The organism is Streptomyces sp. NPDC046712 (assembly GCF_040645695.1).
Classification (GTDB): Bacteria; Actinomycetota; Actinomycetes; order Streptomycetales; family Streptomycetaceae; genus Streptomyces.
The window spans coordinates 1-57671 of record NZ_JBEYYW010000012.1; the positions used below are offsets into that span (position 1 = coordinate 1).

The following is a 57671-nucleotide window of genomic DNA, read 5'->3' on the forward strand; positions in this document are numbered from 1 at the left end:
CGCCCGGTTACATTCCGAACCCGGAAGCTAAGCCTTTCAGCGCCGATGGTACTGCAGGGGGGACCCTGTGGGAGAGTAGGACGCCGCCGAACAATTTTTAGCCTCAACCCCTGGACCTGGTCCGGGGGTTGAGGCATTTTTGCGTTCAAAATCGGACAGTCGACCCCTGTGTACTCCGCCGTCGTGGCTGAGGGTAAGGTCAGGGGGCATCATTGGCACGTTCCCACAGGAGGCCCCCGGGTGGAGGTCCAGGAGACTCGCGTTCAGACGGACCGGGTCCTCACCATCCCCAACATCCTGAGCATGGCTCGTCTCGTGGGTGTGCCGCTCTTCCTGTGGCTGATTCTCCGACCTGTGTTCGGTGGCCCGAACAGCGATGGCTGGGCCCTGTTGGTGTTGATGCTCAGCGGCGTCAGCGACTATCTCGACGGTAAGCTCGCCCGGCGCTGGAACCAGATCAGCAACCTCGGCCGGCTCCTCGACCCCGCCGCCGACCGGCTCTACATCGTCTCCACCCTCGTGGGCCTGACGTGGCGGGAGATCCTGCCACTCTGGCTGACCCTCGCCCTTTTCGCCCGCGAGCTGATGTTGCTGGTGATGGTGGGAATCCTCCGCCGGCACGGCTATCCGCCGCCGCAGGTGAACTTCCTCGGGAAAGCTGCGACATTCAACTTGATGTACGCCTTCCCCCTGCTGCTGCTCAGTGACGGAACGGGTTGGCTTTCGTCACTCGCTGAAGTTTTCGGGTGGGCCTTCGCCGGATGGGGTACAACTCTCTATTGGTGGGCAGGGATCCTCTACGTGGTCCAGGTCCGTCGACTCGTCAAGGCGGATACCGCGGCCGATTGAGCCCGTCTGTCCTCTGCCGTGCAGCGTCGCCGGCATGTACGAGGACGCCCGAGGGCCACTGAGCGGACAGGTGAAGTCGGCAGGACCGTCGTCTCTTGAAGGAGGACGCTTCCGACATGAAGGCCGTCGTGATGGCCGGTGGCGAAGGAACCCGACTTCGTCCCATGACCTCGAGCATGCCCAAGCCTCTTCTGCCGGTGGCCAACCGGCCGATCATGGAGCATGTCCTGCGACTGCTCAAGAGGCACGGTCTCACCGAGACCGTTGTCACCGTGCAGTTTCTCGCCTCACTCGTCAGGAACTACTTCGGTGACGGCGAGGAGCTCGGTATGGAGCTCACGTACGCCAACGAAGAGAAACCGCTCGGCACCGCGGGAAGTGTGAAGAACGCCGAGGAGGCGCTGAAGGACGACGCCTTCCTCGTCATCTCGGGGGACGCACTCACCGATTTCGACCTCACCGATCTGATCGCCTTCCACAAGGCGAAAGGCGCCCTTGTCACCGTCTGTCTGACGCGTGTGCCGAATCCGCTGGAATTCGGCATCACGATCGTCGACGAGGAAGGAAAGGTCGAGCGCTTTCTCGAGAAGCCGACCTGGGGACAGGTCTTCTCGGACACGGTGAACACGGGCATCTACGTCATGGAGCCCGAGGTCTTCGACTACGTCGAGGCCGACACCTCCGTCGACTGGTCGGGTGATGTCTTCCCCCAGCTCATGAAGGAAGGCAAGCCGATCTACGGCTATGTCGCCGAGGGCTACTGGGAGGATGTCGGTACCCACGAGAGCTACGGCAAGGCGCAGGCCGACGTGCTCGAAGGAAAGGTCCAGGTCGAGCTCGACGGCTTCGAGATCTCGCCCGGTGTGTGGGTCGCCGAAGGAGCGGAAGTCTCTCCCGACGCCGTTCTCCGCGGGCCGCTGTACATCGGCGACTACGCGAAGGTCGAGGCGGGAGCCGAGATCCGCGAGCACACCGTCATCGGCTCGAACGTGGTCGTCAAGAGCGGCGCCTTCCTTCACAGGGCCGTCGTCCACGACAACGTCTACATCGGGCAGCAGAGCAATCTGCGCGGCTGCGTGATCGGCAAGAACACCGACATCATGCGGGCCGCCCGGATCGAGGACGGCGCCGTCATCGGCGACGAATGCCTGGTCGGTGAGGAATCGATCGTGCAGGGCAACGTCCGGGTCTATCCGTTCAAGACCATCGAGGCCGGCGCGTTCGTCAACACCTCCGTCATCTGGGAGTCGCGCGGACAGGCCCATCTCTTCGGGGCGCGCGGGGTCTCTGGGATCCTCAACGTGGAGATCACGCCCGAGCTGGCCGTACGGCTCGCCGGTGCGTACGCCACGACGCTGAAGAAGGGCTCGACCGTCACCACCGCGCGTGACCACTCCAGGGGCGCCCGTGCCCTGAAACGCGCGGTGATCTCGGCGCTGCAGGCCAGCGCCATCGACGTACGCGACCTGGAGAACGTACCGCTGCCCGTGGCACGGCAGCAGACCGCCCGGGGAAGCGCGGGCGGGATCATGCTGCGGACCTCGCCGGGTGTGCCGGACTCCGTGGACATCATGTTCTTCGACGAGCGGGGTGCGGACCTGTCGCAGGCCGGGCAGCGCAAGCTGGACCGGGTCTTCGCACGCCAGGAGTACCGGCGGGCGTTTCCGGGCGAGATCGGTGACCTCTCCTTCCCGGCGAGCGTCTTCGACTCGTACACCGGTTCTCTGCTCCGGAACGTCGACACCTCCGGGATCGCCGAGGCCGGCCTGAAGGTCGTCGTGGACGCCTCCAACGGCAGTGCGGGGCTCGTTCTGCCGAGCCTTCTCGGCAGGCTGCAGGTGGACTCGCTGACGATCAACCCGGGACTCGACGAGTCGAGGCCCACGGAGTCGGCGGAGACCAGGCGGGCCGGGCTCGTGCGGCTCGGGGAGATCGTGGCCTCGGCGCGGGCCGCGTTCGGGGTGCGGTTCGACCCGGTGGGCGAGCGGCTGTCGCTCGTCGACGAGCGGGGCCGGATCATCGAGGACGACCGCTCGCTCCTGGTGATGCTCGACCTGGTGGCCGCCGAGCGGCGCTCGGGGCGGGTGGCGCTGCCGGTGACGACCACGCGGATCGCCGAGCAGGTCGCCGCGTACCACGGCACGCAGGTGGAGTGGACGACGACGTCGCCCGACGATCTGACCAGGGTCGGCCGGGAGGAGTCCACGATCTTCGGCGGCGACGGTCGCGGCGGGTTCATCATTCCCGAGTTCAGCAGCGTCTTCGACGGCGCCGCCGCGTTCGTACGGCTCATCGGTCTGGTGGCGCGCACGCAGCTCACCTTGAGCCAGATCGACGCCCGGATCCCGCGGGCCCACGTCCTGCGGCGGGACGTCGCGACGCCGTGGGCCGTGAAGGGGCTCGTGATGCGCCGGGTCGTGGAGGCGGCCGGCGACCGGTCGGTGGACACCACCGACGGGGTACGGGTCGTCGAGGCGGACGGCCGCTGGGTGATGGTGCTGCCCGACCCGGCCGAAGCGGTCACCCATCTGTGGGCGGAGGGGCCCGACGACGCTTCCGCCCAGGCCCTGCTCGACGAGTGGTCGAGCGTGGTCGAGACCGCAGGTCACTGACGGTTGGGACGGGTGAGCCGGGAGGTGTCCCTGGGACACCTCCCGGCTCTTCGGTGGGGCCATTCGGCGGTAGCACCGCCGACGTGCGACGATGTGCGGCATGTCGCAGCAGCACCCCATTCGGAGCACCGGATCACCACCCCCGCGTCCGGACGCGTCCATGTCGCTGCTGAACAACGTGATCGACCACGCGCTCGACGACGGCTACGCCGAGGCGACGGCCCGGCGCGAGGCCGAGGGCGGCGGGCTGCCTCGCACGCTCCGTGCCAAGCTCGGCCTCGCGGCCGGCCTCGTGCTCGCCGCGGCCGTGGTGACCGTGGGCGCCGCGGAGGCGCGGATCTCCGCGCCGGTCGTCGCCAAGGAGCGGCAGGAGCTGATCGACCGGATCGACGCGGAGACCTCCGCGGCCGACAAGCTGGAGCAGGACGTCGAGAAGATCCGCGCCGAGGTGGGGGAGCGGCAGCGCAAGGCGCTCGAGCAGCACGGCGGTGACCAGGCCGAGCTGGTGGCGCTGCTCTCCGGAGCGACGCCGGTGCGCGGGCCGGGCGTGAAGCTCGTGGTCGACGACGCCAAGGACACCGAGCAGGGCGGCGGAGGTCCCCGGGAGAGCAGCGGGTTCTCCGACACGGGCCGGGTCCGTGACCGTGACATGCAGCGGGTCGTCAACGGTCTGTGGGCGTCGGGTGCCGAGGCCGTCTCGATCAATGGCCAGCGGCTGACGTCGCTGTCCGCGATCCGGGCAGCGGGCGACGCCATACTGGTCGACAACAAGCCGCTGGTGCCGCCGTACACGGTGCTGGCGGTGGGGGACGGGCAGCGGTTGAGTACCGCGTTCCAGGACAGCGCCGACGGCCAGTACCTGCATGCGCTGCAGGAGAACTTCGGGATCCGCACCAGCATCTCGGCCGAGACCGAGGTGCGGCTGCCGGCCGCGCCGAGCCTGATCGTACGTACAGCAGAGCCGAGGGGAGCCGGGGCGGCCAAGGCCACCGGACAGGCCACGGCCGACACAGGGAAGGGCACATCTTGATCGCCGTACTGGGCCTGATCGTGGGAGTGGTGGTCGGACTGTTGGTCCGTCCCGAGGTTCCGGCGGTGGTCGAGCCCTATCTTCCGATCGCCGTGGTCGCCGCCCTCGACGCGGTCTTCGGCGGCCTCCGTGCCATGCTCGACGGGATCTTCGTCGACAAGGTCTTCGTGGTCTCCTTCCTGTCCAACGTGGTCGTGGCGGCCCTGATCGTCTTCCTCGGCGACAAGCTGGGCGTCGGCGCGCAGCTGTCGACCGGTGTCGTCGTCGTGCTCGGCATCCGGATCTTCTCCAACGCCGCCGCCATCCGGCGGCACGTCTTCCGGGCGTGACGCCGATGAGCAACGACGCGCACCCCCAGACGCCGGAGAACCCGGACGACGACAACAAGCCGACCCCGGCAACCCCGGCGACGCCCGCGACGCCCGTGACACCTGAGACCCCCGCCGCCCCCGAGCAGCAGCTGACCGGGCGGCAGCGCCTGGCCGCGGGGCTCTGGCCGCCGCGGGTGAGCCGGGCCCAACTCATCGTCGCCCTGCTGCTGTTCGTGCTCGGTCTGGGCCTTGCCATTCAGGTCCGCTCCACCAGCGACAACAGTGCGCTGCGGGGCGCCCGTCAGGAGGACCTCGTCCGCATCCTCGACGAGCTCGACGACCGTACGCAGCGCCTGGAGGACGAGAAGACGCGCCTGGAGAGCCAGCGCTCCGAGCTGGAGTCCAGCTCGGACCAGGCCGAGGAGGCGCGCAAGCAGACCCAGGAGAAGGAGCGTCAGCTCGGCATCCTGGCCGGCACGGTCGCCGCGGAGGGTCCGGGCATCACGCTCACCGTCGCGGGCGCCTCGGCCGCGGTCGAGTCGGACATGCTGCTCGACGCCATCCAGGAGCTGCGGGCCGCGGGCGCCGAGGCGATCCAGATCAACGACGTACGGGTGGTTGCGGACAGCTACTTCACCGGTGCGGGCAGCGACATAGAGATCGATGGAACGAAGGTGACCGCTCCATACGTCTTCAAGGTCATCGGCAAGCCCGAGGATCTCGAGCCCGCGCTCAACATCCCCGGTGGAGTCGTCCAGACACTGGAGAAGGAGCAGGCCACAGCGACCGTGGCCCGGTCCGAGAAGATCGTTGTGGATGCCTTGCGACCTGCGAAGCGGCCTGACTACGCTCAGTCGTCCTCGCAGTGAGGCGGGGGTGCATGGCGGTCGCGCGACAAGGGGAAGACGTTGCGGGGGGTCGCCGCACCACAAGCGTGGTGCGTGGTGGAAACTGTCCGGAGGATACGGACGTTGTGAAGGTGTCCGGGTCGGCAGGTGTGTTCATTCAGGGTTCGTCCTGCCCCACGGGCGGGTCTGTTTCGGTCAAGGGGAATCGCCCGTGAGTTTTTTTGCGAAGTTGTTCGGCAAGAGCGCACGCGAGGACGGCGGCAACGCCAAGCACCGCGCGCCGCGCCACGCCCAGAGCGAGGAGCAGGGGGGCGAGCGTCCGCTGTTCCGCGATGAGGTCGACGGCCAGGGCGCGTCGTCTGTTGACCCTGCCGGTGCCGGGCGCATAGGTTTCGGAGAACCATCAACCTCAGGTACGGGTGGAGGGTTCACCCCCGATCCGTATGCGACCCAGACCTCCGCGGGTCAGCCGCGGCAGGAGGATGCGTCCATGCCGGTGTGTACGAGGTGCGGTCACCGCAACGCCGCGGACAGCCGTTTCTGCTCCCACTGCGGCACGCCGCTGCGGGGCGGGGCGCCCGTGGAGCGCGCGTCCGAGACGACGTCGACGATCTCGATCTCGGGCCTCGAGGCGTACGACGCCGAGGTCACCGGTCAGACCGCGATGCCGTCCCTTTCGCCGGAGGCCCTGGCGGCCGTCGAGGCACTGCCGGCCGGATCGGCGCTCCTCGTCGTGCGCCGCGGCCCGAACTCGGGCAGCCGCTTCCTGCTGGACAGCGAGCTGACCACGGCCGGCCGTCACCCGCAGAGCGACATCTTCCTCGACGACTTCACCGTGTCGCGGCGCCATGTCGAGTTCCGGCGGGCGCAGGACGGCAGCTTCACTGTCGCCGATGTCGGCAGCCTCAACGGCACGTACGTCAACCGTGAGCCGATCGACTCGGTCGTTCTGTCCAACGGCGACGAGGTGCAGATCGGCAAGTACCGGCTGGTCTTCTATTCGAGCCAGCGGGGCGTGTGACGCCTCGGGAAAGCCTTCAGGGAAGGTCCATGCTGCGAACACCGACGGGCGGTGCCGGACACGGCGCCGCCACCGCGGGCGACCGGCTGGTCAGCATCGGGACGGTGCTGAACCAACTGCGTGACGAGTTTCCCGAAGTGACCATTTCCAAGATCCGGTTCCTGGAGGCCGAGGGGCTCGTCGAGCCTCGGCGGACGGCCTCCGGATACCGGAAGTTCAGCCCGCAGGACGTGGAGCGGCTCGCTCAGATCCTGCGGATGCAGCGGGACCACTATCTTCCGCTGAAGGTCATCCGGGAGCATCTCGACGCCCTCGCCCGGGGCGAGCAGATCAAGCTCCCGTCCCCCAGCCCGCAGCGGGATCTGCTCGACGGCGCCTGGGAAGCGGAGAGCGACCGTCCGACCGCCGCGCGGGTGGGGCGGGCCGAGCTGCTCGCCGCCGCGGAGGTGACCGAGGAAGAACTCGCCGAGTGGGAGTCCTACGGGCTCATCGCCGCGGGAGCCGAGGGCGGCTACGACGCCGAGGCGGTCACGGTCGCCAAGCTTGTCGCGGATCTGGGGAGATTCGGTCTGGAACCGCGACACCTCCGGGCGGTCAAAGCGGCCGCCGACCGGGAGGCGGGTCTGGTCGAACAGGTGGTCGCGCCGCTGCGCCGGCACCGTAATCCGCAGACCAGAGCCCATGCGGAGGCCACCGTCAAGGAGCTCGCAGGGCTCTCCGTGCGGCTTCACGCAGCACTGGTCCAGACCGCCCTGGGGCTCCGGCTGCAGTGATCTTGTGGGGGCCCGACTACCCAAACCGGTCGACCACGTCCTAGGGTTGCTGTGTGAACGAGCTCGACGTTGTGGGTGTCCGGGTGGAAATGCCCTCCAACCAGCCGATCGTGCTCCTGCGTGAAGTGGGAGGCGATCGGTACCTCCCCATCTGGATCGGACCGGGTGAGGCGACCGCGATCGCCTTCGCCCAGCAGGGCATGGCCCCTGCCAGGCCGCTGACGCACGACCTTTTCAAGGATGTCCTTGAAGCCGTGGGCCAGGAGCTCACGGAGGTCCGCATCACGGATCTCCGTGAAGGTGTCTTCTACGCGGAGCTGGTCTTCGCCAGCGGCGTAGAGGTGAGCGCCCGGCCGTCCGACGCGATAGCGCTGGCCCTGCGCACCGGGACGCCGATCTTCGGCAGTGACGGTGTGCTCGACGACGCCGGTATCGCGATTCCGGATGAGCAGGAGGACGAGGTGGAGAAGTTCCGCGAGTTCCTCGACCAGATCTCCCCGGAGGACTTCGGGTCCAGCAGCCAGTGAGGTCCAGCGGCCGTTGAAGGCCGGTGAGGCCAGGGAAGTGGGCCGGCTGTGGGCTGGTCGTCGGCCGTCGCGCGCCGGGTGCGGTCAGAGCATTCGAGTAGCCTTTCCCCGGAGAGAGTCACGGGAAACCACTCTCAGGGTGATTATCACTCGGCGTGCCGAGTGTGGCGATCGTTGACGCACCCCGAGTGACTGCCTACCTTCGTGTGGGCAGGTCAAGGACGGAGGGTCGGCGTGATGAGCAGCGGCGACGGTACGGCAGGGGGCTCTCTCGGGCGTGCGCCCGCGGAGAGCGGTCCGTATCCGCTTCACGGCAGTGGGGGCGACTTCGGTACGGACGCGAGTGCGAGCGCGGCGGCCGGGACGGACGTGGTGGGATACCGCGGTCCGACGGCCTGCGCGGCGGCCGGGATCACCTACCGCCAACTGGACTACTGGGCGCGTACCGGGCTTGTCGAGCCGAGCGTGCGGCCCGCGTACGGATCCGGGACGCAGCGGCTGTACAGCTTTCGCGATGTCGTCGTTCTCAAGATCGTCAAGCGGTTCCTGGACACCGGGGTCGCGCTGCAGAACATCCGGGCCGCCGTGCAGCACCTGCGGGCCCGCGGCTTCCGTGACCTGGAGCGGATGACGCTGATGAGCGACGGGGCCACGGTCTACGAGTGCTCCTCGCCCGACGAGGTCGTCGACCTGCTCCAGGGCGGACAGGGGGTCTTCGGGATCGCGGTGGGCGTGGTCTGGCGCGACGTGGAGGCGGCGCTCTCGCAGCTGCACGGGGAGCGCGTCGACACCGGTGAGACGCTGATCGGCCACAACCCGGGCGACGAGCTCGCGCGGCGGCGGCGCGACCGGGCGGTCTGAGCGTCCGCCGGGTCCCGTGCCTGCGGGGCTGGGGCACGCCCGTACGTGAGTGCGGGTCGATTGTCAGTGGCGTAGGGCAGCATCGGAGATGTGAGAGCCGCGCCCACGATTCTGCATCTGGACATGGATGCCTTCTTCGCCGCCGCCGAGCAGGCGGCGAAACCGAGTCTGCGCGGAAAGCCGGTGGTGGTCGGGGGTCTGGGCCCGCGCGGGGTCGTCGCCACCGCCTCGTACGAGGCGCGGCGGTTCGGGGTCCACTCCGCGATGCCGATGGCGCAGGCCCGGCGACTGGCGCCCAACGCCGCGTACCTTGTGCCGCGCTTCGGCTTCTATCGGGCGATCAGCGAGCAGGTCATGGAGCTCCTCGGGCGGCTGTCGCCGCTGGTGGAGCCGCTGAGCCTGGACGAGGCCTTCGTCGACCTGGAGGCCGGGGGTGTGGCCGACGACAGCGCGAGCGCGCGCGAGGCTGGTGAGCGGCTGCGCAGGGACATTCTCGGCACCACGGGGCTGACGGGGTCGGTGGGGCTCGCAGGGTCGAAGATGCTGGCCAAGATCGCCTCGGAGGAGGCCAAGCCTGACGGCCTGGTGCTGATCGAGCCGGGGACCGAGCGGGAGCTCCTGGGGCCGAAGTCGGTGCGGATCCTGCCGGGGGTCGGGCCGGCCACCGGGGAGCATCTGCGGCGGGCCGGGATGACGACGGTGTCGGACCTCGCGGAAGCGGGTGAGGACGAGCTTGTACGGCTCCTTGGGCGGGCGCACGGGGCCTCCCTGTACCGGATGGCCCACGGGTACGACGATCGGCCCGTGGTGGCCGAGCGGGACGCGAAGTCGGTGTCGGTGGAGGACACCTTCGACGTGGACCTGCACGACCGGGTGCGGATCCGGATCGAGGTGGAGCGGCTCGCGGAGCGGTGTGTGGGGAGGCTGCGGACCTCGGGGCACTCGGGGCGGACGATCGTCCTGAAGGTGCGGCGGTTCGACTTCTCGACGCTGACGCGCTCCGAGACGCTGCGCGGGCCGACGGACGACCTGGTGGTGGTGCGGGAGGCGGCGGGGCGGCTGCTCGAGGGGGTGGACACGACGGGTGGGGTCCGGCTGCTCGGCGTGGGGGTGAGCGGGCTCGCGGACTACACGCAGGAGGATCTGTTCGCGCAGGCGGCGGAGCCCTCGGAGCGGGCCGTGGAGGAGGTGCCCGTGGTGGAGGGCGCCGCTGAGCCGGAGACGCCCGCTCCCGAGCGGCGGTGGTCGCCCGGGCACGACGTACGGCACGTGGTGTACGGGGCCGGGTGGGTGCAGGGGAGCGGGGTGGGGCGGGTCACCGTGCGCTTCGAGGAGCCGGGGTCGGCGCCGGGGCGGGTGCGGACGTTTCTGGTGGACGATCCGGAGCTGGAGGCGGGGGAGCCGTTGCCTCTGGTGGGGGGCGGGGCGGGTACGGCGGCCGTCGCCTAGAGGGGTGCGCCCGGCCTTTCGGCCGGGCTTGTCGTTCCCACCCGCACCACCCGTGCAGACGAGATGACAGAGGTGCGGGTCTCCTCGTGGACGGCTGATCGCCGTCGGCGGCTGCGGGCCGACGACAGCTTCCCGCCGGGGAGCCGGTAGCTCCGGGGGGCCTCGCCCGCGCCGCCGCGTCGGGGGCGGCCTCTTAGGACTCCTCTTGGCCTGCCAGGCGGCCGAAGTCGTGGTCCGGGGGTGGTGGGGGGAGGGCGATGTTGTAGTGGCGGTAGAGCTGGAGTTCCTGCTCCGGGGAGAGGTGGCGGCCCACGCCGAAGTCCGGGGCGTCCTTGATCAGGGACCGGTCGTACGGGATGTGGAGGCCGTCGCTCGCCAGTTCGCTCGGCTCCAGGGGGACGAACGCGTCCCGGCTGAACAGGCCCGTGCGGACCGCGGCCCACTCGGGGACCCCCGTCGCGTCGTCCAGGTACACCTCGTCCACGGTCCCGATCTTGTGTCCCTCGCGGTCGAACGCCTTGCGGCCGATCAGGCTGCGCGGATCGATGTCGGTCTGCACGGTCCCTCCAACTGGTCGCAACTGCTCTACAAGGACTACGAAAGTGCACATCTGGGATGTCGGCCACTTGAGCGATGGAACCGGGAACGGCGCTGGTAGGCTGGCTGTGGCTGTCGACCCTGTGCGGGAGAGTCCTCCGGAGAAACCTTTCGGAGGCGCCGAAGGAGCAAATCCTCCCCGGAATCTCTCAGGCCCCTGTACCGCACGGACGAGGTCACTCTGGAAAGCAGGGCGGAAGTCCGACGGCATCCGCTCTCACCGACGGTGAAAACCGGCGAGCCCCTTCGGCATGCCGGTGAAGCTCTCAGGTTGAGATGACAGAGGGGGAGGCCGTCCGGGCACCCGCGCCGTGGTGCCTCTCGCAGGTCGTGACGACCAGGAGGCCTCCGTACATGACCGCAAACCGCACTCCGCTCTCCGAACTCGAACAGGGCATCCCGTTCGAGCAGCGGCACATCGGGCCCGACGCCGAAGCACGGGCCAAGATGCTCGCGCAGGTCGGCTACGGCTCCCTCGACGAGCTCACGGCCGCCGCCGTGCCGGACGTGATCAAGAACGCCGAGGCGCTGGGCCTGCCCTCCGCCCGCACAGAGGCAGAGGTCCTCGCCGAGCTGCGCGAGCTCGCCGACCGTAACCAGGTCCTCGCCCCGATGATCGGTCTGGGCTACTACGGCACCTTCACCCCGCCGGTGATCCTCCGCAACGTCATGGAGAACCCGGCCTGGTACACGGCGTACACGCCCTACCAGCCGGAGATCTCGCAGGGCCGTCTCGAGGCGCTGCTCAACTTCCAGACCGTGGTCGCCGACCTCACCGGTCTGCCCACCTCCGGCGCCTCGCTCCTCGACGAGGGCACCGCGGCCGCCGAGGCCATGGCGCTCGCCCGCCGCGTCGGCAAGGTCAAGAACGGTGTCTTCCTCGTCGACGCCGACGCCCTGCCGCAGACCATCGCCGTCATCGAGACCCGTGCCGAGCCGACCGGTGTCGAGGTCGTCGTCGCGGACCTGTCCGAGGGCATCCCCGCCGAGATCGCCGAGCGCGGCGTCTTCGGTGTGCTCATCCAGTACCCGGGTGCTTCCGGCGCCGTCCGCGACATCAAGCCGCTCATCGACGCCGCCCACGAGCTCGGCGCGATCGTCACCGTCGCCGCCGACCTGCTCGCGCTCACCCTCCTGACCTCGCCCGGCTCCCTCGGCGCCGACATCGCCGTCGGCACCACCCAGCGCTTCGGTGTGCCCATGGGCTTCGGCGGTCCGCACGCCGGTTACATGGCCGTCCAGGACAAGCACGCCCGCTCCCTGCCGGGTCGCCTCGTCGGCGTCTCCGTCGACGCCGACGGCAACAAGGCCTACCGCCTGGCCCTGCAGACCCGCGAGCAGCACATCCGCCGCGAGAAGGCCACCAGCAACATCTGCACCGCGCAGGTGCTGCTCGCCGTCATGGCCGGCATGTACGCCGTCTACCACGGCCCCGACGGCCTGAAGGGCATCGCGCAGCGCACCCACCGGTACGCCGCGATCCTCGCCGCGGGCCTGAAGGCCGGCGGTGTCGAGGTCGTCCACGGCGCCTTCTTCGACACCCTCACCGTCCGTGTGCCGGGCAAGGCAGCCGAGGCCGTCGCCGCCGCCCGCGAGGCCGGCGTCAACCTGTACCTCGTCGACGCCGACCACGTGTCGATCTCCTGCGACGAGACCACCGGGCGCGCCCAGCTCGCCGCCGTCTGGGGCGCCTTCGGTGTCGACGCCGACATCGAGGCCCTGGACGCCGCGACCGAGGACGCGCTGCCCGCCGCTCTGCTGCGCTCCGACGCGTACCTCACCCACCCGGTCTTCCACGCGCACCGGTCCGAGACGTCGATGCTGCGCTACCTGCGCAAGCTCGCCGACCGCGACTACGCGCTCGACCGCGGCATGATCCCGCTCGGCTCCTGCACCATGAAGCTGAACGCGACCACCGAGATGGAGCCGGTGACCTGGCCCGAGTTCGGCCAGATCCACCCCTTCGCCCCGGTCGAGCAGGCCCAGGGCTACCTCACGCTCATCACCGAGCTCGAGGAGCGCCTCGCCGAGGTCACCGGCTACGACAAGGTGTCGATCCAGCCCAACGCCGGTTCGCAGGGTGAGCTGGCCGGTCTGCTGGCCGTCCGCGCCTACCACCGCGCCAACGGCGACCTGCAGCGCACCGTCTGCCTCATCCCGTCCTCCGCGCACGGCACCAACGCCGCCTCCGCGGTGATGGCCGGCATGAAGGTCGTCGTCGTCAAGACCGCCGACGACGGCGAGGTCGACGTCGCGGACCTGCGCGCCAAGATCGAGCAGTACCGCGACGAGCTGTCCGTGCTGATGATCACCTACCCGTCCACGCACGGTGTGTTCGAGGAGCACGTCGCCGACATCTGCGCCGAGGTGCACGACGCCGGCGGTCAGGTGTACGTCGACGGCGCCAACCTCAACGCGCTGGTCGGTCTGGCCAAGCCGGGCAAGTTCGGCGGCGACGTCTCGCACCTGAACCTGCACAAGACCTTCTGCATCCCGCACGGTGGCGGCGGCCCCGGCGTCGGTCCGGTCGGTGTGCGCGCGCACCTCGCCCCGTACCTGCCGAACCACCCGCTGCAGCCCACCGCGGGGCCCGAGACGGGCGTCGGCCCGATCTCGGCCGCCCCGTGGGGCTCGGCCGGCATCCTGCCGATCTCGTGGTCGTACGTGCGACTGATGGGTGGCGAGGGCCTCAAGCGCGCCACGCAGGTGGCCGTCCTCGCCGCGAACTACATCGCCAAGCGCCTGGAGCCGTACTACCCGGTGCTGTACACCGGCCCGGCCGGTCTGGTCGCCCACGAGTGCATCGTCGACCTGCGTCCGCTGTCCAAGGCGACCGGCGTCAGCGTCGACGACATCGCCAAGCGCCTGATCGACTACGGCTTCCACGCGCCGACGATGTCGTTCCCGGTGGCCGGCACGCTGATGATCGAGCCGACCGAGTCCGAGGACCTGACCGAGCTCGACCGTTTCTGCGACACGATGATCGCGATCCGCGGCGAGATCGAGAAGGTCGCGTCGGGCGAGTGGCCGGCCGAGGACAACCCGCTGCGCAACGCCCCGCACACCGCGGCGGCGCTGGGCGGCGAGTGGAACCACGCGTACACCCGTGACGAGGCGGTCTTCCCGGCCGGTGTGTCGGCCGCGGACAAGTACTGGCCGCCGGTCCGCCGGATCGACGGTGCGTTCGGTGACCGCAACCTGGTCTGCTCCTGCCCGCCGCTGGACGAGTACGACAACTGAGCATGAGCAACTGAGCATGAGTCAGGGCCGGTTCGGAGTTTCTCTCCGGGCCGGCCCTTTCGTGTTCCCTCGTACGTGTGGTGGCGTCCTCGCCGTCAGGCGGCCGTCGTCACCTGTCCCGCCCTCAGCGGGCGGTGCGGGGCGATGATCTGGCCGTCCGGCAGCAGTTCACCGGTGTCCTCGAAGAGCAGGACCCCGTTGCACAGCAGGCTCCAGCCCTGCTCCGGGTGGTGCGCCATCAGTCGGGCCGCCTCCCGGTCGGCGGAGTCGGCGGTGGGACAGGCAGGCTGGTGCTGGCACATGGGTGGGTTCTTTCGCTGCGTCGTGGTGTCTGTCGTCCTGCGGCTCGATGCGGTGCTCATGGCCGCCCCCCCCGTTGTCGGTTCGGTTGGTCCAGTGTTCCCCCACGGACGTCGATCCGCAGGGATTTCGCGGCAGCTCTTCCTACTGCATGAAGACGTATCACCCGCGCGGGCGGTTCAACTCAACTGGGCGGTCTCTTCGGGTGGTTCGGGATGGCCCTGGTGGGCTAGTCCGTACGGGGCGGGGTGTTCGACGTGGCCGTTCGGACAGCACGGCGCCCCGCGGTCGGTCCGGCCGCGGGGCGTGCGCGGTGCGTGTGAGGTTCGTGTGAGGTGGTTCAGGCCGGCGCCGGCGTGCCGAACAGCGGCGGCGGCGCCAGGCGCAGGGTGAGGACGGGCAGCAGGTCGGCGACCCGGTGCGGACGGTGGGCGGCGATGCCCGGCGGCGCCGGGGCGAGTGGAACGAGGAGGTCGGTGGGTTCGGGTGAGGTGGAGGACCCGTCGGCCTCCGTGTCGCCGTGGAGCCACAGCGTCAGCATGTACAGCTCCGGTACGGAGAGGAGGCGCGGCTGGTACGTCGTGGGCAGCGTCTCGGCCTGGAGCAGGGCGCGTTCGGTGGCGGTGACGTAGGGACCCTCGAAGAAGTGCGAGAAGGACCAGCCGTCGGGCGTGAGCATGGTGTCGGCGGCGGCGACGGCCCGGTCGGTGCCCCGGATCAGGAAGCGCCAGCCGGTCAGCCGCGTGCGCGGTGCCTGCCCGGACGGGACGACCTGGTCCCCTACGTCGAGGACGTGGACGGGCAGGGGGAGTTCGGGGCTCAACGGCCCCAGGGCGGACCGAAGGGCGGGAGTTCGTGCTTCGCGGACGGCGGTGGGGGAACCGAGGGCCGCGAGGACACTGCGCAGGGCCGGCGCAGGGGCCGGGGAGGGTCGGAGCATGGTGGGTCGCCTCTCACTCAGGAGACACGGTGATGCGTGGGCAGGTACGACGGCGCTGTGGGCTGCCGGGCCGGAGGGGCCATGAAGCCATGGCCGGGCGCCAACACTCTGCCTCGTTCGCGGAGTTTATACGAGACGTGTTCACGCAGTGTTTCCGCTAGCCGTCGCCGATATTGCGAACAAGACGTCATCCGGCCTTGTTCCAGAGGCGATTCGCGGTATTTCGGGGTGAGGGCGAGTCGGCTGCCTGTGGCTTCGCCGTCGCTGCGGACGGCCGAATATCACCCCCATGCTTTCGGCGATTATGGCGGTGGAATATGTCCTTTGCCAAGTGCCTCAGGGATGTGCCGGGGGATTGCTCAATCCAGCCTACCGGTCGGCAGGGTGGGTCCGCAGGAGTTATGGATCAATAGGCTGGGCATCATCGTCCGTGACGCGCGCGGCCGTCGCCGTGGCCGCCCAATCGGGGAGGGACGCTTCGATGGGGGAGAAGGTCGTGGCAGACGGGTTCGGCCTGTCCGATCGGCAGAGATACCGCAGGAAGCTCCAGCAGTGTCTGGCGGGGCTCGCGAGGCTCCTGGCGGAGAAGAGGTTCGACCGTCCGCAGAATCTCATGGGCCTGGAGATCGAACTCAATCTCGCGGGCGCGGACGGCATGCCACGGATGGTGAATGGCGACGTCCTCGAGCGCATCGCGAGCCCGGATTTCCAGACGGAACTCGGTATGTTCAATCTCGAAGTGAACATCGCTCCGCACCGTCTCGGCGGACGAGTTTTCGACCGGCTCGCGGAGGAGCTGAGGGCCGGTCTGGGATATGCCGACCGCAAGGCCCGCGAAGTCGACGCCGGTGTGGTCATGATCGGGATTCTGCCGACGCTCTCGCAGCGCGATCTCGTCTTCGAGAATCTCTCGGACAACGACCGGTACACCCTGCTCAACGACCAGATCGTCGCCGCTCGGGGCGAGGATTTCGCCCTCGACATACAAGGCGTGGAGCGGCTCACCTGTACGTCCACGTCGATCGTGCCCGAGGCGGCCTGCACATCGGTGCAACTGCACCTCCAGGTCACCCCGGCGCGCTTCGCCGCGGTGTGGAACGCTGCCCAGGCCGTGGCGGCGGTCCAGATCGCCGTGGGCGCCAACTCGCCGTTCCTCTTCGGACGGGAGCTCTGGCGCGAGTCCCGTCCGCCGCTGTTCCTGCAGGCCACGGACACCAGGCCGCCGGAGCTCCAGGCGCAGGGGGTACGGCCGCGCACCTGGTTCGGGGAGCGGTGGGTGGATTCGGCGTACGACCTCTTCGAGGAGAACCTGCGGTACTTCCCCCCGCTGCTGCCGATCTGCGACGAGGAGGACCCGCTCCGCGTCCTCGATCAGGGAGGGGTGCCGCGCCTGCAGGAGCTCGTCCTGCACAACGGGACGGTCTACCGCTGGAACCGGCCGGTCTACGGCTGGGTCGACGGGGTCCCGCATCTGCGGGTGGAGAACCGGGTGCTGCCGGCCGGACCGACGGTCACCGACGTCGTCGCCAACGCTGCCTTCTACTACGGGCTCGTGCGGGCGCTGGCCGAGGAGCCCCGGCCAGTCTGGAAGAGGATGGCGTTCGAGGACGCCTCCGCGAACTTCGACCTCGCCTGCCGCCACGGTATCGATGCGGAGCTGCGCTGGCCGCGGCCGGGACGATCGGGAGGGGTCGCGACCGTGCCCGCGGTACGGCTCGTCCTCGACGAACTGCTGCCGCTCGCCGCGGCGGGGCTCGACGCCTGGCACGTGGAGCCGGCCGACCGGGACTTCTATCTGGGCGTGATCGAGGAGCGCTGCCGTCGTCGGGTCAACGGGGCCTCCTGGCAGGCCGAGACCTTCCGCCTGGCACGGGAGTCCGGGCTCGACCGCGAGGCGGCCCTGGCGGCCACGACCCGCCGGTACGCCGAGCTGATGCACGGCGGAGAGCCGGTGCACACCTGGCCCATGGGGGTCGAGTAGCCCCCGGAGGGGCCCGTCACGCATGATCTCCGTACCCGGAACGCGATGGGGAAGTGGAGACAGGTGTGGTGTCGGATCAACGAGTGGTCGCCGATTCTCTTCCCCCCGACGGCCTGCCGCGCAGGATCCTGCGGTCCGAGACGCTGATCGTCCTGGCGCTCTCGCTCGGTGCGAGCGCGCTGTCGTCCCTCATCAGCTTCCTCGGCGCGCTGACCAAGCCCGGCGGGCTCAAGGAACAGGCGGCGACGCTCAACGGCTCGTACGTTCCCGGGCGGCCGTGGCTCGATCTGGCCTGGCAGCTCTTCGGCATCGCCACGGCGCTCGTACCGGTCCTGCTCGTCGCTCATCTGCTGCTGCGCGAGGGCTCGAGTATGCGCGCGATCGGCTTCGACCGGACGAGCCCCTGGCCGGACCTCGGGAGGGGCGCACTGGTCGCGGCCGGGATCGGAAGCGCGGGCCTTGCGTTCTACCTGGCGGCGCGGGGGGCCGGGTTCAACCTGACCGTGGTGCCCGAGTCGCTGCCGGACGTGTGGTGGAAGTACCCCGTCCTGATTCTGTCGGCGCTCCAGAACTCCGTACTGGAGGAGGTCGTCGTCGTCGGCTATCTGCTGCGCCGGCTCGGCCAGTTGGGGTGGTCCCCGATGGCGGCCCTGCTGGCGAGCTCGCTGCTGCGCGGCTCGTACCACCTCTACCAGGGCATCGGCGGCTTCGTCGGGAACGTCGTGATGGGCGTCGTCTTCGTGTACCTCTACCGCCGCTGGGGCCGGGTGGGCCCGCTGGTGGTGGCGCACGCACTCCTCGACATCGTGGCCTTCGTCGGCTACGGGCTGCTGGCCGGGAAGGTGGACTGGCTGCCCACCGCCTGAACGACGGAAGAGCGGAACGACGGAAGGGGCGTACGGCGGCGGCCGTACGCCCCTTCTGTGTGTCCGGGGTCCTTGTGTGTGTCCCCGGTCAGGCGCGCAGCTCGCCGTCGATGACGGTGACCGCGTGGCCGGTCAGCAGGGTGCGGTCGCCGCGCAGCCGGGTGCGGACGACGCCGGTGCGGGCGCCGCCCTGGAAGCCGGTCAGCTCGTCGCGGCCGAAGCGCGCGGACCAGAACGGGGCGAGCGCGGTGTGAGCGCTGCCGGTGACCGGGTCCTCGTCGATGCCGACGCCCGGGAAGAAGCCGCGGGAGACGAAGTCGTAGCCGCGCTCGGGCTGTTCGGCCGCGGCGGTCACGATGACACCGCGGTCGGAGAGGTGCACCAGGGCCGCGAAGTCCGGCTCCAGGGACCGGACGGTGGCCTCGTCGCGCAGCTCGACGACGAGGTCGCCGATGTGCGCCGCGGTGTCGTGGACGGAGACGACGTCCGCGCCCAGCGCCTTCTCCAGGCCGTCGGGGGCCGGCACGGGAGTCAGCGTGGAGGTCGGGAAGTCCATCGTGATGGTGCCGTCCTCCTCGGCGGTGGCGCTGAGGATGCCGCAGCGGGCGGCGAACCGGACGGTCCCGGTCGCGGCGCCGGTCGTGTGCAGGACGTGGGCGGTGGCGAGCGTCGCGTGGCCGCACATGTCGACCTCGGTGGCCGGGGTGAACCAGCGCAGGGCCCAGTCGGCCTCGCTGCCGGGCGGCAGCGGGTGGGCGAAGGCGGTCTCGGAGAGGTTGACCTCGGCGGCCACCTTCTGGAGCCAGTGGTCGTCGGGGAAGGAGTCGAGGAGGAGGACCCCTGCCGGGTTGCCGGAGAAGGGGCGGTCGGTGAAGGCGTCGACGATTCGGATCCGCATGTCACGGACCGTACCGGGGTGGAAAAGCCGCAGGCCAAGGCCAATCCGGGACGACTGGACCGATCGAGTGTTGGCAAACGAAGTATTCCGATATATCGTTGAGGCATCGCGACAGTTCAACGATGTATACCCCGATGGAAGGAGCGTTGCGATGCGTTCACATGGACACGAACACGGACATGGCCACGGGCACGGACAGTGCGGCCCCGGACCTCGCGGTGACTTCGAAGGGCGGCGTGCCGCCTTCGGGCCCTTCGGGCCGGGCTTCGGAGGCGGACCGTGGGGCGGAGGCCCCTTCGGTGGCGGCCGTGGTCGCGGAGGCGGCCGGGGCCGGGCGCGGCGCGGAGATGTGCGCGCCTCGATCCTGGCGCTGCTGAAGGACCGCCCGATGCACGGTTACGAGATGATCCAGGAGATCGGCGAGCGCAGCGGCGGGGCGTGGAAGCCCAGCCCGGGCTCCGTCTACCCGACCCTGCAGCTCCTCGAGGACGAGGGCCTGATCGCCAGCGCGAGCGAGGGCGGCAAGAAGCTGTTCACGCTCACCGACGCCGGCCGCGCCGAGGTCGAGTCGGGGCCGGAGGCCCCCTGGGTGGAGGCCGGGCGCGGTGTCGACTGGGAGGCCGTGAACGAGATCCGGCAGGCCGGCTTCGGTCTGATGGAGGCCTTCGGACAGGTCTGGAAGACCGGCAGCACCGAGCAGCGGCAGAAGGCCGTCGAGGTCATCAACGAGGCCCGTAAGAAGCTGTACCTGATCCTGGCCGACGAGCACTGAGCCGACCGGGCAGCGGGAGGGGCCCCACGGCGCAGCGCCGTGGGGCCCCTCCTTTCTGTCTCGCGAGTCCGTGGTCAGGTCACCGGTGAGGTCCGTGGTCAGGTCACCAGGCCGGCCAGCTTCCGCAGGGACTCGTTCAGCGCCGCGGTGGCCGAGTCCTTCAGCTTGCCCGCCATCAGGGAGACCGCCGCGCCGGTGAACTCGCCGTCGATGCGGACCGTGGTGGCGTCGCCCTCCGCCGCGAGCGAGTAGCGCGTGCCGACGTTGACCCCCATCGGGCCCTTGCCCCGGATGGCCAGTACCCGGGCGGTCTCCAGCTCCTCGACCGTCCAGGTCACCTCGGCGGGGAAGCCCATCAGCTTCATGTTCTCCGCGAAGGTGGCGCCCGTCTCCAGTGCGGCTGGACCGCCGTTCGGGAAGCTGGTGTGGGTGGCGTTCCACTCGCCGTACGAGGTGAAGTCGGTCAGCTGCGCCCAGACCTTCTCGGCCGGCGCCTCGATCCGTGCCTCCGCGCTGACTTCGGCCATACGACCACCCCTTCACGGGTTCGCGTGTTCTCGTCGGTCTTCGGTGTCGACGGAACGTAGCCGGGCGCCCGTCAACATTCAATACTGATGAACCGTCAGTTCTTCGACATCGCCCGTCCACCACATCTGCGCGGAGTCGAACCAGTCGGAGGCCCGCGGTCCGCCGCCCTCGTCGTGGCAGTGGAACGCGGCCCAGAAGAGGTCGGCCGGCAGCGCTTCCCGCGGTGCGTACACGCGGTAGACGTACTGCCGCCCGTCAAGTGCGAGCAGGGCGACCATCCAGAACATACTCTGGGGACGAAACGGGAGGGCGCCGTGGTTGCATTCGGGGCGTAAAGCAAGGCGGCGCGCGCCCCCGGAGGGAGAACGCCTGAAATCTCCTCCGCAGGGAGGAGGAACCGCTCGTCCGTGCCCAACTCCGGTGGGATGCGTACATGCTCCTCGGCGGGGATGTTCCGGCCGTCCGAGGCTGATGAGGTGGAAGCGTGCATAGTCCCGTCCCTCGCGTGCCCCGGCAGCCCGTGGCCCGCCGCCCGGAAATCCATCTCGGCCGCCTCACCGCCGAACTCGCGACGGTCGTGGCGAGCGCGCGCCGCAGGGCGCTGCGCGACGGGGACCGGCAGATCGACACCGCCCATCTGCTCCACTCGCTTATCGAATCCGATCCCGAGGTCGGCGCCGCCTTCGAGGGCCGGGCGCAGCTCGCGCGCGTGCTCGGCTACCTCGTCCAGCGCTCCATCGGCTACGGCCTGCGCTGGCAGGGCTCCGTCGAGGGCTCCGGCACCCTGGATGTCGTACGGGAGGCCGATCCGGCGGCGGACGGCTGGTCGCCCGCCGCGGCCGCCGCGATGGGCCGAGCCTGGGAGCGGGCCGCGCTGCGCGGCGATCCCCGCGCGGGCGGCCTCGATCTGCTGGCCGTGATCGCCGCCGATCCGGAGTGCCGGGCCGTCGAAGTGCTCGGCCGCGCAGGGGTCGATCCCCTCGTGCTGGCGGGCCGGATCGGGGAGCTGTCTCAACAGGTGTAACGGGGGTTACGCACCTGACGCCGTCCTGTCATGATGGCCCGATGCACGCGTCTCAGGGGAGAAGCGCCGGCCTGGGACTCGCCCTGGCCTCGGCCTTCGCATTCGGTGGTTCAGGTGTGGCGGCGAAGCCGCTCATCGAGGCGGGACTCGACCCGCTCCATGTGGTGTGGCTCCGCGTGGCCGGCGCCGCGCTCGTCATGCTGCCGGTGGCCTGGCGCCACCGCGACCTGCTGCGCCGCAGGCCGGCGCTGCTCGCCGGCTTCGGACTCCTCGCCGTCGCGGGCGTCCAGGCCTGCTACTTCGCCTCGATCTCCCGGATCCCCGTCGGGGTCGCGCTGCTCATCGAGTACCTCGCCCCCGCCCTCGTCCTCGGCTGGGTCCGCTTCGTCCAGCGGCGGCCGGTCACCCGCGCCGCCGCACTCGGTGTCGTCCTCGCCGTCGGCGGCCTGGCGTGCGTGGTGCAGGTCTGGTCGGGGCTCAGCTTCGACCTGCTCGGCCTGCTGCTCGCGCTCGGCGCCGCCTGCTGCCAGGTCGGTTACTTCGTCCTCTCCGACCACGGCGGCGACGAGTCCGATCCGGTCGACCCGCTGGGCGTCATCGCGTACGGACTGCTCATCGGCGCGCTCGTGCTCACCGTCGTAGCCCGGCCGTGGGGCATGGACTGGTCCGTGCTCGGCGGCAACGCGGACATGAACGGCACCGGCGTGGCCGCCTGGCTGCTCCTGGGCTGGATCGTGCTGATCGCCACGGTCCTCGCCTACGTCACCGGGATCGTCTCGGTGCGCAGGCTCTCCCCGCAGGTGGCCGGTGTCGTCGCCTGCCTGGAAGCCGTGATCGCGACCGTACTGGCCTGGGTGCTGCTCGGTGAGCACCTGGCCGCACCGCAGATCATCGGCGGCGCGGTCGTGCTCGTCGGCGCGTTCATCGCCCAGTCGTCGACGCCGAAGCCGGCCTCGACGGAGCCGGTGGCCGGGTCCGAGTCGAGTGCCCGCGAAGCCGAGTTGTCGGCCGGCCGGACCGCCCCGTAAGGTGCCGATCATGCATTCGACCGTGCTTCCGCCTCCCGCCGCCTAGGCGCGGGCGGCACTCTCCCTGACGAAGACCGGGCTCGGGCAGTCCCCGAGCGGTTCGTCGCTGCCCGCGTGCGGATTCGAGCGACCACACCACCCCGTCTTCACACGGAGAAGCACGTGTCGAACTCCTCCTCCGCGTCCGCGGCAGCCATGCCTGCCGTCGGGCGGAGCCTCCTCTATCTGATCGTCGCCGGCATTGCCTGGGGCACGGCCGGGGCCGCTGCCTCGCTGATGTTCCGAGTCAGCGACATGGGGCCGCTGGCCCTGTCCTTCTGGCGCTGCGTCGGCGGCCTCGTACTGCTGCTCGGGGCGCTGGCCCTGCGGCCCGGGCGAACCGCGGCCTGCGACCGGCCCGAGGTGGCGGAGCCGCGCCGGCGGCGGCTCACCCGCATCCTCGGCACGGGAATCGGGCTGACCTTCTTCCAGAGCGCCTACTTCGCCGCCGTCGAGGCGACCGGGCTGGCGGTCGGCACCGTCGTCACGCTGGGCGCGGGGCCCGTACTGATCGCGCTCGGCGCCCGGCTCGCCATGGGCGAACGGCTCGGCCGAGGCGGCGTGGCGGCCGTGGCCGGGGCGCTCGCGGGACTCGTCGTCCTCGTCCTGGGCGGTGTCGTGAACGGCGGGAGCGGAGAGGTCAGGCCGCTGGGCGTGGCCCTCGCGGTGCTCTCGGCGGCCGGGTACGCGGCCATCACGCTGCTCACCCGGTGGCTGGGGCGGGACGGCGGGGGCTCGGACGCGCTGTCGACGACGACCTGGGCCTTCGCGATCGGCGCGGTGGGGCTGCTGCCGATGGCCGCCGTCGAGGGGCTGTTCCCGCACACCGAGCAGCCCGTGCAGGTGCTCGGGCTGCTGGTGTTCGTGGCGGCGGTGCCGACGGCGCTTGCGTACGCGCTCTACTTCGCGGGGGCGGCGGTCGTGAGGGCGGCGACGGTGTCCGTGATCATGCTGCTGGAGCCGGTGAGTGCGGCGGTGATCGCGGTGGGGGTGCTGGGGGAGGAGCTCACGGCGGCGACGGTCGGGGGCACGCTGCTGTTGCTCACCGCGGTGACCGGGCTGGCCCTCGCCGAGGCGCGGGCGGCGACGGCGCGGCGGCGGGAGGCCGTGGCGTAGTCGGCCGGGTGCGGGCCGGTGGGGGTTGTGCCCACCCGTTCCGCCCCGGCGGAACGTATGCCCACAACCCCCAGGGGGGCGGTGTGCCCGCCCGTCCGGCCCTGCGGAGCGTATGCCCACAACCCCCCAGGGGGGCGGTCTGGCCGCGACGCCCTACGCGCGGCGGCGGCGTTGGTGGGCTGCTGCCTCGTGGTCGCCGCGGGAGGCGCGGGTTGTCAGGCCCTCCGCGATGCGGGTCTGGACCTGTTCCGGCTTGTGGTTCGCGTACTTGAACTTGGCGCGGACGTCCGTCACGTCGAGGCGCAGGACCCGCAGGCCCGGCAGGAGTCGGGGGAAGGGAGCTTCGTCGGCCGTGACGGGGGCGGTGCCGCCCTCCGGCTGGAAGTGGGCGACCTGGCGGTTCAGCAACTCGGCCTTCTCCGCCGGGTCGTCGACCACATGCGCCGTGCAGCGCAGCTGGACCGCGGCGTAGAAGGACGTGGGGGTTCCGTGCTCGGGCGGGGCCCCCTCGGGGGCCGCCCACGGGCCGGGGACGAACGCGTAGTCGTCGACCACGCTGAGCAGGACCGTGGGGTTCTCCTCCAGGGCCCGCCACAGCGGGTTGGGCCGGGCGAGATGGGCCAGCACCTGACCGTAGGGGCCGGGCTCGGAGTCGTACCGGAAGTGCATCGGCTGCACCCACGGCGGCTCGCCGGACAGTCCGTTGACGGCGAGCTGCCCGAAGTCGTGGCGGGCCAGCCAGTCGCGCCACTCGTCGGTGTCGCGGGCGGCGTCCCAGGGGTGGATCAGCATGGCGCGGCCCTCAGACGGCGGAGAGGTAGTCGGGCAGGGCGATGGCCGGGTCGTGGTCGTCGGCCGGGATCGGCGTTCCGTAGGTCTTCTGGACCGGGATCACACCGCTCCAGTGGGGGAGGGCCGCGTCCTCCGGCTCGTCGTTGGGGCCGCCGGTGCGGACCTTGGCGGAGACCTCGTCGAGGTCGAGGCGCAGGACGGCGGTGGCCGCGAGCTCCTTGGCGTTGGCCGGGCGGGAGTCGTCGGAGCGGCCCGGGACGACGTGGTCGACCAGGGCGTCGAGGGCGGTGCGCAGTTCCTCGGGGTCGGTGACCTGGTGGGCGGTGCCGTGGACCACGACCGAGCGGTAGTTGATCGAGTGGTGGAAGGCGGACCGGGCCAGGACGAGGCCGTCGACATGGGTCACGGTCAGGCAGACCGGCAGCCCCGGGGCCTCCTCGCCCTTGCCCGCCATGCGCAGGGGGCGCGAGCCGGTGGAGCCGTGGACGTAGAGACGGTCGCCGATCCGGCCGTAGAGCGTCGGCAGCACGACCGGCGCCCCCTCGCGGACGAAGCCGAGATGGCAGACGTACGCCTCGTCGAGTATCGAGTGCACCAACGCGCGGTCGTACGAGGCGCGGTCACGGGAACGGGTGGGGATGGTCCGCTCGGTCGGCTCGTAGGAATCCGTCATTGCGCTCTCCATTGCACTAGTGCATAATCTGCTTTGTGCTAGGAGAGTATCGGATCGCAGGGCGCCGCGCATCGGAGATTGCCGCGAGCGTGGAGCGCGGGGTCGCCGCAGGTGAGCTGGGGCCTGGGCAACTGCTCCCGCCGATGCGGGAGTTGGCGCTCACGCTGGGCGTGAACCCGAATACGGTCGCGGCCGCGTACCGGACCCTGCGGGAGCGCGGGGTCATCGAGACGGACGGGCGGCGCGGCAGCCGTGTGCGACCGAGGCCCGCGACGACGGCCCGTGGGTCGATCCGGGTGGAGGCCCCGGCCGGCGTACGGGACGTGGGCAAGGGCAATCCGGACCCGGCCCTGCTGCCCCCGCTGGGCCCGGCGCTCGCCGAGGCCGCGCGGCGGGAGGCCGAGCGGCCCGGGATGTACGCGGAGGCACCCGTCGACGAGGAGTTCGCCCGGCTCGCTCGCGCCGCGCTGGACGCCGACGGGGTCCCCGACGGGCCGGTCGCGGTCGCCTCGGGGTCGCTGGACGCCATCGAACGGGTCCTGGCCGTCCACCTCAGGGCGGGAGACGCGGTCGCCGTCGAGGACCCGGGGTGGGGGAGTCTGCTCGACCTCGTGCCGGCGCTCGGACTGCGGCCGGTGCCGGTCGCGGTCGACGACGAGGGGCCGCTGCCGGAGGCCGTGGCACGCGCACTGCGGGACGGCGCACGGGCGGTGATCGTCACCGACCGCGCGCAGAACCCGACCGGGGCGGCTGTCGGGGCGGCCCGCGCCGACGCCTTGCGCCGGATCCTCGCCGACCATCCGGACGTGCTGCTCGTGGAGGACGACCACGGCCACGGCATCGTCGACCTGCCGCTGCACCCGCTGGCCGGGGTGACCCGCCACTGGGCCTTCGTGCGCTCGGTCGCCAAGGCGTACGGGCCGGATCTGCGGATCGCCGCGTTCACCGGCGACGCCGAGACCGTCGACCGGGTCCTCGGCCGGCAGCGGCTCGGCCCCGGCTGGGTCAGCAGGCTGCTCCAGCGTGCGGTGGCTCATCTGTGGGCGACGGGGGCGGTGGACGCGGCGGCCGTCGCGGGCGCCTACGCCGAACGGCGCGACGGGCTCGTACGCGCGTTGCGGCGGCGGGGCGTCGAGGCGCACGGGCGCAGCGGGATGAACGTATGGGTGCCGGTCTCCGACGAGACGGGCGCGGTGGCCCGGCTGCTCGGCGCGGGCTGGGCGGTGGCCCCCGGCGCCCGGTTCCGGCTGGACGCGGGGCCTGCGGTGCGGCTGACCGTCTCGGGTCTGACCGCCGCCGACGTGGAGGCCCTGGCCGAGGCGGTCGCGGGGGCGGCGGGACCGGCGACGGCGCGCAGTTACGGCTGAAGGCCCCCGTCCCAGGTGGGGAAGGGGGCGGAATCGGGGTGGTCCAGGGCGCCGGGTCGACGGCGGAGGGTGGTGCCCTACGAGTGGCGGGACGCCGGGGTGGCCGGGGTCGCCGGCTGGGGCGCGGCGGCCTTGTCCGGGGAACCGGAGGCGCGGACGGCTCCCGTCGCCGAACGCGGCCCTCGGGTCTGGGTGAGCGCCGCGCCCGCGAGCACGATGACGGCGCCGACCGGGGTGTTCCAGGTGAGCTGCTCGTCCAGGAGGGCGACGCCCGCCGCCGTGGCGATGACCGGGATGAAGTACGTGACCATGGCGGCCGTCGTCGGGCCGACCTCGGCGACCACTCCGTACTGCAGCAGCATCGCGAAGCCTGTGCCCAGCGCCCCCAGGGCGATCACCGCGAGCAGCGGAACGATCTCGATCGACGACGGGAGCGAGGTGAACAGGGGCGTCACCACCGCCAGTTGGAGCGTCGCCAGGCCCACCTGGGAGCCGGCGAGCGAGAGGTTCGACGCGCCCGTGCCGGTCAGTGTGCGGCGCACGTAGATCCAGCCCACCCCGTAGCTGAAGGAGGCGAGCAGCGCCATCATCGTGCCGGTGACGTCGAGCCCGGAGAAGCCCTGCCAGGCGCCGAGCACCGTCAGCACGCCGATGAATCCGATGCCCAGACCCGCCGCACGCACCCGCGTCGGGCGGTCCTCGGAGAGCGCGACCAGTGAGAGGACCATGCCCCACAGCGGCGTCGTGGCGTTGCAGATGCCCGCCAGTGTCGAGGGGATCGTCAGCTCGGCGTACGAGAACAGCGAGAACGGCAGGGCGTTGAGCAGGAACGCGGCGACCGTGAGGTGCAGCCAGGTCCGGCGGCCGCGCGGCAGCCGCGCACGCTTGACGGCCATGGCGACGGCCAGCACCGCCGTACCGAACAGCAGGCGGCCGAAGGTCACCTGGAACGGTGCGAACCCTTCCGTACCGACCTTGATGAAGAGGAAGCTGAAGCCCCAGACAAGGGCCAGCACACCGAAGCGGATCCGCCAGTCGACCATCATGGGATCCAGAGTGGCGGCTGCCATCTCGTAGAACAAGCGAGATTAAATGAAGCCGTTGCCTTAGCATTGCTTACATGTTGAATCTGGAGCGCCTGCGGACCCTGGACGCCGTCGCACGGCACGGCTCGGTCAGCGGAGCCGCCGACGGACTGCACGTCACCACCTCGGCCGTCTCGCAGCAGCTGTCCAAGCTGGAGCGGGAGATCGGCCAGCAGCTGCTCGCCAAGAACGGCCGGGGCGTGCGGCTCACCGACGCCGGACTGCTGCTCGCGCAGCATGCCGCGCGCATCCTCTCCCAGGTCGAGATCGCCCAGGCGGACATCGAGGCGCAGCGCGGACAGGTCGTGGGCGAGGTCCGGATCGCGGCCTTCCCCACGGCCGCGCGCGGACTGCTGCCCGGCGCCCTCGGCGCACTGCGCACCGCCCATCCCGATCTGCGGGTGAGGACCACCGAGCTGGAGCCGGAGCAGGGCATCCGCGAGGTGCTGCGTGGGGACGCCGACCTCGCGATCGTCCTCGACTGGAGCAACAAGCGGGCGCCGGTGCCCGGCGGACTCGAGCGGGCCCATCTCCTCGACGACGCCGCGGACGTCGCCATGCCGGCCGACCACCCTCTCGCCGCGCGCGGTGAGGTGGACCTCGTGGACTTCGGCGACGAGGAGTGGGTCTCCTGGCCGGAGGGCGAGTTCTGTCACGACTGGCTCATGTTCACCCTGCGCTCGGAGGGCATCGAGCCGCGCATCGCCCATCTCGCGGGGGAGCACCACACTCAGCTCGCTCTGGTCGCCGCGGGCTTCGGCGTGTGCGTGACGCCACGGCTCGGCCGCGGCCCGACCCCGGACGGGATCGCGTTCGCCCCGGTCCGGCAGAGGATGCGCCGGCACATCTACGCGACCTGGCGCACCGACGCCGACCGGCGGCCGTCGATCCGGGCGGCGGTCGAGGCGCTCCAGAGCGTGGGGGAGCCGCTGGGCATCTGACGGGCTGGGCCGCACGCGGGTGGGCGCGCACCGGGTGGTACCGGGCGCGGGCCCGGGTGCTCAGAGGGTTGCCAGCTTGCGGAAGTCCCAGGAGACCACGGCGTCCGGTGTCAGCTTCAACCAGGCGTGCCGGCCGTCGTGCGGCATCGTGTCCAGGCCGAAGTTCTTCGCGGCGAAGAGCCGTTCGGGGTCGTCGAGTTCGGGGCAGGGCTCGCCGGTGCGCGGGGCTTCGCCGACGAAGACCACCGTGCCCGACAGCTCGGCGCCGCGCAGCTCCCCGTACTCCTCGCCGTCGTCCACGACCACCGCGATCCTGGGGTTGGCGCGCAGCTCCGCCCAACGGCGGCTCCGGGTGATCGAGTAGAGCCAGAGCGAGGTCCCGTCCCAGACGAACCAGAGCGCGCCGACATGCGGGCGGCCGTCGGCCGAGACGGTCGCCACCCGGCAGGTGCGCTGCTCGGTCAGGAAGGTGTCCAGCTCGGCCGGGGTCATCATGATCCGGCGTCCGCGGCGCTGTGCGACGGTCATCGGCCGCCCCCTTCTACGATTCTGATGAAGTGTCAGAAATCATGGGGGCTCTTCCCTCCTGGAGCAAGGGTGGTTAACCTCGCCCGCCCGGAGGACGAAGCCAGGGGGGACCATGACCAGCGCACATCAGTGGGCACAGCTCCAGGAGCAGCTCGACCCGGCCGGCACGGTCCTGCTCACCGTCGAGTGCCAGCAGGGCGTCGTGGGCCGGAACAGCGCGCTGCCGGAACTCGCCGCCGCCGCCCGCTCGTCGGGCGCCCTGCAGAACGTCGCCCGGCTGGTCGCGGCCGCGCACGAGGCCGATGTGCAGGTGCTGCACGCGGTCGCCGAGCGTCGACCGGACGGCCGCGGCGCCAACAGCAACGCCCGGTTGTTCCGGGCCGCCGCCCGGCTCCCCGTGCAGCAGCACAGCGGCAGCACGGCGGTACGGATCGCCGACCCCATCGAGGTCGCGGACCAGGACCTGGTGGTGCGGCGCCTGCACGGCCTCTCGCCCCTCGCCGGGACCGACGTCGACCCGCTGCTGCGCAACCTCGGTTGCCGCACGCTCGTCGTCACCGGCGTCTCCGCCAACGTCGCCGTTCCCAACGCCGTCTTCGACGCGGTCAACCTCGGCTACACCGTGGTCGTGCCCAGCGACGCCATCGCGGGGGTGCCGGCCGACTACACCCCCGCGATGATCCGTCACACGCTCGCGCTCGTCTCCACCATCGCCACCACCGAGGAGGTACTGGGCTGCTGGAAGAGCCCGCGGCGCGTCACGCGAGCGTGATCGAGTCCCCGTCGACCTTGATCGGGGTCGGCGGCAGCGGAGCGGTGGCGGGGCCGCCCTTCACGCTGCCGTCCGAGGCGTCGAAGAGGCTCTGGTGGCACGGGCACGTGATGACCCCGTCGGCGACCTTGCTGACGGCACAGCCCTGATGGGTGCACTTGGACGAGAACGCCTTGAACTCACCCGCCGCAGGCTGCGTGATCACCACCCCCTGGTCGGCCAGCACCTTGCCGCCACCCACCGGGATGTCCGCGGTCTTCGCCAGGGGCCCGCCCGCCTCCTTCGGGGCGTCCCCCGCCGCGCCGCCGCCCGCCGTGCCGTCCGAGCCGCTGCCGCAGGCGGTGAGTACGGCCACCAGGCCCGCGCCACCCGCCGCCGAGACCACCGTCCGGCGTGCCACTCCACTCATGTGCTCCCCTTCGTCTTCCTCTGTCGCGTCGAGACGATCGCCCTGTCAGGAGTCAGTACGCGCGAGCGCCCCGAATCGTTCAGCAGTGGACGAGATCGCCAGGACTTCCCGTACCTCGCCCGCCAGGGCGACCGGGTCACCCGACGGAGCCGTCGGGTAGGGCTCGTGACCGCGTGCCCAGGCGTCGTCCCGCGCGAACCAGTCGATGGCGACCGGATCCTTGCCGTTCACCAGCGCGCTGTCCAGACTCGCGAAGTACGCGGCCCAGCGCGGTGCGTAGACGTCCTTGACCAGCCCGGCCCATTCACGGTTGGCATAGTCGTGCAGGCCGCCCGCCTCACTGGGTCCCCGGTCGCCCCAGGTGGTCAGGATCGAGCGGGCGTCGTATTCCAGCCGGTCGCGCTCGGCGGGGTCGGCTCCCCAGGAGCGGGCGTCGGCGAGCCAGGGACCGAGCAGGAAACGCCGGTCGGAGCCGACCAGCCGTCCGAGCAGCTCCATGTCGGCGTTCCACTCGCGCACCAGCGCCCGGAAGCCCGCCAGATCCTTGGCCTCGTACGCGGCCCTGATGCGCGGCAGCAGGACGCGCCCGCGGTTGGTGAGCGCCTGCCGTGCCACGTCCACCAGGTCGAAGCGGTACGCGTCGGTGGTGCGGAGCTCAGGAGCCACCTGGAGGAGCTCGGCGAGCGCGCGTTCGACGGCGGCCGCGTCGTAGCGCATGGCGGTCGGACTCCAGCGCGCGGCCCTGGCCGCCGTCAGGCTCGGCCGCGCGGCGAAGAGGCTGTCCTGCGGCTCGCTCCACGTACCGGAAGGAGTGCTGTACGGGCCGAGCCGCAGCTGCTCCCACGCGGCGGCCGCGTGCGGGTCGGGCCCGCCGTATCGCCGGGCCGCGTAGGCGGCGAACCAGGCCCGCTGGTCGATCGGGTCCGGCTGCCAGGCGAGTTCGGTGAACAGGTCGAACGCGGCGGGGTTCCCTCCGGTGCCCTCCGGGAGGTGGGCGATGCCGCGCAGCGCGCTGCCGGGCTTGGCCAGCCACGCGTGGAAGCGGCTCGTCCACACGCCGGTGTTGGCGCCCAGGCTGGTGTGTCCGCCGAAGTTGGCGATCGAGCCGAAGGCGTAGGGTGTACCGCCCCACTGCGTCTCGCGGTCGAGGCTGTCGTGGCGGTCGGAGAGACCGTCCACGATCAGGACCCGGCTGCGGTCCACGCCGCTCAGGAGCGTCGCGGTCGGGTTTCGCTGCCAGCCGAGCATGACCCAGGTGGCGCCGGGATGCGCGGACTCCAGGGTCCGTTGGACTGCCCCGGCCGCCCCCGCGACATCGACCGGTCCCGGGGTGCCGCCCTCGTGCAGCAGGTCCATCTTGAACATGTCGGTCTCACCGAACCGGCGCTCCTGGACCCGGTAGTAGGCGGCGGCCAGCCGGTCGAAGACCGGCCCGGTCGGATCCAGCCAGTCGGGCCGGTCGAACCCCACCCACCTGCCCTGCGGAACCGTGACGGCGCCCGGGTTCCGGGCGGCGAAGTCCGGCGGCACCGTGCCGAAGAAGCCGGGCAGCACGGGTGTCATCCCCAGCGAGCGCAGGTGCCCCGCGATCCGGCTCCCCAGTGCCGCGCGGGCCTCGATCAGCTGCTCGGAGACCGGCCCCGCGAAGCCCGAGATGTTCTGGAGCAGCCACCAGCCCTGATGGGCCGGGCCCGGGATCCAGCGGCGCAACTCTTCCGCGTCGTAGCCGAACTCCTGGAGGGCCCGGTAGTACGGGTACTCGGCCCCCGTCGGCACGAAGACCTCGTTCACGCCGTGCAGCGCCATCAGGTCGATCTCGTGCCGGTACGAGGCGAAGTCGCGGTAGGCGCCGGTGTAGCCCTCGTCGGTGTCGTTGAGGGCGTAACGGTGGGGCACGGTCGCCGACCGGGTGAGGGTGCCGGGGACGGCGGGGAGGGTGGCGGGCAGCCGGTCGAGGCTGTCGCCGGGCCAGCCGATGTCGACCCCGGCGACCCGCTTCAGATACCAGCCCACTCCGGTGAGCAGGGTGCCCGGCGAGGTGCCCCGCACCTGGATCGCCCCCGCCGTGCCGGATAGGGAGAAGGAGGCGCCGGAGGTGGGCTCCTCGACCGGGACCAGGCTGAACTGCGCGGCCCGGGGGCCCAGCAGACGCTCCAGACTCGCCCGGGCGGGCGCCGGGTCGAAGGCGGGCCTGCCCGCGGATGCCGAGGCCGACGACGCCGAGACTGCGGATGCCGAGCCCGCGGATGCCGAGGCCGAGGACGCCGGGCCTGCGGATGCCGAGCCCGGGGACCGCGCGGCCGAGGAACCGACCGGCATGTGGTCGGCGGCTGCCGTGGAGGGGGTGGGGCCCGGCAGGCACAGCACGCCGGTCGCCGCCAGTACCAGGGCGGCCGGCGCCCGGCGGCATCGAAGGACCAGGTGATGGCGCATCTGGCTCCCTGCTCGGAGTGGTCGACGAATGCTGCGATCACTGTCCGCCGACCGGCGGTGCCTGGGCCGTAGGCGGAGCCGATGCCCCGGCGGCGCTCATCCTTGCGGGTGCACGCGTTCCGTTCGTGACTGGGGAGACCGTCCCTGATGTCGGACCGGCCGGCTCGCCCGGGCGCTGCCCACGTACGGCCGCCGGCCCCACGAGGGCGACGCCGAAGGCATCGTCCGATGGGGCGTCACCGCCCCGCCCGTAGAACGCCGTACGGTGACGCCGGTCCACAAGGTGGCGGCACCGTCCCACGTCGCCGGTCGCTGAGCGCTCGGGTTCGGCCGACGCGGATCAGGGACCGCGCCGCCCGAACCTGCGCGTCCTGCGAGCCCCCTCTCCCGCGCCTGAAGGGGGAGGGGGTTACTGCTCATCCTCGATAGGCCGTTCGATACCGTGTCGCCTTCTCACGCATGATCACGCGGGCATCCCCACTGCCCGCTTCACGATGGAGCGACATGAAACGACCTATATGGTCCACGGTTGTCATGGCGATGACAGCCGTGACTCTCGGCGCCATACCGGCCCACGCCGCACCGGTGAGCGCCGCTCCGGCAACCCCCACGACAGCCGAACCCTTCGACCCGGCCCTCCAGGAGGAGGTCGCCGACGGCGGCACGGTGAGGGTCAACGTCGTCACCAGGAGCCGTGCCGACCTGCCCGCCGCCGCCCGCGCCGGCAAGACGGGTAAGGCCCTCAAGACCCTGTCCACGCTGCCCGTGACCACGATGAACGTGGACAAGGCCGGTCTGGAGAAGCTGGCCGCCCAGCCCGGTGTCGTGAGCGTGACCGAGGACGTGGCCGTACCCCCCACCCTGGACTCGACCATTCCGGTCGTCGGCGCGGACAGGACCGCCGCTGCCGGCCAGACCGGCACCGGCAACGTGGTGGCCATCCTCGACACCGGCGTCGCCGTCAAGCACCCCTTCCTCGGCAACCGGGTGATCGCCGAGGCGTGCTTCTCGACCAACATCCCCGCCTCCGGCGTCACCAGCCTGTGCCCCAACGGCACCGAGCAGCAGGAGGGAGCGGGCGCGGCCGACGCGGAGAGCGGCCCCTGCGCCGCATCCGGCCTGTGCGACCACGGAACCCATGTCTCCGGTATCGCCGCCGGCAAAGGGCAGGGCCTGACCGGAGCTCCCAAGGCAGGCGTCGCCCCCGGCGCGAAGATCATCGCCATCCAGGTGTTCAGCAAGTTCAGCACCGAGGCATCCTGCGGCGTCGGAAAGGCGCCGTGCGTGCTCAGCTACAGCAGCGACCAGCTCGCGGCCCTGGAGAAGGTCCTGCAGCTGCGTCAGTCCGGGACGTCGGTCGTGGCGGCCAACATGAGCCTGGGCGGCGGCCAGCACACGACGGCCTGCGACACGGACTCCCGCAAGCTGGCCATCGACAACCTGCGCGCCGCCGGTGTCGCCACGGTGATCTCCGCCGGGAACAGCGCGTACACCGACGCGGTGGGCGCCCCCGGCTGCATCTCCTCGGCCATCACGGTGGGCAGCACCACCGACGACGACCAGCTGTCCTCCTTCACCAACAGGGGCCCCCTGCTCGACGTCTTCGCCCCCGGCAGCAACGTCGTCTCCTCGGTTCCCGGCAACGGCTACGCCGCGTACAACGGCACGTCCATGGCCGCCCCGCACGTGACGGGCGCCTTCGCGGTGCTCAAGCAGGCGTACCCGCGGGCGAGTGTCTCGGAGCTGGAGAAGGTCCTGGAGACCAGCGGGAAGACCATCAACTACGCGGGCGCCGCCACTCCGCGCATCAAGCTCGACCTGGCGCCGCGGATCACGGACTTCAACGGCGACGGCGTGGAGGACACGGTCGTCGGCGACCCGAAGGCGACCGTGGGCGGCGACGCCAACGCCGGTGTCGTCCGCGTGGTGTACGGCGGCGGCAAGGGCACCACCGAGATCGACCAGGACCTCGCCGCCGTGTCGGAAGGTGCCGAGCCGGGCGACTGGTTCGGGGAGAACCTCGCCACGTTCGACCACGACAGGGACGGCTACACCGACCTCGTGGTGGGTGTCCCGGCCGAGGACGTGGGCGCGAACACGGACGCCGGTTCCGCCCAGGTCTTCTACGGCGCCGCGGGCGGCCTGTCCACCGGCAAGGCCCCCCTCAACCTCGTCCAGGGCACCGGAGCGGGCTCGATCCTGTCCTCGGCCCCCGAGGCCGGCGACCGCTTCGGCGCCGCCGTCGCCGCCGGTCACACCACTGCGGGTGAGCCGTACCTGGTGATCGGAGTGCCGGGCGAGGACCTGGGCACCGTCGCCGACGCGGGCAACGCCCACTACCTGCGTGGCAGCGTCAACGTCGCCGTCCACCAGGACAAGCCGGGCATGGGCGGCGCGGCCGAAGCCGGCGACAAGTTCGGCTCCGCCGTCGCGGCCTCCGCGAACCACGTCGTCATCGGCTCGCCGGGCGAGGCGATCGGCACCCTGGCCAACGCGGGCGGGGTGCAGATCCTCAAGCACGATCTGAGCGCCGACGGCATTCCGGCCCCGGTCCAGGGCATCAGTCAGGACGACGACTTCGTGTCCGGCGCGTCCGAGGCGGGTGACCAGTTCGGCGCATCCGTTGCGGCCGTCGCGTACGTCCCGTCCGCCACGGGCACCGCGACCGACACCGTCTTCGCGGTGGGCTCCCCGGGTGAGGCCCTGGCGGTCGGCACCAGCACCATGAGCCAGGCCGGCGCCGTCCAGTCCTTCCGCGTCACCGGGGCAGGGGCGGTCACCCAGGCCGCCAACTTCCACGCCGAGGTCGAGAACGTGCAGGGTTCGGCCGAGGCCGGCGACAAGTTCGGCCAGAAGGTCTCGCTCGCCAACCTCGCGCCGCACGAGCCCGGAGCCGCCGATACTCTCGTCCTCGCGGTCGGGATCCCGGGTGAGGACGTCGGCACCACCGCGGACGCGGGTGCGGTGCAGACCTTCTACCCGTTCGGGGCTCCCGGTGACACCGACTTCTGGCTGGAGGCCGGCAACGCCTCCGGCCTGGGCGGCGCCCCGACGGCCGGCCACGCCATCGGCAACCACCTGGGCGCCACTGCCTCCCGGCTCTCCGTCGGTGTGCCCAACACCGCTCCGTACGGCGCCGCGCATGCCCTGCCGTGGGGCAACGCCACCGGCGGCCGTACCGGCGCGACGGGCACGGTGACCGTGCATCAGCCGGGCCAGAACGGCCTCCCGGCCGCGGGCGGCGGTTTCGGCTGGGCGATCGGCTGACCGCTGCGATGATCCGGGTCCGACCGGACGCACCTGAGCAGTGAGGCCCTGGAGGGTTCCCCTCCAGGGCCTCACCCGTTTCGGCCTGCCTCCCAATACCTCAAGAGAACCTCTGAATCCTATGGAGGTTTCTCGCCGTCAAAGCCCGATCGATCAACGAAGCGGAATTCTGTCTGCCGCACCACGTGACATGACCCAGACAAGATTTGGGAGAGATAGTGCCAAAGGGACCCCAGTGGTCGAGCAAGCACAGATCAACCCGTCAGCGGCTACGCCTGATCGCCGGCGCGGTCGCCGCCGTACTGGCCGCCGAGACGGCCGTGGTCGTCGCCACGACCGGCCAGGCCGTCGCACTCGCCTCGCAGCAGCCCGGAGCGCGGACCGCCGCCGAAGCCGCGCCCAAGGGCCCGGCCGTGGCCCAGGACGAGGCGTCCGCCCGGCTGATGGCGCGGTTGCAGAAGCGCAGGATCGAAGTCCTCTCGGTGCGCACCGAGACCTCGGCCACCTATGTGCTGCCCGACGGGCAGATGCAGACCGCCGTGTACGCGGCGCCGGTCCGCGTCAAGAAGGACGGCGCCTGGCAGGACATCAACACCACGCTCGCGGACGCAGGCGCCGACCTGAAGCCCCGGACCGCGACGGCGGACATCACCGTCTCGGACGGCGGCGACAAGAAGCTCGCCTCCGTCGGGCGCAGCGGGCGCAGCTTCGCGATGGGCTGGGAGAAGAACCTGCCCGCGCCGAAGCTCAAGGGCGATACCGCCGCGTACGACCTGGGCGGCGGTGAGACGCTGACGGTCACCGCGTTGCCGCAGGGCTTCTCGCAGAACGTCCTCCTGGCCAAGGCGCCGACGGAGCCGGTGAGTTACCGCATACCCGTCGAGGTCAAGGGACTCAAGCTGTCCCAGGCCCCCAGCGGACGGCTGCTCCTCAACGACTCCGCGGGCAAGCTGGTCGCCGAGGCGCCTGCGCCGATGATGTGGGACTCCTCCAAGGACCCGCGCTCGGGCGAGTCCAAGCACCTCGCCCGGGTGCCGGTGAAGATCGAGACCGCGAAGGACGGGAAGCAGACCCTCGTCCTGACGCCGGACCCGAAGTACTTCACCAAGGACCTCACCTACCCGGTCACGGTCGACCCGACCTCGACCCTGGCGGCCTCCACCGACACCTGGGTGGCCACCAACTACCCGGACTCGCAGGTCTCCTCGGACGAGCTGAAGTCCGGCACGTACGACGGCGGCACCACCAAGGCCCGCGCGTACGTGAAGTTCGATGTGTCGGCCTTCAAGGGCAAGCGCATCAACGACACCAACCTGGGCCTCTACTCGTACTACTCGTCGACCTGCTCGACCACCGGCTCCGGCACGCAGGTGCGGCGCATCACCGGTGACTGGAGCTCCTCCACGATCACCTGGGGCGCGCAGCCGGCGACCACCGACGTCGGTGCGATCACCAACACCGCCGCCAAGGGCTACAACTCCACCTGCCCGGCCGGCACCGTCGACTTCGACATCGACGCGATCGTGCAGGCGTGGGCCGACGGCCAGCCCAACTACGGTCTGCAGATCCGGGGCGTCAGCGAGACCGACTCGCTGACCTGGCGGCGATACCGCTCGGCGAACTACGTCAGCGGTGACCACGCCCAGGAGCCGCACCTGACGGTCACCTACGACTCGTACCCGGGTTCGCCGACCGCCTCCGCGATCTCGCCGTCCGCCGTCAACGCGTACAACGGCATCCGGTACGTGACCTCGCTGAACCCGACGCTGTCCGCGAAGGTCACCGACCCCGACGGCGCCACGGTCAGGGCCCAGTTCGAGATCACCCCCGACCCCGCGTACAACGACACCACGTACACGTACACGGGCACCAGCGCCGCCGTGGCCTCCGGGTCGACCGCGACGCTGACCATCCCCACGGCGAACTCGCTGCCGTCGGGGCCGAAGCTGCGCTATCGCGTGCGGGGTTACGACGGGACGTTCTACGGCCCGTGGAGCGCGTACATGCCGTTCGGCGTGAACACCGCCAAGCCTGCCGCGCCCACGATCAGCTGCCAGACGTACGCCAAGGACACCTGGACCGCCCGTGCGAGCGGCGGGGTGACCTGCACCCTGGACACGACCGCCACGGACGGCCAGGGCTACCTGTGGGGCCTGGACGACGCCAACCTGCCGAACCGCGTGGACGACACGGTCAACGGCACCGGCGGCGACCCGCTGACCATCTCGATCGACCCGGCCGACGGCTGGCACACCCTGCGCGCCAAGACCGTCGACTCCGGCGGCAACCTCTCCACCACCGTCACCAGCTACAGCTTCGGTGTCGGCGCCGACGGCGCGGCCGTCATCTCTCCCGCCGACGGTGACGACACGGCGCGCCGCGTCTCCCTTGAGGCCAAGGGCAAGGCCGAGTACACCGGTGTGACGTACGAGTACCGGCGCGGCGAGACCGACGCCTGGAAGACCGTGCCGGCCGCTCAGGTGACCACCACCTCGGGCGGGGCCGTCAGCTGGCCCGCCCAGGTCACCTCCGGCACCGCCCCTCCGCTGGTGTGGGACGCGGCCACCTCGCTGGCCGAGGACGGCGTGCTCGAACTGCGGGCCGTGTTCGACACGGGCACGACCGCCAAGTACAACTCCCAGGTCGTCGAGGTCACCCTGGACCGCCAGGCGGGCAGCGCGCCGAGCCTGGAGGTGGGTCCCGGCACGGTCAACGCCCAGACCGGTGACTTCACCTTCAGCGACACCGACACGGAGTTCTTCGGGCTCTCCGTCGAGCGTGCGCACTCCTCGCGCCAGCCGGTGGCGCAGGACGTCCAGGAGGGCCAGGCCGCCATCTTCGGCCCCAACTGGTCCTCCGGCGTGAGCGCCGAGGACGCGGGCACCGACTGGACGGTCCTGCGCAAGACCTCGGCCACCTCGGTCGAGATCCTGGACTCCGAAGGCGTCGCCACCGCCTTCACCGCGACCAGCGGCGGCGGCTGGAAGGCCGAGTCGGGCTCCGAGGACCTGACCCTGACGGGCTCGCTGAGCAGCACGTTCACCCTGAAGGACACCAGCGGCACCGTGAGCGTCTTCCGTAAGGTCGACGCGGCGGCGACCTCCTGGACGCTGGCCACCACCGCCCTGTCGGTCGACGACTCCACCACCACCGTGGTCTCCGAGAAGGTCACCGTCGGCAGCGCGGTCCAGTCCCGTCCCAAGTACCTGATCGGCGCCACCTCGGCGGTCGACGCGCCCACCTGCCAGGCCACGCCCGCCACCAACGGCTGCCGGGTCCTGGAGTACGTGTACGCGTCCTCCACCACGGCCACGGCGAGCGCGTTCGGCAACTTCGCCGGTCAGGTCGCCCAGATCAAGCTGTGGGCCACCTCCCCGGGTGCGGGCGCTGCCACGGCCGAGACCGTCGTCCAGTACGCGTACGACACCTCCGGGCGGCTGCGCGAGGTCTGGGACCCGCGGATCAGCCCGGCGCTGAAGACCGCGTACGACTATGACAGCGCGGGCAGGCTCACCACGCTGACCGAGCCCGGCGAGCTGCCGTGGACGCTGGCCTACGGCAAGGCGGGCACGGCGGTCACCGCGGGCGAGGGCATGCTCCTTTCCGCGTCGCGGCCGACGCTGACGCAGGGCAGCGCCACCCAGACCGACGGCGGCAAGGCGACCACCTCGGTCGTCTATCAGGTGCCGGTGTCGGGTTCCAACGCCCCGTACCAGATGAACGCGGCCGCGGTCGCCGTCTGGGGCCAGGGCGACGCCCCGGTCGAGGCCACCGCAGTCTTCCCGGCGGACCAGGTCCCCGCCTCCAACGTCGGCACCTCGCTGGCCGCGAACTCGTACAAGCGGGCGACGATCGTGTACGCCGACGCGTCGGGCCGTGAGGTCAACACGGCGCTGCCGGGCGGCCACATCGACTCCGTCGACTACAACCAGTACGGCTCCGAGGAGCGCTCCCTGACCGCCGGCAACCGGGCCCTCGCGCTCGGCGCCACCGACGCGGCCAAGGCGCAGCTCACCCGGCTCGGCATCATCGACGCGACCGTCGCCGAGCGCGCCGAGCAGCTGTCCAGCCGCACGGTGTACACCGAGGACGGGCGCCGCGAGACCGAGGAGTCCGGCCCGCTGCACCTGGTCACGCTGGAGCGCGACCTGTCCGGGGGCACCACCGAGGGGACGCTGCCCGCGGGCAGCGAGGTCCCGGCCCGTACGCACACCGTCAACACCTACGACGAGGGCCGTCCCGCCGACGCGGCGGTGCAGGATCTGGTGACCACCGCGGTCACCGGGGCCGCCGTGCAGGGGTACGCCACCGACGCCGACCGCCGCACAACGGCGACCGGCTACGACTGGACCTCGGGCCAGCCGGTGCGCAACGTCGTCGACCCGGGCGGCCTGGCGGTCACCACCACCACGGCGTACGACGCCGCGGGCCGCAAGACCAAGGAGACCTCGGGCCGTTCGAGCGGCAGCGACGCGCTGACCACCCTGACCGAGTACTGGACGGCGACCGGCACCGGAGCCTGCGCGGGCAAGCCCGCCTGGGCCGGTCTGGTGTGCCGCACCCGCCCGGCCGGCACGGTCACCGGCGGCGGCTCGAACCCGGCCGAGCTGGCCACCAAGACCTATGGGTACGACCGCTGGGGCAATGTCTCCTCGGTCACCGAGACCGCCAACGGCGCCACCCGCACCACCACGATCACCACCGACGCGGCGGGCCGCCAGACCAAGTCCGCCGTCACCGGCGGCGTGGGCACGGCGATACCCGAGGCGACGACGGTCTACAACCAGCAGAATGGCGAGGTCGCCTCGCAGACCGCCGCCGGTGCCACCGTGGCGTACGGCTACGACGCCCTCGGTCGCCGGATCAGCACCACCGACGGCAGCGGCAACACCGTCACCACGGCGTACGACACCCTGGACCGGCCGGTGACGGTCTCCGACTCGGCGCCGTCCACCACCACGTTCGCCTACGACACGGCCGCCGAGCCGCGCGGTCTCGCCACCAAGGTGACCGACTCGGTCGCCGGGGCGTTCGCGGGAACCTACGACGCGGACGGCGAGCTCGCCACCGAGTCCCTGCCCGGCGGCGTCACGCTGACCGTGGACCGGGACCCGGCGGGCAACACCACCGCCCGCAGGTACGCGGCCGCCGACGGCACCGCCCTGCTGGCGGACACCACCGGCCACACCGCGCACGCGCAGCAGGCCGGGCACAACCAGTCCGACGGCACCGCCACCTCCACCGCGTACACCTATGACGCGGCGGGTCGGCTCGTGACCGCGAAGGACACCGCGGACGCCCTGTGCACCCGCAGGTCCTACGCGTTCGACGCCAACAGCAACCGCACCGGCCTGACCACGGCCGACTGCTCCCAGGGAGGAACCGGCTCCACCAGCACCTCGCACACGTACGACAGCGCCGACCGGATCGTCGACAGCGGCTACGGCTACGACGCCTTCGGCCGCACCACCGCGACGCCGGCCGGTGCCCAGCTGACGTACTACGCCAACGACCTCGTCCACACCGAGACCGTCGGCGACCGCCGCCAGACCTGGAACCTCGACGCCACCGGCCGCCTGGCCGCGTGGACCGTGGAGGCCAAGGGCACGGACGGCATCTGGACGCAGACCGAGTCCAAGAAGCACCACTTCGGCACCGGGGACAACCCGACCTGGACCGCCGAGGACGCCCAGGGCACCGTCACCCGCTACGTCAACGGGCTCAGCGGCCAGTTGACCGCGACGACGGACAAGACCGGCGGGCTCGTCCTGCAGCTGCTCAACCTGCACGGCGACGTCTCGGTGCAACTCCCGGCGGACACCGCCCAGGCGCCCGTGGTGCTGCGCACCGACGAGTACGGCAACCGGACCGAGGGCACGACCGCCGCGCGGTACGGCTGGGTCGGCGGCCACCAGCGCTCCTCGGAGACGCTGAGCGGCTCCACGCTGATGGGCGTCCGGCTGTACTCGCCGGCCACCGGCCGCTTCCTGCAGCCCGACCCGGTCCCGGGCGGCTCGCTCAGCGCCTACGCGTACCCGGGCGACCCGGTCAACGCGCAGGACCTGGACGGTCAGCGCTGGAAGAAGAAGAAGGTCTGGAAGGTCAAGAAGAAGAAGGCCAAGAAGCTGGCCCGCGCCCTCAAGGCAGGCGCGCGCCTCGCGTCGGCCTTCGGCAGGATCGGCCTGACCATGCCGGCCTTCTGGGCCAAGATCGCGGGCCTGGCGCTGGAAGCCATCGGCGGAGCGATGCGGTGGTTCGCCACCGAGATCCAGATCAAGAACGCGATGCCCAAGAGCAAGGGCGTCAAGATCACGGTCGGGATCTGGCAGCACAAGGGCTTCTGGTCGTGGGTGATGTACCCGAAGATCAAGGTCAACCGCTGGAAGAAGTAGCGTCCTGAGGGAGGGGGCCGGCGCGCCCGGCCCCCTCCCTTCCCCTATTCACACCCAACTCCCCCAGGTTCTCCCGGACTTCCGGAAGCGAGGACATCTCAGTGATCGTGTTCCAAGTCGCTTTTCTTCTGCTCCTGGCCGCCCAGGCCGTACTGGTCGTGCGGCACGGCCGCGGCTGGCGGCTGGAGTCCGCCGTCACCGCCGGATTCGCCCTGGCCTTTCTCCTCCTGCCCCCCGACGGCGGCTGGCACCTGATGGAGATGGCAGTCAGGGTGTACGTGGCGCTGGGCATCGCCCCGCTCGCGGAGAAGGTTCTCCGCAAGGCCGGCACCCCGCGCAAGGCCCTCGACGACCCCCGCTCCCCGCGCTTCTGGGCCGCCGCGGCGGCCTGTGCCCTGCTGGCTGCCTTGGTCGCGCGCGTCCCCCTGTAGCCCGCGCCGACCGCGTGCGCCTCGAGCATCCGAGGGGGCGAAGGGGTGACGCCGGCCGAGACTCCGACCGCCGAGCCGTCCGTCCGGCCGTCCATCGAACTGAGCGGCGATCATCTCCGAGGCCAGAGCTGTCTTCTTCCGAGAGCATCCGTCGTTAATGGACCGGCCACGAGTTGGCCGCCTGCTACCCGACCGCACTCGAGGTACCGGGCCCTCCGAGTCGGCACGGGCCGGCCCGTCCACCCAAGGCAGAAACTTTAACCGTGTACCTTTGCCGACGCTAAGGTATGCCACCGTACTCGGCGGACTGCTCCCCTGAAGAAGGTGGGAATGGGGCTCATGGATGTGGACCACGCGAGACTGGTTGTCGCGGCGCAGGCCGGTGACGATCGGGCGCGCGAGGAGCTCATCGCCGCGTACTTGCCGTTGCTCTACAACATCGTCGGGCGAGCGCTGAGCGGACATGCCGACGTCGACGACGTCGTCCAGGAAACCCTGCTGCGCGTGGTGCGCGACCTGCCTGCCCTGCGTGCCCCGGAGAGCTTCCGGTCCTGGCTTGTGTCGATCACGCTCCGCCAGATCAATACCCACTGGCACCGGCAACACGCCTTCGCCGACCGGACCACGGTCATCGACGAGGCATGCCAGATACCGGACGCCGGCGCCGAACCCGTGGACGTGACGATCCTGCGGCTTCATGTGTCGGACGAGCGCCGTCGGGTTGTCGAAGCCGGCCAGTGGCTTGACGCGGACCATCGGGTGTTGCTGTCGCTGTGGTGGCAGGAATGCGCCGGGTTGCTGAGCCGTGACGACATCGCCGCCGCGATGGGGCTCACGGTCGCGCACGTCGGAGTGCGCCTGCAACGCATGCGCGAGCAGCTGGAACTGTGCCGGACGATCGTCGCCGCGCTGGAGGCCGACCCGCGCTGTCCGCAGCTGGGGGAGACCGTCGTCGCATGGGACGGTGACCGTGCATCGGTGTGGCGCAAGCGGATCGCGCGGCACACCCGTGACTGCCCGGTCTGCATGGCGACGTCGGCGGAACGGGTTCCGGCCGAACTGCTGCCCCTCAGCCTCACGACGCTGGCCGTCCCGGCCGCACTGATCGCCGCGCTGGCCGCCAAGGGCTTGCTGTCGGGTACGGCGGCGAGCGCCGCCGGGCTGGCCGCGGCCCCCGTCGCCGTCGGCACGGCGACGGGGGGAGGCGGTCTGCACGGCGCTCTGATCGGCAAACTCCAGTCGGTGACCGCTCATCCGATGGTGAGCCTCGCCACCGGCGCGGTACTCATCGCCGGGACCGCCACCTACGCGACCTGGCCCGAACCGGCGCCTCGGGTGCCCGGCGTCATCGCCGCTCCCACAATCGGCACTCCCGCGCCGCTTCCCTCGCGCACCACCACCTCGGCGGGACCGTCCCCGGTGAGCCCGCCCTCGGTCGGCCCGTCCGCCGTCGCGGGCACCGTTCCGCTGGGCGCACAGTCGCTGGAGTCCGCGGACAGTCCCGGCCTTTTCGTCACGTACACGGGCGACTTCGCGGCGCTCGGCAGCGTCGCCGCGTCCAGCAGCGCGCAGGCACGGCAACGGGTCACCTTCACGGTCATCGGGGGGCTGGCCGACACACGGTGCGTCACCTTCCGCGCCGCGGACGGCCGGTATCTTCGCCACCACTACCTGCGGCTGCGGCTGAGCACCGACGACGGCAGCGAACTGTTCCGTGAAGACGCCACCTTCTGTCCGCGCCCAGGGGCGGTCGCCGGGTCCGTGACCCTGCACGCGCACAACTATCCGGGATCGGTCCTCCGCCACCGCGACGGCGGCATCTGGCTCGACGGCTCCGACGGCACGCGGGCCTTCGCCGGCCAGGCTTCCTTCATCGTGCGCAGCCCCGGGGCCTGAGCACACCGCCCCTCGGGCGATCCCGACCGAGTCGCACCGTCACAGCCGGTGCTCGTCCAGCCGGATCCCCCCTGTCCCTGCCCCACCTCGTGACCGGCGCTCACTGCGGATCGGTGCGGCGCCCCTCCTCCACGGGCGCGACCAGGCCACGGCGTCCGGCATAACGCTTTCCGCCTGCGAGATGCATCACTGGGCAATCCTGCGGGCGGCGCGACTTTTCTGTTACGAGACCGCGAGCCCGGAAGCCTCCACTTCAGGGGAGTCCTTCCCGCCGCCTGTCATGACGTGCCGACGCGGCTGGGTCCCGACGTCCCCCACCGACCATCCCCTGAAGAAAGCACCTCACATGACGCAATACACCCACGAACCCAGGGCGACCGGTACGCAGGGCCCCCGCATGAAGGGCCTGCACCGGCTCCGCCGGCGTCGCCGCACACTGACGATAGGACTGTCGGCCGCGGCGGTGTTGGCCGGTGTCGTGACGCTCCTCCCCAGCTCCGCCGGAGCCGCGGCCCTGGGTACCCAGGCGGCCCCCTCGGGCAGGTACTTCGGCACGGCTGTAGCCGCCGGCAGGCTCGGCGACTCCGCGTACGCCGCGATCTCGGACCGGGAATTCAACATGATCACCCCGGAGAACGAGATGAAGTGGGACGCCATCGAACCGTCCCGCGGCAATTTCAACTTCGGCCCCGCAGACCGGATCGTCAACCATGCCATGGCACGCGGCCAGCGCCTACGCGGCCACACCACGGTCTGGCACTCGCAGCTCCCCTCCTGGGTCAGCTCCATCCGCGACGCGCAGACGCTGCGCAGCGTGATGAACAACCACATCACCACCCAGATGACCCACTACAAGGGCAAGATCTACGCCTGGGACGTGGTCAACGAGGCGTTCGCCGACGGCGGCAGCGGCCGGCTCCGCAGCTCGGTCTTCCAGAACGTGCTGGGCAACGGCTTCATCGAGGAAGCCTTCCGCACCGCCCGTGCGGCCGACTCCTCGGCCAAGCTCTGCTACAACGACTACAACATCGAGAACTGGTCGGACGCCAAGACCCAGGGCGTCTACCGCATGGTCAAGGACTTCAAGTCCCGCGGCGTGCCCATCGATTGCGTCGGGTTCCAGAGCCACTTCGGGGCGGGCGGCCCGCCGACGAGCTTCAAGACCACCTTGGCCGCCTTCGCCGCCCTGGGCGTCGACGTCCAGATCACCGAGCTGGACATCGCCCAGGCATCACCCACCCACTACGCGAACACGGTCAGCACCTGCCTGTCCGTGGCTCGGTGCACCGGCATCACGGTGTGGGGCGTCCGTGACAGCGACTCCTGGCGCAGCGGCGAAAACCCCCTGCTGTTCGACAACAACGGCAAGCCCAAGCCCGCGTACACCGCCGTCATGAACGCTCTCAAGTCCGGCTCCGGTACCACCCCGGTCAAGCCGACCGACGGTACCGGGGAAATCAAGGGCGTGGCCTCCGGCCGCTGTATCGACATCCCCGACTCCGCCACCGCCAACGGCACCCGGGCGCAACTGTGGGACTGCAGCGGACAGGCCAACCAGCGCTGGACCTACACCGCCGCCAAGCAGCTGAAGGTCTCCGACGACAAGTGCCTGGACGCCAAGAGCAAGGGCACGACCAACGGCACCCCGGTGGTCATCTGGGACTGCAACGGCGGCGCCAACCAGCAGTGGAACATCAGCACCAACGGCACGATCACCGGCGTCCAGTCCGGGCTGTGCCTCGACGCCGTCGGCGCGGCCACCGCGAACGGCACCAAGATCCAGCTGTACGCCTGCGCGTCCGTCAACAACCAGAAGTGGACCGCCTCGTCCGGGACGGGCGGCGGCACGTGTGCTCTTCCGTCGACGTACAAGTGGAGTTCGACGGGTGCCCTCGCACAGCCGTCGAACGGGTGGGCCGCGGTGAAGGATTTCACCCACGTGGTGCACAACGGCAAGCACCTGGTCTACGCGTCGAGCGCGTCGGGAACCTCGTACGGCTCGATGGCGTTCAGCCCCTTCACGAACTGGTCGGACATGGCGTCGGCCGGCCAGACCAGGATGAGCCAGAACGCGGTGGCGCCCACGCTGTTCTACTTCGCGCCCAAGAAGATCTGGGTGCTGGCGTACCAGTGGGGTGCATCGCCCTTCAGCTACCGCACGTCGAGCGACCCCACCAACCCCAACGGTTGGTCGGCGCCGCAGCCGCTGTTCACCGGGAGCCTCCCCGACTCCGGCACCGGCCCGATCGACCAGACCCTGATCGCCGACGACCAGAACATGTACCTGTTCTTCGCCGGTGACAACGGCAAGATCTACCGGGCGAGCATGCCGATCGGGAACTTCCCGGGCAACTTCGGCTCGTCGTACACGACGGTCATGAGCGACACGACGAAGAACCTGTTCGAGGCGCCGCAGGTCTACAAGGTCCAGGGCCAGAACCAGTACCTCATGATCGTTGAGGCTCGGGGTGCGAACGAGCAGCGCTACTTCCGCTCGTTCACGGCCTCCAGCCTGAGCGGTTCGTGGACCCCGCAGGCCGCCAGCGAAAGCAACCCCTTCGCGGGCAAGGCCAACAGCGGTGCCACCTGGACCAACGACATCAGCCACGGTGATCTGGTCCGCAACAACCCCGACCAGACCATGACCATCGACCCCTGCAACCTGCAGTTCCTCTACCAGGGCAAGTCCGCCAACGCGGGCGGCCCCTACGACCGACTGCCGTACCGGCCGGGCGTCCTCACCCTGCAGCGCTGACCTGCCCTATCCACGGTTGCACAAGGAGAAACACCCCCCCATGAACAACCCCACCAACGCCGGGCGCCGCGGACGTCACCGCCGTCGCAGGACCGCCACCGCTCTGCTGCTCGGTGTGCCCGCCACCGTCGTGCCGTACCTCCTGTTCGTGCAGGACGACTCGCAGGCCGCGACGGTCGACGGCAACGCCTACTACAAGCTGGTCTCGGTGCGCAGCGGCAAGGTGCTGGACGTCAACGGCTTCTCCACCGCCGACGGCACCCGCATCCAGCAGTGGACTGATCAGACCACCGCCAACCAGCAGTGGAGGCTGAGGTCCACCGGCGACGGCTACTACGAGCTGGTCAACCGCAACAGCGGCAAAGTGCTCGGCATAGCGGGCGATTCGACCGCGCAGGCGGCTGCCGCCGAGCAGCAGACCGACAGCTCCTCCGCCTCCCAGGAATGGCGGGTCGACGAGGTGAGCGGTTCCGACGCCGTCACCTTCACCTCCCGCAGGAGCGGCCAGGTCCTGGACGTCTCCGGAGGCTCCACGGCCGACGGCGCGGCGGTCATCCAGTACGGCGGCCATGGCAGCACCAACCAGCAGTGGAAGCTGGTGAGGACGGCCGAGGCCCCGGCCACCGGGACCGGACCGTACGTGTGGAAGAACGCCCAGGTGGTGGGCGGGGGTTACGTCACCGGGCTGGTGTTCAACCCCCGGGAGAGGGGGCTGCTGTACGCGCGTACCGACATGGGCGGCGCCTACCGCTGGGACGCCGCGGCCGAGCAGTGGATCCCGCTGACCGACTGGCTCGGCGAGAAGGACTGGAACCTGCTGGGCATCGACGCGCTGGCCACCGACCCCGTCGACCCCGACCGGCTCTACCTCGCGACCGGCACCTACACCAACGAGTGGGCCGGCAACGGCGCGATTCTGCGCTCCACCGACCGTGGCCGCACCTTCCAGCGCACCGACCTGCCGTTCAAGCTGGGCGGCAACGAGGACGGCCGCGGGGCGGGCGAACGGCTCGTGATCGACCCCTCGGACAACCGCATCCTGCTGCTGGGCACCCGCAAGAACGGCCTGTGGCGCAGCACCGACAGCGGTGCGACGTGGCGGCAGGTCTCCTCGTTCCCCGTCAAGGACGGTGCGGGCAGTGGTGCGGGCATCTCCTTCGTGACGTACGGCCCGGCCGACAGCAGGACGGTCTACGTCGGCGTCGCCGACAGGTCCACCTCCCTCTACCGCTCCACCGATGGCGGCAGCACCTGGCAGGCCGTCCCCGGCCAGCCCACGGGCCAGTTGCCGCAGCATGGCGTGCTCTCCGGTGACGGCTCGCTGTACCTGACGTACACCAACGCCCTCGGGCCCAACGGCGTGACGGCGGGCTCGGTCTGGAAGCACACGCCGTCCGGTGGGACTTGGAAGGACATCACCCCGTCCCGCGGCTCGTACGGGTTCTCCGGCCTGGCCGTCGACCCGCGCAAGCCGTCCACGGTGATGGTCACCACCCTCGACCGCTGGTGGCCCGAGGACGAGATCTACCGCACCACCGACGGCGGCACGACCTGGAAGGCACTGGCGGACAAGTCGGTGCGGAACGCCTCCGCCGCTCCCTACGTCGGCACCCACACCGGGCACTGGATGACCGCCCTGGCCATCGACCCCTTCGACTCCGGGCACGTGCTGTACGGCACCGGCAACGGCATCTGGCGCAGCAAGGACGCCAACGCCACCGACAGCGGCGGCACCAGCCACTGGACCGCGGGGGCGCGGGGCCTTGAGGAGACCGCGCTGATGGACGCGATCGCCCCGCCCGGCGGTGCCACCGTCATCACGGCCATGGGCGACCAAGGCGGCTTCCGCCACGACGACCTGACCAAGGTGCCCGCCGGGCGGCTGAACAACCCGATGATGACCAACAGCACCGACATCGACTTCGCTCAGGCCAACCCCTCGATGATGGTCCGCGTCGGCCGTGGCGGCGCGCAGGACGGCGCCTACTCCACCGACGGCGGCGTCAGCTGGAGCGGCTTCACGTCAGAGCCGGTGGCCGGCGCCCAGGACGGCCGTGTCGCGCTCGCGGCGGACGGCTCCGCCATCGTCTGGACCGAGTCCGGCCAGCTCCCGTACCGCTCGACCGACAAGGGGGCGAGCTGGTCGAAGGTCAGCGGCCTGGGCGCCGACGCCGTGGTCGTCGCCGACCGCTCCTCGGCCAAGACCTTCTACTCACTGGCCGGCGGCACGCTCTACGCCAGCACCGACGGCGGCGCGACCTTCACCGCCCGCGCCACCAACCTGCCCACCGGCCGGCTCACGGCCGTCCCCGGCGTCGCCGGAGACCTGTGGATCGCCGGCAGCGCCAAGGGGTTGCTGCACTCCACCGACGGCGGCCGCACCTTCACCACGCTCGCCACGGTGAAGTCCGCCTCCGCCCTCGGCTTCGGCAAGGCCGCACCCGGCACCTCCTACCAGGCCCTGTACCTGATCGGCACGGTCAAGGACGTCACCGGAGTGTTCCGCTCGACGGACAAGGGCGCCACCTGGCTCCGCGTCAACGATGACGCCCGCCAGTGGGGCAGCATCGGTGGCGTCGGCGTCATCACCGGCGACCCCGACACCTTCGGCCGCGTGTACGTCGGCACCAACGGACGCGGCCTCCAGTACGGCGACCCGTCCTGACTCCGACGCCGGAGCGGGCACAGGTTCGACGTATGAGCTGACGCGCTATCAGCAACAGAAAGCCGCCCTCCTGACCGGTGCGACATCTCGGTTGGAGGGCGGACTTCTGCTGGAGAGCGGTACCGCTTGCGGTGGACGGGCTGGTGGTCATGGTGCGCCTTCTCGGGCGGGCGGCACGGCCGCGGGGCTGGGCAAGGTGGGCATGGTCCGCCGAGTGCGTACGGGGAGAGGGCTGCAGCAGGAGCACGGGCACGACCTGGAGGAGCGTGCCGGGCCGGGTGTCCCTTTCACCGTGTACATCGCCGATGCCCCCTCCTGCTCGGCACGTCATGGAACCCGTCCGGAACCCCCGACGCGCGCTGCGCAGAGCCGTTCCCGGTCAGACACCTTGACGGACCGTCAGGGTGCGGCAGGGTTTCGACGCCGCCTTTCGGGAGCGCTCCCTGGCGTGCGTCGAGGCCTGCTCCGGTGCGCGCGTACGGAATGGCGTGAGTGTTAACGCTCACAACTTTTCAGTCGATGTTCCATGTCAGGTCGCTGAATCGGGTCTGTGGGCGGCGGGAGGCTCCTTGCGTCGGCGGAGGACGTATGGCCCGCTCGGAGAGCCGAGGTGACCTCGGCAGCTGCGTGCTCCTCCCGACTCCAGGGTCTTCGCGTACTTTGCCGCCGACTCACCTCCCTGAGCATCAAGAACGGGTAACGGCCGTACAAGCCCTTGAGTTACAAGTCTGTTAGCGCTCACAATGTGTCGCGTTCGCCAGCTCACCGGTCGTCGGGGGCCGACGCTTCACTCTGCCTCCGCCCGGCTCAACCACCGCTGCGCAGCCATGCCTTCGCTGGGCCCATCTCCTTCAGGGCTCCGCCTGGTACGACGCACGTCCCGAGAGGAACCACGACATGGCCCACAGAGCCCTCCGCATCATCGCCGCCGCCGCCCTGGCCGGCGGTGTGCTGACCGCCTGCACCACCGAGCCCGCGAGTACCGGTACCACCGGAACCACCGGCAAGGGCTCCTCCGACGGCAAGCTGGTGCTCGGGTTCGCCCAGGTAGGAGCAGAGAGCGGCTGGCGCACCGCCAACACCAAGTCCGTACGCGAGGCGGCCGAGAAGGCCGGCATCACGCTGAAGTTCTCCGACGCGCAGCAGAAGCAGGAGAACCAGATCAAGGCGATCCGCACCTTCATCCAGCAGAAGGTGGACGTCATCGCCTTCTCGCCAGTGGTGGAGTCCGGCTGGGACACCGTCCTGAAGGAGGCCAAGAACGCCGGCATCCCGGTGATCCTCACCGACCGCGCGGTCGACTCGCAGGACACCTCCCTCTACCGGACCTTCCTCGGCTCCGACTTCGTCAAGGAGGGACAGGAGGCCGGCAAGTGGCTCGTGAAGGAGTACGAGGGAACCTCCGAGCCGGTCAACGTGGTCGAGCTCCAGGGCACCACCGGCTCCGCACCCGCCAACGACCGCAAGGCGGGCTTCGCCGACGCCATCAAGGGCGACCCCAAGTTCAAGGTCGTCGCCTCCCAGACCGGGGACTTCACCCGGGCCAAGGGCAAGGAGGTCATGCAGGCCTTCCTCAAGTCCCACGAGGACATCGACGTCCTGTACGCCCACAACGACGACATGGCCCTGGGCGCCATCCAGGCCATCGAGGAAGCGGGCAAGAAGCCGGGCGTCGACATCAAGGTGATCTCCGTCGACGGCATCAAGGACGCCTTCGTCGCCATGCAGGAGAAGAAGATCAACGTGGTGGTCGAGTGCAACCCGCTCCTCGGCGACCAGCTGATGGAACTCGCCAAGAAGGTCGTGGCGGGCGAGAGCGTCCCGCGGCGGGTCGAGGTCAAGGAGGGCGTCTTCACCCAGGACCAGGCCGCGGCCGCCCTGCCCGGCCGTCAGTACTGACCTTCCGCCCGCAGCAGACCGGGGGCTGCCCTCGCGCCGCCCCCGATCCCTCAGGAGAGGAGGGCGGATGGCAGCCCCACCCACCCCCCGCACACCCGCAGGCACCGACCGGCCGGTCCTGGAGGCCCACGGCATCCGCAAGGCCTTCCCCGGAGTCCTCGCCCTCGACGGCGTGGACCTGCGCCTCTTCCCAGGCGAGGTCCACGCCCTGATGGGCGAGAACGGCGCGGGCAAATCGACCCTCATCAAGGTACTCACCGGCGTCCACCCGCCCGACACGGGAACGGTCTCCGTCGACGGCAGCCTCCAGTGGTTCGCCGAACCACTGGAGGCACAGCACGTCGGAATCAGCACGGTCTACCAGGAGGTGAACCTGTGCCCCAACCTCTCGGTCGCCGAGAACATCCTCATCGGCCGTGAACCCCGGCGCCTGGGGCTGGTCAACTGGTCGGCCCTCCACGAACGCGCGGCACGGCTCATCACCGAGCTGGAACTCGACCTCGACGTCCGCCTGCCGCTGAGCGCGCACTCCCTCGCTGTCCAGCAACTGGTCGCGATCGTACGGGCCGTGGACGTCAAGGCGAAGGTCCTCATCCTCGACGAGCCCACCTCCAGCCTCGACCGGGACGAAGTCGCCCAGCTGTTCGCCCTGGTGCGCCGGCTGCGCGACCGGGGCGTCGCGATCCTCTTCGTCACCCACTTCATCGACCAGGTCTTCGACCTGTGCGACCGGGTGACCGTCCTGCGGAACGGCCGGCTCGAAGGCGAGTACCGGATCGACGAGCTGACCCCCGTCACCCTCGTACACCGCATGGTCGGCAGCGAACTGCGCACCCTCGACGAACTGGCCGAGACGTCCCAGACCGGCACCGCGATCACCCCCGAGTCCGCAGACACCCCCTTCCTCAGTGCCCGAGGGCTTGCCCGGTCCGGCGCCGTCCAGCCCTACGACCTGGACATCCACCGTGGCGAGGTCATAGGCCTGGCCGGGCTCCTCGGCTCCGGACGCACCGAGGCGGCCCGGCTGCTCTTCGGAGCCGACCACGCCGACGGAGGAGAGCTCCGGATCGACGGCCGACGCGCCGCCCTGCGATCCCCCCGCGCCGCGATCGCCCACAAGATCGCCTTCTGCTCGGAGAACCGCAAGGCGGAGGGGCTGGTCGGCGAACTCACGGTGCGCGAGAACATCGTGCTCGCCCTCCAAGCCGCACGCGGCTGGACCAGACCCCTCTCCCGCACCCGGCAGGACGAGATCGCCGCCCGGTGGATCGAGGTCCTCGACATCCGTCCGGCCGCCCCCGAGGCGCAGGTCCGCAACCTCAGCGGAGGCAACCAGCAGAAGGTGCTGCTCGCGCGGTGGCTGCTCACCGACCCCGAACTACTGATCCTGGACGAACCGACCCGGGGCATCGACATCGGCGCCAAGACGGAGATCCAGAAACTGGTCACCCGCCTGGCCGCGGAAGGCACCGCGGTCCTCTTCATCTCCGCCGAACTCGAGGAAGTGCTGCGGCTGAGCCACCGCGTGGGTGTCCTGCGCGACCACCGGCTCGTCGCCACCCTTCCCAACGACCTGACCCTGACGCCCGACCGGATCCTGGGCACCATCGCCACCGGAGCCACCTCATGACACCACCTGACGACACGGGCGCCGGGGGGCGTCCGGCCCGGGCGCCCGGCGCCCGGCAGCTCACCGAGCACCGCCTGTTCTGGCCCGCCGCCGTCCTGGCCGCCCTGCTGCTGGGGAACGTCGCGCTCACCCATGACTTCTTCGCCGTCCGCGTCCAGAACGGACACCTGTACGGCAGCCTGATCGACATCCTTCAGTTCGGCGCCCCTCTGATCCTGGTGTCGCTCGGCATGACGCTGGTCATCGCGACCCGGGGCATCGACCTCTCGGTCGGCTCGACGGTCGCCATCGCCGGCGCCCTCGCGTGCGAGCACATCGCCACCGCCAAGGACCCCGGAAGTCTGCCCACCGTGATGTCGGCGATCGCGCTGGCGGTCGGCGTGGCCGCCGCGATCGGACTGCTGAACGGCTTCCTCGTCGCCCGGCTCGGCGTCCAGCCCATCGTCGCCACGCTGGTCCTCATGGTCGCGGGTCGGGGCGTGGCCCAGCTGATCACCGACGGCCAGATCATCAGCGTGTCCAGCAGCGTCTACAAGATGATCGGAGGCGGCTACTGGCTCACCCTCCCCTTCGCCGTCCTGCTCGCCGCGGCCCTCGTCGCCGTCACCTCCCTCGTCACCCGGCGGACGGCGCTCGGCATGCTCATCGAATCGGTGGGCGGCAACCCGGTCGCGAGCCGACTCGTCGGCATCCGGGCGGCCGGACTCCTGGTCATGGTCTACGTCGTGAGCGCCGTGTGCGCCGCGGTGGCCGGCCTGATGATCAGCTCCAACGTGTCCAGTGCCGACGGCAACAACGCGGGCCTGTGGATCGAGCTGGACGCGATCCTCGCCGTGGTCATCGGCGGTACCGCGCTGACGGGCGGCCGCTTCTCCCTCGGCGGTACGGTCCTGGGCGCACTGATCATCCAGACCCTCTCGACCACCATCTACACCCTCGGCGTACCGCCGGAGACCACCCTCGTCTTCAAGGCCCTGGTCGTCATCGTCGTGTGTCTCGTCCAGTCGCCCGCGTTCCGCGCGCGACTCTCACGCCGTCGCCGAGCGGCCGCCCCGGACCGGGCGCCCGCGGCCGGCGACGTGGGAGCCCGCCAGCAGGAGGTCCACCCGTGAGCACCACCCTCAGCTCTCTCACCAGGCCGCTCCAGCGGTTCTCGGTACGGCATGCCGTCCGTTTGCCGCTGATGGTGACGGCCACTCTGCTGATCGCGATGTTCTCGATCGGCTCCCTGCAGTACGAGGGCTTCTTCTCCGCACAGGTCCTGCTCAACGTCCTGATCGACAACAGCTTCCTGCTCGTCGTGGCGATCGGCATGACGTTCGTCATCCTCACCGGCGGAATCGACCTGTCGGTCGGCTCCATGGTGGCCTTGTCGACCATGCTGACAGCCTGGCTCGTCGAACAGAACGGCGCGCCGCTCGCCCTGGCGGTGCCGCTGGTCCTGCTGGTGGGAGCAGGAGGCGGCGCCCTCATGGGCTGGGTGATCCACACCTTCGAGATCCAGCCCTTCATCGTCACCCTCGCGGGCATGTTCCTCGCCCGCGGCCTCTGTTACATGATCAGCACCGAGTCCATCTCCGTCACCGACCCGACGACCACGCGGATCGCCCAGACGCGGGTGCTCCTGCCCGGGGGCCTGTTCGTCTCACCCGCCGTGGTCATCGCCCTGGTCGTGCTGGCGCTCGCCTTCGTCGTCCTCCACCACAGCCGCTTCGGCCGCACCGTCTACGCCCTGGGCGGCAACGAGTCCTCCGCCCGTCTCATGGGCCTGCCCGTGGGACGTACCAAGGTCGCGGTGTACGCCGTGAGCGGCCTGTGCTCCGCCCTCGGCGGTCTGCTGCTGACCTTCTACATGCTGTCCGGCTACGCCCTGCACGCCGTCGGCATGGAACTCGACGCCATCGCGGCCGTGGTCATCGGAGGGACGCTGCTCACGGGAGGCTCCGGCTTCGTCCTGGGCACCGCGCTGGGCGTGATGGTCCTCGGTCTGATCCAGACCATCATCAGCTTCCAGGGCACGCTCAGCTCGTGGTGGACGCGCATCGTCATCGGCGGCCTGTTGTTCGTCTTCATCCTCCTCCAACGGCTCTTCGGCGGATCCCGCCCGGCGCACTAGACCTCCCGGGCAGGCCCGGATCCCGAGCAGACCACTGATCACCGACCACGGCGACCGCGGCCGGGAAAGAGGGGCCTTCAGCCCTCTTTCCCGGCTGTGCCGTACTTCGGACAAGGAACTCCCATGACCCCGTCCTCCCGCCCTCCTTTCACCGGAGGCCCACCGGCCTGCCACCCCGGCACGGACTCCGGGCAACGATGGACCTTCGGCTTTCCCGACGGCCTCACGGCGGAGGTGCACACCCGCGGCGCCCGCCTCCACGCTCTGTGGGTGCCGGACCGGTACGGCACCCCGGCCGACGTCGTCCTCGCTCCCCGCGACCCGGCCCGGACGGCCACCACCGCCCGGTACTTCGGGGCCACCGTCGGCCGCTACGCCAACCGCATCGCACAAGGCCGGTTCTCTCTGGACGGGAAGCCGTACCAGCTGACCACGCAGGAGGACGGCCACTGCCTGCACGGCGGAACCGACGGCTTCGACACCAGGCTCTGGGAAGCCGAGAGCGTGCATACCCCGGAGTGGACCGGTGTGCTCCTGCACCTCCGCAGTCCGGACGGTGACCAGGGGTTCCCAGGAAACCTGGACATCACCGTCAGCTGTCTCGTCGGCCGCGGCAACGAACTCTCCTTCTCCTACACGGCGTTCACCGACGCGGCCACCCTGGTCAACCTGACCAACCACGCCTACTTCAACCTCGAGGGCGAGGGCGCCGGCGATATTCTCGGCCACGAACTGGCCATCGACGCCTCCCACTACACGCCGGTCGACGGGGACCTCATCCCTCACGGGGGTCACCGCTCCGTCTCCGGCACCGCGTTCGACCTCCGCCGGCCGCTCAGGATCGCCGAGGCCCTGGCTCGCCCCGGCGCGGCCGACGGGTACGACCACAACTTCGTACTGAGCCCGCACGGCGACGAGACGCTGCGCCGGGCCGCAGTCCTCCACGCGCCGGTCACTGGTCGCTGCATGGAGGTGCTGACCACGGAGCCCGGACTCCAGGTCTATACCGCGGGGCAGTTCGACGGATCGGTCCTGGGCAAGAGCGGTACGCCCTACCGGGCGGGCGCCGGCATCGCGTTGGAGACCCAGCACTTCCCCGACTCCCCGAACCGCCCCGATGACCCGTCTTCGGTGCTGAGACCCGGCGAGGAGTACCGGTCGAGGACGGTCCTGCGGTTCAGCACCCGCGACTGACCGCGTACGAACACGCCGACATGGCTGTGCCCGCCGACGGAGGTGCCGGCGGGCACAGCCATGTCCGGAGCGGTGTCAGGCGCCTGCCCTTCGCTTGTTCCACACGTCGAAGCCGACCGCAGCGAGCAGCACGAGGCCCTTGATGACCTGCTGCCAGTCGGTACCCACCCCGACGAGGTTCATGCCGTTGTTGAGCACGCCGAGGACCAGGCCGCCGATGATGGCTCCCAGAACGGTCCCGACGCCCCCGCTCATCGACGCCCCACCGATGAACGCGGCGGCGATGGCCTCGAGTTCGAAGTTCACGCCGGCCTTCGGTGAGGCCGCGTTGAAGCGGGCCGCGAAAACGAGTCCGGCGAGCGCCGCGAGCATTCCCATGTTGAGGAACACCGCGAAGGTGACCTTCTTGTCCTTGACCCCGGACAGCTTCGCGGCGGGCAGGTTCCCCCCGATCGCGTACACGTGGCGGCCGATCACCGCGTTGCGCATCACGTATCCGAAGGCCACCAGCAGCGCGGCCAGGATCAGGAGGACCACGGGGGCGCCCTTGTAGCTGGCGAGCAGCAGGGTGGTGACCAGGACTGCGGCGACCAGTGCCGTCACCTTGAGGGCGAACAGGCCGGTGGGGAGCGTCTCCAGGGCGAACTCCCGCTGACGGCGACGGTCCCGCACCTCCTCGAAGACCACGTAGACGACCAGTCCCACGCCGAGGAGCAGGGTCAGGTTGTGGTAGTTGGTCTGCGGCCCCGCCTCCGGCAGGAAGCCGTTGGCGATCTTCTGCAGTCCGTCCGGGAAGGGGCCGAGCGTCTGGCCCTT

At 70.7% G+C, this 57671-nt stretch carries 44 protein-coding genes, 1 rRNA gene and 1 riboswitch (1 of these 46 running past the window's edge); of the genes, 32 read left to right on the forward strand and 13 right to left on the reverse strand.

All coding sequences use genetic code 11. From position 1 onward, the window contains the following. From rrf to ABZ939_RS17580, 11 genes are all read left to right on the forward strand, one after another. Positions 1-92, forward strand: a 5S ribosomal RNA gene (gene rrf, locus ABZ939_RS17530); the annotation flags it as partial. A 148-nt stretch (positions 93-240) separates the two neighbouring features. Continuing rightward, entirely contained in the window at positions 241-849 is a 609-nt protein-coding gene (locus ABZ939_RS17535) for a CDP-alcohol phosphatidyltransferase family protein (RefSeq protein WP_361855238.1), read from the forward strand. A 116-nt stretch (positions 850-965) separates the two neighbouring features. After that, the gene (locus ABZ939_RS17540; protein WP_361855630.1) at positions 966-3461 is read left to right on the forward strand and encodes a mannose-1-phosphate guanyltransferase; all 2496 of its coding nucleotides are present in this window, start codon (positions 966-968) and stop codon (positions 3459-3461) included. Positions 3462-3561: 100 nt separating this feature from the next. Next, positions 3562-4491 (forward strand): DUF881 domain-containing protein, encoded by a 930-nt coding sequence (locus tag ABZ939_RS17545; RefSeq protein ID WP_361855241.1) that lies wholly within the window; start codon positions 3562-3564, stop codon positions 4489-4491. Continuing rightward, positions 4488-4820: a small basic family protein gene (locus tag ABZ939_RS17550; protein WP_015032176.1), complete on the forward strand. Its 333-nt coding sequence runs from the start codon at positions 4488-4490 to the stop codon at positions 4818-4820. The genes ABZ939_RS17545 and ABZ939_RS17550 overlap by 4 nt, the downstream gene beginning before the upstream one ends. A gap of 5 nt (positions 4821-4825) precedes the next feature. After that, positions 4826-5671 carry a DUF881 domain-containing protein gene (locus ABZ939_RS17555; RefSeq protein WP_361855244.1) on the forward strand — a complete coding sequence of 282 codons (846 nt, stop codon included), beginning with the start codon at positions 4826-4828 and terminating at the stop codon, positions 5669-5671. An 82-nt stretch (positions 5672-5753) separates the two neighbouring features. Further along, entirely contained in the window at positions 5754-6671 is a 918-nt protein-coding gene (locus ABZ939_RS17560; protein ID WP_361855633.1) for an FHA domain-containing protein, read from the forward strand. A gap of 29 nt (positions 6672-6700) precedes the next feature. Further along, entirely contained in the window at positions 6701-7444 is a 744-nt protein-coding gene (locus tag ABZ939_RS17565; RefSeq protein ID WP_361855247.1) for a MerR family transcriptional regulator, read from the forward strand. A 53-nt stretch (positions 7445-7497) separates the two neighbouring features. Further along, positions 7498-7971, forward strand: a complete 474-nt coding sequence (locus ABZ939_RS17570; RefSeq protein ID WP_158985224.1) for a bifunctional nuclease family protein — start codon at positions 7498-7500, stop codon at positions 7969-7971. A 237-nt stretch (positions 7972-8208) separates the two neighbouring features. Further along, positions 8209-8832 carry a MerR family transcriptional regulator gene (locus tag ABZ939_RS17575; protein ID WP_361855250.1) on the forward strand — a complete coding sequence of 208 codons (624 nt, stop codon included), beginning with the start codon at positions 8209-8211 and terminating at the stop codon, positions 8830-8832. A 90-nt stretch (positions 8833-8922) separates the two neighbouring features. Beyond that, on the forward strand, positions 8923-10281 hold the full coding sequence (locus tag ABZ939_RS17580; RefSeq protein ID WP_361855253.1) for a DNA polymerase IV: 1359 nt from the start codon (positions 8923-8925) through the stop codon (positions 10279-10281). A gap of 193 nt (positions 10282-10474) precedes the next feature. On the opposite strand, the gene ABZ939_RS17585 is transcribed toward ABZ939_RS17580, so the two are convergent. Continuing rightward, a complete protein-coding gene (locus tag ABZ939_RS17585; RefSeq protein WP_361855256.1) occupies positions 10475-10840 on the reverse strand; it encodes a PRC-barrel domain-containing protein in 366 nt (121 codons plus the stop codon). Positions 10841-10954: 114 nt separating this feature from the next. Further along, positions 10955-11053, forward strand: a riboswitch (glycine riboswitch). A 179-nt stretch (positions 11054-11232) separates the two neighbouring features. Between ABZ939_RS17585 and gcvP the strand changes: the two genes are divergently transcribed. Further along, entirely contained in the window at positions 11233-14118 is a 2886-nt protein-coding gene (gene gcvP, locus ABZ939_RS17590) for an aminomethyl-transferring glycine dehydrogenase (RefSeq protein ID WP_361855259.1), read from the forward strand. A 95-nt stretch (positions 14119-14213) separates the two neighbouring features. Here the strand turns inward: gcvP and ABZ939_RS17595 are convergent, their stop codons facing one another. Then, positions 14214-14420 (reverse strand): DUF5999 family protein, encoded by a 207-nt coding sequence (locus tag ABZ939_RS17595; RefSeq protein ID WP_361855261.1) that lies wholly within the window; start codon positions 14418-14420, stop codon positions 14214-14216. Positions 14421-14758: 338 nt separating this feature from the next. Next, positions 14759-15358 carry a hypothetical protein gene (locus ABZ939_RS17600; RefSeq protein ID WP_361855264.1) on the reverse strand — a complete coding sequence of 200 codons (600 nt, stop codon included), beginning with the start codon at positions 15356-15358 and terminating at the stop codon, positions 14759-14761. Between the two features lie 481 nt (positions 15359-15839). Here ABZ939_RS17600 and ABZ939_RS17605 point away from each other — a divergent pair, with 481 nt between their 5' ends. Together ABZ939_RS17605 and ABZ939_RS17610 are read left to right on the forward strand one after the other, a co-directional pair. Then, positions 15840-17339: a glutamate-cysteine ligase family protein gene (locus ABZ939_RS17605; RefSeq protein WP_361855267.1), complete on the forward strand. Its 1500-nt coding sequence runs from the start codon at positions 15840-15842 to the stop codon at positions 17337-17339. A gap of 68 nt (positions 17340-17407) precedes the next feature. Next, positions 17408-18205, forward strand: coding sequence for a type II CAAX endopeptidase family protein (locus ABZ939_RS17610; protein WP_361855270.1), 798 nt, complete (start codon positions 17408-17410; stop codon positions 18203-18205). An 88-nt stretch (positions 18206-18293) separates the two neighbouring features. Here ABZ939_RS17610 and ABZ939_RS17615 read toward each other — a convergent pair whose 3' ends face one another. After that, entirely contained in the window at positions 18294-19103 is an 810-nt protein-coding gene (locus ABZ939_RS17615) for a PhzF family phenazine biosynthesis protein (protein WP_361855273.1), read from the reverse strand. 151 nt (positions 19104-19254) lie between these two features. Between ABZ939_RS17615 and ABZ939_RS17620 the strand changes: the two genes are divergently transcribed. After that, positions 19255-19875: a PadR family transcriptional regulator gene (locus tag ABZ939_RS17620; RefSeq protein ID WP_361855276.1), complete on the forward strand. Its 621-nt coding sequence runs from the start codon at positions 19255-19257 to the stop codon at positions 19873-19875. 98 nt (positions 19876-19973) lie between these two features. On the opposite strand, the gene ABZ939_RS17625 is transcribed toward ABZ939_RS17620, so the two are convergent. Both ABZ939_RS17625 and ABZ939_RS17630 read right to left on the reverse strand, forming a co-directional pair. Further along, positions 19974-20402, reverse strand: a complete 429-nt coding sequence (locus tag ABZ939_RS17625) for an SRPBCC family protein (RefSeq protein WP_361855278.1) — start codon at positions 20400-20402, stop codon at positions 19974-19976. Positions 20403-20480: 78 nt separating this feature from the next. Then, positions 20481-20690 (reverse strand): hypothetical protein, encoded by a 210-nt coding sequence (locus tag ABZ939_RS17630; RefSeq protein ID WP_361855281.1) that lies wholly within the window; start codon positions 20688-20690, stop codon positions 20481-20483. 218 nt (positions 20691-20908) lie between these two features. Between ABZ939_RS17630 and ABZ939_RS17635 the strand changes: the two genes are divergently transcribed. The 3 genes from ABZ939_RS17635 (at position 20909) to ABZ939_RS17645 (ending at position 23610) form a co-directional block, all read left to right on the forward strand. Then, on the forward strand, positions 20909-21427 hold the full coding sequence (locus tag ABZ939_RS17635) for a Clp protease N-terminal domain-containing protein (protein WP_361855284.1): 519 nt from the start codon (positions 20909-20911) through the stop codon (positions 21425-21427). Positions 21428-21468: 41 nt separating this feature from the next. Beyond that, positions 21469-22455, forward strand: coding sequence for an EamA family transporter (locus tag ABZ939_RS17640; protein ID WP_361855287.1), 987 nt, complete (start codon positions 21469-21471; stop codon positions 22453-22455). 195 nt (positions 22456-22650) lie between these two features. Continuing rightward, positions 22651-23610 (forward strand): DMT family transporter, encoded by a 960-nt coding sequence (locus tag ABZ939_RS17645; protein ID WP_361855635.1) that lies wholly within the window; start codon positions 22651-22653, stop codon positions 23608-23610. Between the two features lie 153 nt (positions 23611-23763). Here the strand turns inward: ABZ939_RS17645 and ABZ939_RS17650 are convergent, their stop codons facing one another. Both ABZ939_RS17650 and ABZ939_RS17655 read right to left on the reverse strand, forming a co-directional pair. After that, positions 23764-24402, reverse strand: a complete 639-nt coding sequence (locus ABZ939_RS17650; RefSeq protein WP_361855290.1) for an FMN-binding negative transcriptional regulator — start codon at positions 24400-24402, stop codon at positions 23764-23766. A 10-nt stretch (positions 24403-24412) separates the two neighbouring features. Then, entirely contained in the window at positions 24413-25075 is a 663-nt protein-coding gene (locus ABZ939_RS17655) for a pyridoxamine 5'-phosphate oxidase family protein (protein ID WP_361855293.1), read from the reverse strand. Between the two features lie 35 nt (positions 25076-25110). Between ABZ939_RS17655 and ABZ939_RS17660 the strand changes: the two genes are divergently transcribed. After that, a complete protein-coding gene (locus tag ABZ939_RS17660) occupies positions 25111-26442 on the forward strand; it encodes an aminotransferase class I/II-fold pyridoxal phosphate-dependent enzyme (protein WP_361855296.1) in 1332 nt (443 codons plus the stop codon). Positions 26443-26519: 77 nt separating this feature from the next. On the opposite strand, the gene ABZ939_RS17665 is transcribed toward ABZ939_RS17660, so the two are convergent. Beyond that, the gene (locus tag ABZ939_RS17665; protein ID WP_361855299.1) at positions 26520-27512 is read right to left on the reverse strand and encodes a DMT family transporter; all 993 of its coding nucleotides are present in this window, start codon (positions 27510-27512) and stop codon (positions 26520-26522) included. A 50-nt stretch (positions 27513-27562) separates the two neighbouring features. Here ABZ939_RS17665 and ABZ939_RS17670 point away from each other — a divergent pair, with 50 nt between their 5' ends. Continuing rightward, complete coding sequence (locus ABZ939_RS17670; protein WP_361855302.1) at positions 27563-28468, forward strand: LysR family transcriptional regulator; 906 nt, start codon at positions 27563-27565, stop codon at positions 28466-28468. 60 nt (positions 28469-28528) lie between these two features. Here ABZ939_RS17670 and ABZ939_RS17675 read toward each other — a convergent pair whose 3' ends face one another. Beyond that, on the reverse strand, positions 28529-28996 hold the full coding sequence (locus ABZ939_RS17675) for a pyridoxamine 5'-phosphate oxidase family protein (RefSeq protein WP_361855304.1): 468 nt from the start codon (positions 28994-28996) through the stop codon (positions 28529-28531). 112 nt (positions 28997-29108) lie between these two features. Between ABZ939_RS17675 and ABZ939_RS17680 the strand changes: the two genes are divergently transcribed. Further along, positions 29109-29768: a cysteine hydrolase gene (locus ABZ939_RS17680; protein ID WP_361855307.1), complete on the forward strand. Its 660-nt coding sequence runs from the start codon at positions 29109-29111 to the stop codon at positions 29766-29768. On the opposite strand, the gene ABZ939_RS17685 is transcribed toward ABZ939_RS17680, so the two are convergent. After that, positions 29755-30177, reverse strand: a complete 423-nt coding sequence (locus tag ABZ939_RS17685; protein ID WP_361855310.1) for a Rieske (2Fe-2S) protein — start codon at positions 30175-30177, stop codon at positions 29755-29757. The two genes, ABZ939_RS17680 and ABZ939_RS17685, sit on opposite strands and share 14 nt — an antisense overlap. Before the next feature lie 45 nt (positions 30178-30222). Continuing rightward, on the reverse strand, positions 30223-32610 hold the full coding sequence (locus ABZ939_RS17690; RefSeq protein WP_361855313.1) for an alpha-N-acetylglucosaminidase: 2388 nt from the start codon (positions 32608-32610) through the stop codon (positions 30223-30225). A gap of 540 nt (positions 32611-33150) precedes the next feature. On the opposite strand from ABZ939_RS17690, the gene ABZ939_RS17695 reads away from it, so the two are divergent. The 11 genes from ABZ939_RS17695 to ABZ939_RS17745 all read left to right on the forward strand — a co-directional run bounded on the left by ABZ939_RS17695 (position 33151) and on the right by ABZ939_RS17745 (position 56855). Beyond that, positions 33151-35877, forward strand: coding sequence for a S8 family serine peptidase (locus tag ABZ939_RS17695; protein WP_361855316.1), 2727 nt, complete (start codon positions 33151-33153; stop codon positions 35875-35877). Positions 35878-36095: 218 nt separating this feature from the next. Beyond that, positions 36096-42269 (forward strand): DNRLRE domain-containing protein, encoded by a 6174-nt coding sequence (locus ABZ939_RS17700; RefSeq protein WP_361855319.1) that lies wholly within the window; start codon positions 36096-36098, stop codon positions 42267-42269. A 101-nt stretch (positions 42270-42370) separates the two neighbouring features. Further along, entirely contained in the window at positions 42371-42700 is a 330-nt protein-coding gene (locus ABZ939_RS17705) for a hypothetical protein (RefSeq protein WP_361855322.1), read from the forward strand. A 330-nt stretch (positions 42701-43030) separates the two neighbouring features. Continuing rightward, the gene (locus tag ABZ939_RS17710; protein WP_361855325.1) at positions 43031-44596 is read left to right on the forward strand and encodes a sigma-70 family RNA polymerase sigma factor; all 1566 of its coding nucleotides are present in this window, start codon (positions 43031-43033) and stop codon (positions 44594-44596) included. A 397-nt stretch (positions 44597-44993) separates the two neighbouring features. Then, entirely contained in the window at positions 44994-47351 is a 2358-nt protein-coding gene (locus tag ABZ939_RS17715; RefSeq protein ID WP_361855638.1) for a non-reducing end alpha-L-arabinofuranosidase family hydrolase, read from the forward strand. Between the two features lie 40 nt (positions 47352-47391). After that, positions 47392-50016 (forward strand): RICIN domain-containing protein, encoded by a 2625-nt coding sequence (locus ABZ939_RS17720; protein ID WP_361855328.1) that lies wholly within the window; start codon positions 47392-47394, stop codon positions 50014-50016. Positions 50017-50913: 897 nt separating this feature from the next. Continuing rightward, positions 50914-51915 carry an ABC transporter substrate-binding protein gene (locus ABZ939_RS17725; protein WP_361855331.1) on the forward strand — a complete coding sequence of 334 codons (1002 nt, stop codon included), beginning with the start codon at positions 50914-50916 and terminating at the stop codon, positions 51913-51915. Positions 51916-51982: 67 nt separating this feature from the next. Next, positions 51983-53545 carry a sugar ABC transporter ATP-binding protein gene (locus ABZ939_RS17730; RefSeq protein WP_361855333.1) on the forward strand — a complete coding sequence of 521 codons (1563 nt, stop codon included), beginning with the start codon at positions 51983-51985 and terminating at the stop codon, positions 53543-53545. Continuing rightward, on the forward strand, positions 53542-54657 hold the full coding sequence (locus tag ABZ939_RS17735; RefSeq protein WP_361855335.1) for an ABC transporter permease: 1116 nt from the start codon (positions 53542-53544) through the stop codon (positions 54655-54657). The genes ABZ939_RS17730 and ABZ939_RS17735 overlap by 4 nt, the downstream gene beginning before the upstream one ends. After that, positions 54654-55661 carry a galactofuranose ABC transporter, permease protein YjfF gene (gene yjfF / locus ABZ939_RS17740; RefSeq protein WP_361855338.1) on the forward strand — a complete coding sequence of 336 codons (1008 nt, stop codon included), beginning with the start codon at positions 54654-54656 and terminating at the stop codon, positions 55659-55661. The genes ABZ939_RS17735 and yjfF overlap by 4 nt, the downstream gene beginning before the upstream one ends. 123 nt (positions 55662-55784) lie before the next feature. Then, entirely contained in the window at positions 55785-56855 is a 1071-nt protein-coding gene (locus ABZ939_RS17745; protein ID WP_361855341.1) for an aldose epimerase family protein, read from the forward strand. 75 nt (positions 56856-56930) lie between these two features. Here the strand turns inward: ABZ939_RS17745 and mmsB are convergent, their stop codons facing one another. Next, a protein-coding gene (mmsB, locus tag ABZ939_RS17750; protein ID WP_361855342.1) for a multiple monosaccharide ABC transporter permease crosses the window boundary here: on the reverse strand, positions 56931-57671 show its 3' portion. The gene runs 504 nt beyond the window's last position; the window shows 741 of its 1245 coding nt (coding positions 505-1245); its start codon lies beyond the right edge, outside the window; the stop codon is at positions 56931-56933.

Excerpts from the sequence above, each read along its gene's own strand:
- ABZ939_RS17645 (WP_361855635.1), top strand. The coding sequence starts at position 22,651 with ATGCCTGCCGTCGGGCGGAGCCTCCTCTATCTGATCGTCGCCGGCATT.
- ABZ939_RS17565 (WP_361855247.1), top strand. The coding sequence starts at position 6,701 with ATGCTGCGAACACCGACGGGCGGTGCCGGACACGGCGCCGCCACCGCG.
- ABZ939_RS17620 (WP_361855276.1), top strand. The coding sequence starts at position 19,255 with ATGCGTTCACATGGACACGAACACGGACATGGCCACGGGCACGGACAG.
- ABZ939_RS17575 (WP_361855250.1), top strand. The coding sequence starts at position 8,209 with ATGAGCAGCGGCGACGGTACGGCAGGGGGCTCTCTCGGGCGTGCGCCC.
- ABZ939_RS17605 (WP_361855267.1), top strand. The coding sequence starts at position 15,840 with ATGGGGGAGAAGGTCGTGGCAGACGGGTTCGGCCTGTCCGATCGGCAG.
- ABZ939_RS17695 (WP_361855316.1), top strand. The coding sequence starts at position 33,151 with ATGACAGCCGTGACTCTCGGCGCCATACCGGCCCACGCCGCACCGGTG.
- ABZ939_RS17670 (WP_361855302.1), top strand. The coding sequence starts at position 27,563 with ATGTTGAATCTGGAGCGCCTGCGGACCCTGGACGCCGTCGCACGGCAC.
- ABZ939_RS17600 (WP_361855264.1), bottom strand. The coding sequence starts at position 15,358 with ATGCTCCGACCCTCCCCGGCCCCTGCGCCGGCCCTGCGCAGTGTCCTC.
- ABZ939_RS17690 (WP_361855313.1), bottom strand. The coding sequence starts at position 32,610 with ATGCGCCATCACCTGGTCCTTCGATGCCGCCGGGCGCCGGCCGCCCTG.
- ABZ939_RS17625 (WP_361855278.1), bottom strand. The coding sequence starts at position 20,402 with ATGGCCGAAGTCAGCGCGGAGGCACGGATCGAGGCGCCGGCCGAGAAG.
- ABZ939_RS17730 (WP_361855333.1), top strand. The coding sequence starts at position 51,983 with ATGGCAGCCCCACCCACCCCCCGCACACCCGCAGGCACCGACCGGCCG.
- ABZ939_RS17650 (WP_361855290.1), bottom strand. The coding sequence starts at position 24,402 with ATGCTGATCCACCCCTGGGACGCCGCCCGCGACACCGACGAGTGGCGC.
- ABZ939_RS17545 (WP_361855241.1), top strand. The coding sequence starts at position 3,562 with ATGTCGCAGCAGCACCCCATTCGGAGCACCGGATCACCACCCCCGCGT.
- ABZ939_RS17665 (WP_361855299.1), bottom strand. The coding sequence starts at position 27,512 with ATGGCAGCCGCCACTCTGGATCCCATGATGGTCGACTGGCGGATCCGC.
- ABZ939_RS17680 (WP_361855307.1), top strand. The coding sequence starts at position 29,109 with ATGACCAGCGCACATCAGTGGGCACAGCTCCAGGAGCAGCTCGACCCG.
- ABZ939_RS17675 (WP_361855304.1), bottom strand. The coding sequence starts at position 28,996 with ATGACCGTCGCACAGCGCCGCGGACGCCGGATCATGATGACCCCGGCC.
- ABZ939_RS17630 (WP_361855281.1), bottom strand. The coding sequence starts at position 20,690 with ATGTTCTGGATGGTCGCCCTGCTCGCACTTGACGGGCGGCAGTACGTC.
- ABZ939_RS17640 (WP_361855287.1), top strand. The coding sequence starts at position 21,469 with ATGCACGCGTCTCAGGGGAGAAGCGCCGGCCTGGGACTCGCCCTGGCC.
- ABZ939_RS17655 (WP_361855293.1), bottom strand. The coding sequence starts at position 25,075 with ATGACGGATTCCTACGAGCCGACCGAGCGGACCATCCCCACCCGTTCC.
- ABZ939_RS17735 (WP_361855335.1), top strand. The coding sequence starts at position 53,542 with ATGACACCACCTGACGACACGGGCGCCGGGGGGCGTCCGGCCCGGGCG.
- gcvP (WP_361855259.1), top strand. The coding sequence starts at position 11,233 with ATGACCGCAAACCGCACTCCGCTCTCCGAACTCGAACAGGGCATCCCG.
- ABZ939_RS17745 (WP_361855341.1), top strand. The coding sequence starts at position 55,785 with ATGACCCCGTCCTCCCGCCCTCCTTTCACCGGAGGCCCACCGGCCTGC.
- ABZ939_RS17685 (WP_361855310.1), bottom strand. The coding sequence starts at position 30,177 with ATGAGTGGAGTGGCACGCCGGACGGTGGTCTCGGCGGCGGGTGGCGCG.
- ABZ939_RS17710 (WP_361855325.1), top strand. The coding sequence starts at position 43,031 with ATGGGGCTCATGGATGTGGACCACGCGAGACTGGTTGTCGCGGCGCAG.
- ABZ939_RS17715 (WP_361855638.1), top strand. The coding sequence starts at position 44,994 with ATGAAGGGCCTGCACCGGCTCCGCCGGCGTCGCCGCACACTGACGATA.
- ABZ939_RS17595 (WP_361855261.1), bottom strand. The coding sequence starts at position 14,420 with ATGTGCCAGCACCAGCCTGCCTGTCCCACCGCCGACTCCGCCGACCGG.
- ABZ939_RS17725 (WP_361855331.1), top strand. The coding sequence starts at position 50,914 with ATGGCCCACAGAGCCCTCCGCATCATCGCCGCCGCCGCCCTGGCCGGC.
- ABZ939_RS17720 (WP_361855328.1), top strand. The coding sequence starts at position 47,392 with ATGAACAACCCCACCAACGCCGGGCGCCGCGGACGTCACCGCCGTCGC.
- ABZ939_RS17540 (WP_361855630.1), top strand. The coding sequence starts at position 966 with ATGAAGGCCGTCGTGATGGCCGGTGGCGAAGGAACCCGACTTCGTCCC.
- ABZ939_RS17615 (WP_361855273.1), bottom strand. The coding sequence starts at position 19,103 with ATGCGGATCCGAATCGTCGACGCCTTCACCGACCGCCCCTTCTCCGGC.
- ABZ939_RS17555 (WP_361855244.1), top strand. The coding sequence starts at position 4,826 with ATGAGCAACGACGCGCACCCCCAGACGCCGGAGAACCCGGACGACGAC.